The organism is Nisaea sediminum (assembly GCF_014904705.1).
GTDB classification, from domain to species: Bacteria; Pseudomonadota; Alphaproteobacteria; order Thalassobaculales; family Thalassobaculaceae; genus Nisaea; species Nisaea sediminum.
In genome coordinates, this window is record NZ_JACZCQ010000003.1 from 791223 (window position 1) to 845013 (window position 53791).

52 protein-coding genes (1 of these 52 running past the window's edge) are annotated in these 53791 nt (G+C 63.9%); 29 read left to right on the forward strand and 23 right to left on the reverse strand.

The annotated features are described in order from the left end of the window. Both xdhA and uraH read right to left on the reverse strand, forming a co-directional pair. A protein-coding gene (gene xdhA / locus IG122_RS08805; RefSeq protein WP_193182500.1) for a xanthine dehydrogenase small subunit crosses the window boundary here: on the reverse strand, positions 1-187 show its 5' end (the start). It extends 1271 nt beyond the left edge of the window; only the first 187 of its 1458 coding nucleotides appear in the window; its start codon is at positions 185-187; the stop codon falls past the left edge of the window. Positions 188-190: 3 nt separating this feature from the next. Beyond that, the gene (uraH, locus tag IG122_RS08810; RefSeq protein WP_226893400.1) at positions 191-550 is read right to left on the reverse strand and encodes a hydroxyisourate hydrolase; all 360 of its coding nucleotides are present in this window, start codon (positions 548-550) and stop codon (positions 191-193) included. A gap of 189 nt (positions 551-739) precedes the next feature. On the opposite strand from uraH, the gene puuE reads away from it, so the two are divergent. The 3 genes from puuE to IG122_RS08825 are packed head-to-tail and all read left to right on the forward strand — an operon-like array spanning position 740 to position 3488. Continuing rightward, on the forward strand, positions 740-2155 hold the full coding sequence (gene puuE, locus IG122_RS24620) for an allantoinase PuuE (RefSeq protein WP_193182715.1): 1416 nt from the start codon (positions 740-742) through the stop codon (positions 2153-2155). Beyond that, on the forward strand, positions 2152-3000 hold the full coding sequence (locus IG122_RS08820; protein ID WP_193182502.1) for a bifunctional allantoicase/(S)-ureidoglycine aminohydrolase: 849 nt from the start codon (positions 2152-2154) through the stop codon (positions 2998-3000). Before puuE ends, IG122_RS08820 begins: the two co-directional genes overlap by 4 nt. Then, entirely contained in the window at positions 2997-3488 is a 492-nt protein-coding gene (locus tag IG122_RS08825) for an ureidoglycolate lyase (RefSeq protein WP_193182504.1), read from the forward strand. Before IG122_RS08820 ends, IG122_RS08825 begins: the two co-directional genes overlap by 4 nt. Positions 3489-3601: 113 nt before the next feature. On the opposite strand, the gene IG122_RS08830 is transcribed toward IG122_RS08825, so the two are convergent. Further along, complete coding sequence (locus IG122_RS08830) at positions 3602-4141, reverse strand: helix-turn-helix domain-containing protein (protein WP_226893456.1); 540 nt, start codon at positions 4139-4141, stop codon at positions 3602-3604. 469 nt (positions 4142-4610) lie between these two features. Here IG122_RS08830 and IG122_RS08835 point away from each other — a divergent pair, with 469 nt between their 5' ends. The 4 genes from IG122_RS08835 (at position 4611) to IG122_RS08850 (ending at position 8326) form a co-directional block, all read left to right on the forward strand. After that, on the forward strand, positions 4611-5732 hold the full coding sequence (locus tag IG122_RS08835) for an FAD-dependent monooxygenase (RefSeq protein WP_193182508.1): 1122 nt from the start codon (positions 4611-4613) through the stop codon (positions 5730-5732). Next, on the forward strand, positions 5729-6391 hold the full coding sequence (locus tag IG122_RS08840) for a hypothetical protein (protein ID WP_193182510.1): 663 nt from the start codon (positions 5729-5731) through the stop codon (positions 6389-6391). The genes IG122_RS08835 and IG122_RS08840 overlap by 4 nt, the downstream gene beginning before the upstream one ends. 385 nt (positions 6392-6776) lie before the next feature. After that, positions 6777-7583: a creatininase family protein gene (locus tag IG122_RS08845; protein ID WP_193182512.1), complete on the forward strand. Its 807-nt coding sequence runs from the start codon at positions 6777-6779 to the stop codon at positions 7581-7583. Beyond that, positions 7580-8326, forward strand: coding sequence for a RibD family protein (locus tag IG122_RS08850; RefSeq protein WP_193182514.1), 747 nt, complete (start codon positions 7580-7582; stop codon positions 8324-8326). Before IG122_RS08845 ends, IG122_RS08850 begins: the two co-directional genes overlap by 4 nt. Here the strand turns inward: IG122_RS08850 and IG122_RS08855 are convergent. From IG122_RS08855 to IG122_RS08870, 4 genes are read right to left on the reverse strand one after another with little or no spacing between them, the layout of a single operon-like run. After that, positions 8319-9119 (reverse strand): class I SAM-dependent methyltransferase, encoded by an 801-nt coding sequence (locus tag IG122_RS08855; protein ID WP_193182516.1) that lies wholly within the window; start codon positions 9117-9119, stop codon positions 8319-8321. The genes IG122_RS08850 and IG122_RS08855 overlap by 8 nt on opposite strands. Continuing rightward, a complete protein-coding gene (locus tag IG122_RS08860; RefSeq protein ID WP_193182518.1) occupies positions 9116-10198 on the reverse strand; it encodes a glycosyltransferase family 4 protein in 1083 nt (360 codons plus the stop codon). The genes IG122_RS08855 and IG122_RS08860 overlap by 4 nt, the downstream gene beginning before the upstream one ends. Further along, positions 10195-10593: a 6-pyruvoyl trahydropterin synthase family protein gene (locus IG122_RS08865; protein ID WP_193182520.1), complete on the reverse strand. Its 399-nt coding sequence runs from the start codon at positions 10591-10593 to the stop codon at positions 10195-10197. The genes IG122_RS08860 and IG122_RS08865 overlap by 4 nt, the downstream gene beginning before the upstream one ends. Positions 10594-10605: 12 nt before the next feature. Beyond that, positions 10606-11604, reverse strand: a complete 999-nt coding sequence (locus IG122_RS08870) for a zinc-dependent alcohol dehydrogenase (RefSeq protein ID WP_226893401.1) — start codon at positions 11602-11604, stop codon at positions 10606-10608. A gap of 82 nt (positions 11605-11686) precedes the next feature. On the opposite strand from IG122_RS08870, the gene IG122_RS08875 reads away from it, so the two are divergent. Beyond that, a complete protein-coding gene (locus tag IG122_RS08875) occupies positions 11687-12232 on the forward strand; it encodes a YceI family protein (protein WP_193182522.1) in 546 nt (181 codons plus the stop codon). Between the two features lie 119 nt (positions 12233-12351). Here the strand turns inward: IG122_RS08875 and IG122_RS08880 are convergent, their stop codons facing one another. Further along, positions 12352-12978: a glutathione S-transferase family protein gene (locus tag IG122_RS08880; protein ID WP_193182525.1), complete on the reverse strand. Its 627-nt coding sequence runs from the start codon at positions 12976-12978 to the stop codon at positions 12352-12354. 78 nt (positions 12979-13056) lie between these two features. Then, a complete protein-coding gene (locus tag IG122_RS08885; RefSeq protein WP_193182527.1) occupies positions 13057-15354 on the reverse strand; it encodes a xanthine dehydrogenase family protein molybdopterin-binding subunit in 2298 nt (765 codons plus the stop codon). A 152-nt stretch (positions 15355-15506) separates the two neighbouring features. On the opposite strand from IG122_RS08885, the gene IG122_RS08890 reads away from it, so the two are divergent. Then, a complete protein-coding gene (locus tag IG122_RS08890) occupies positions 15507-16412 on the forward strand; it encodes a DMT family transporter (protein ID WP_193182529.1) in 906 nt (301 codons plus the stop codon). A 4-nt stretch (positions 16413-16416) separates the two neighbouring features. On the opposite strand, the gene IG122_RS08895 is transcribed toward IG122_RS08890, so the two are convergent. Continuing rightward, complete coding sequence (locus IG122_RS08895) at positions 16417-17769, reverse strand: hypothetical protein (RefSeq protein ID WP_193182531.1); 1353 nt, start codon at positions 17767-17769, stop codon at positions 16417-16419. A 150-nt stretch (positions 17770-17919) separates the two neighbouring features. On the opposite strand from IG122_RS08895, the gene IG122_RS08900 reads away from it, so the two are divergent. Continuing rightward, on the forward strand, positions 17920-18240 hold the full coding sequence (locus IG122_RS08900; RefSeq protein WP_193182533.1) for a hypothetical protein: 321 nt from the start codon (positions 17920-17922) through the stop codon (positions 18238-18240). A gap of 12 nt (positions 18241-18252) precedes the next feature. On the opposite strand, the gene IG122_RS08905 is transcribed toward IG122_RS08900, so the two are convergent. Together IG122_RS08905 and IG122_RS08910 are read right to left on the reverse strand one after the other, a co-directional pair. Beyond that, positions 18253-18726, reverse strand: a complete 474-nt coding sequence (locus IG122_RS08905) for a Crp/Fnr family transcriptional regulator (protein ID WP_193182535.1) — start codon at positions 18724-18726, stop codon at positions 18253-18255. 90 nt (positions 18727-18816) lie between these two features. After that, positions 18817-19449, reverse strand: a complete 633-nt coding sequence (locus tag IG122_RS08910; RefSeq protein ID WP_193182537.1) for a 3'-5' exonuclease — start codon at positions 19447-19449, stop codon at positions 18817-18819. A gap of 92 nt (positions 19450-19541) precedes the next feature. On the opposite strand from IG122_RS08910, the gene IG122_RS08915 reads away from it, so the two are divergent. Next, positions 19542-20915: an acyclic terpene utilization AtuA family protein gene (locus IG122_RS08915; RefSeq protein WP_193182539.1), complete on the forward strand. Its 1374-nt coding sequence runs from the start codon at positions 19542-19544 to the stop codon at positions 20913-20915. Next, positions 20912-21286 (forward strand): AtuA-related protein, encoded by a 375-nt coding sequence (locus IG122_RS08920; protein WP_193182541.1) that lies wholly within the window; start codon positions 20912-20914, stop codon positions 21284-21286. The genes IG122_RS08915 and IG122_RS08920 overlap by 4 nt, the downstream gene beginning before the upstream one ends. A 19-nt stretch (positions 21287-21305) precedes the next feature. Here IG122_RS08920 and IG122_RS08925 read toward each other — a convergent pair whose 3' ends face one another. Beyond that, entirely contained in the window at positions 21306-22049 is a 744-nt protein-coding gene (locus tag IG122_RS08925; protein ID WP_193182543.1) for a hypothetical protein, read from the reverse strand. Positions 22050-22183: 134 nt separating this feature from the next. On the opposite strand from IG122_RS08925, the gene IG122_RS08930 reads away from it, so the two are divergent. From IG122_RS08930 to IG122_RS08960, 7 genes are all read left to right on the forward strand, one after another. After that, positions 22184-24484, forward strand: coding sequence for a xanthine dehydrogenase family protein molybdopterin-binding subunit (locus IG122_RS08930; RefSeq protein WP_193182545.1), 2301 nt, complete (start codon positions 22184-22186; stop codon positions 24482-24484). A 44-nt stretch (positions 24485-24528) separates the two neighbouring features. Next, entirely contained in the window at positions 24529-26172 is a 1644-nt protein-coding gene (locus IG122_RS08935) for a thiamine pyrophosphate-dependent enzyme (RefSeq protein ID WP_193182547.1), read from the forward strand. Positions 26173-26223: 51 nt separating this feature from the next. Next, positions 26224-26913: an SDR family NAD(P)-dependent oxidoreductase gene (locus IG122_RS08940; RefSeq protein WP_193182549.1), complete on the forward strand. Its 690-nt coding sequence runs from the start codon at positions 26224-26226 to the stop codon at positions 26911-26913. A 5-nt stretch (positions 26914-26918) separates the two neighbouring features. After that, positions 26919-27389 (forward strand): GNAT family N-acetyltransferase, encoded by a 471-nt coding sequence (locus IG122_RS08945; RefSeq protein WP_193182551.1) that lies wholly within the window; start codon positions 26919-26921, stop codon positions 27387-27389. 166 nt (positions 27390-27555) lie between these two features. Continuing rightward, positions 27556-28104: a PadR family transcriptional regulator gene (locus tag IG122_RS08950; protein ID WP_193182553.1), complete on the forward strand. Its 549-nt coding sequence runs from the start codon at positions 27556-27558 to the stop codon at positions 28102-28104. Positions 28105-28149: 45 nt separating this feature from the next. Beyond that, positions 28150-29259, forward strand: a complete 1110-nt coding sequence (locus IG122_RS08955; RefSeq protein WP_193182555.1) for an efflux RND transporter periplasmic adaptor subunit — start codon at positions 28150-28152, stop codon at positions 29257-29259. Positions 29260-29268: 9 nt separating this feature from the next. Further along, the gene (locus IG122_RS08960) at positions 29269-32457 is read left to right on the forward strand and encodes an efflux RND transporter permease subunit (RefSeq protein ID WP_193182557.1); all 3189 of its coding nucleotides are present in this window, start codon (positions 29269-29271) and stop codon (positions 32455-32457) included. 86 nt (positions 32458-32543) lie between these two features. Here IG122_RS08960 and IG122_RS08965 read toward each other — a convergent pair whose 3' ends face one another. Further along, complete coding sequence (locus IG122_RS08965; protein ID WP_193182559.1) at positions 32544-33680, reverse strand: iron-containing alcohol dehydrogenase; 1137 nt, start codon at positions 33678-33680, stop codon at positions 32544-32546. 207 nt (positions 33681-33887) lie between these two features. Between IG122_RS08965 and IG122_RS08970 the strand changes: the two genes are divergently transcribed. Beyond that, a complete protein-coding gene (locus tag IG122_RS08970; protein WP_264299712.1) occupies positions 33888-34805 on the forward strand; it encodes a LysR family transcriptional regulator in 918 nt (305 codons plus the stop codon). Here IG122_RS08970 and IG122_RS08975 read toward each other — a convergent pair. Together IG122_RS08975 and IG122_RS08980 are read right to left on the reverse strand one after the other, a co-directional pair. Continuing rightward, positions 34795-35946: a pyridoxal phosphate-dependent aminotransferase gene (locus IG122_RS08975; protein ID WP_193182564.1), complete on the reverse strand. Its 1152-nt coding sequence runs from the start codon at positions 35944-35946 to the stop codon at positions 34795-34797. The two genes, IG122_RS08970 and IG122_RS08975, sit on opposite strands and share 11 nt — an antisense overlap. A gap of 16 nt (positions 35947-35962) precedes the next feature. Continuing rightward, positions 35963-37516, reverse strand: coding sequence for a gamma-glutamyltransferase (locus tag IG122_RS08980; RefSeq protein ID WP_193182566.1), 1554 nt, complete (start codon positions 37514-37516; stop codon positions 35963-35965). A 99-nt stretch (positions 37517-37615) separates the two neighbouring features. On the opposite strand from IG122_RS08980, the gene IG122_RS08985 reads away from it, so the two are divergent. Further along, positions 37616-38983 (forward strand): M48 family metalloprotease, encoded by a 1368-nt coding sequence (locus tag IG122_RS08985; protein ID WP_193182568.1) that lies wholly within the window; start codon positions 37616-37618, stop codon positions 38981-38983. A 123-nt stretch (positions 38984-39106) separates the two neighbouring features. Beyond that, positions 39107-39841, forward strand: a complete 735-nt coding sequence (locus IG122_RS08990; RefSeq protein WP_193182570.1) for a DsbA family protein — start codon at positions 39107-39109, stop codon at positions 39839-39841. A gap of 1 nt (position 39842) precedes the next feature. Here IG122_RS08990 and IG122_RS08995 read toward each other — a convergent pair whose 3' ends face one another. Both IG122_RS08995 and hppD read right to left on the reverse strand, forming a co-directional pair. Further along, a complete protein-coding gene (locus tag IG122_RS08995; RefSeq protein WP_193182572.1) occupies positions 39843-41096 on the reverse strand; it encodes an MFS transporter in 1254 nt (417 codons plus the stop codon). 160 nt (positions 41097-41256) lie between these two features. Next, positions 41257-42348 carry a 4-hydroxyphenylpyruvate dioxygenase gene (gene hppD, locus IG122_RS09000; RefSeq protein WP_193182574.1) on the reverse strand — a complete coding sequence of 364 codons (1092 nt, stop codon included), beginning with the start codon at positions 42346-42348 and terminating at the stop codon, positions 41257-41259. Positions 42349-42461: 113 nt separating this feature from the next. On the opposite strand from hppD, the gene IG122_RS09005 reads away from it, so the two are divergent. The 6 genes from IG122_RS09005 to aat all read left to right on the forward strand — a co-directional run bounded on the left by IG122_RS09005 (position 42462) and on the right by aat (position 46734). Next, a complete protein-coding gene (locus tag IG122_RS09005) occupies positions 42462-42971 on the forward strand; it encodes a MarR family winged helix-turn-helix transcriptional regulator (RefSeq protein WP_319024844.1) in 510 nt (169 codons plus the stop codon). 144 nt (positions 42972-43115) lie between these two features. Further along, positions 43116-43682: a PAS domain-containing protein gene (locus tag IG122_RS09010; protein ID WP_193182576.1), complete on the forward strand. Its 567-nt coding sequence runs from the start codon at positions 43116-43118 to the stop codon at positions 43680-43682. 80 nt (positions 43683-43762) lie between these two features. After that, positions 43763-44212 (forward strand): type II 3-dehydroquinate dehydratase, encoded by a 450-nt coding sequence (aroQ, locus tag IG122_RS09015; RefSeq protein ID WP_193182578.1) that lies wholly within the window; start codon positions 43763-43765, stop codon positions 44210-44212. Positions 44213-44230: 18 nt separating this feature from the next. Continuing rightward, positions 44231-44668 (forward strand): acetyl-CoA carboxylase biotin carboxyl carrier protein, encoded by a 438-nt coding sequence (gene accB, locus IG122_RS09020; RefSeq protein WP_193182579.1) that lies wholly within the window; start codon positions 44231-44233, stop codon positions 44666-44668. Between the two features lie 15 nt (positions 44669-44683). Beyond that, positions 44684-46024: an acetyl-CoA carboxylase biotin carboxylase subunit gene (gene accC, locus IG122_RS09025; RefSeq protein WP_193182581.1), complete on the forward strand. Its 1341-nt coding sequence runs from the start codon at positions 44684-44686 to the stop codon at positions 46022-46024. Between the two features lie 56 nt (positions 46025-46080). After that, a complete protein-coding gene (aat, locus tag IG122_RS09030; protein WP_193182583.1) occupies positions 46081-46734 on the forward strand; it encodes a leucyl/phenylalanyl-tRNA--protein transferase in 654 nt (217 codons plus the stop codon). Here aat and IG122_RS09035 read toward each other — a convergent pair. The 5 genes from IG122_RS09035 to IG122_RS09055 form a co-directional block, all read right to left on the reverse strand. After that, positions 46668-47105, reverse strand: coding sequence for a DUF2155 domain-containing protein (locus IG122_RS09035; RefSeq protein ID WP_193182585.1), 438 nt, complete (start codon positions 47103-47105; stop codon positions 46668-46670). The genes aat and IG122_RS09035 overlap by 67 nt on opposite strands. A gap of 25 nt (positions 47106-47130) precedes the next feature. Beyond that, positions 47131-47589 (reverse strand): outer membrane lipid asymmetry maintenance protein MlaD, encoded by a 459-nt coding sequence (gene mlaD / locus IG122_RS09040; RefSeq protein WP_193182587.1) that lies wholly within the window; start codon positions 47587-47589, stop codon positions 47131-47133. A gap of 59 nt (positions 47590-47648) precedes the next feature. Beyond that, positions 47649-48002, reverse strand: a complete 354-nt coding sequence (locus tag IG122_RS09045; RefSeq protein WP_193182589.1) for an NADH:ubiquinone oxidoreductase subunit NDUFA12 — start codon at positions 48000-48002, stop codon at positions 47649-47651. Positions 48003-48092: 90 nt separating this feature from the next. Next, positions 48093-48758, reverse strand: coding sequence for an RraA family protein (locus IG122_RS09050; RefSeq protein WP_193182591.1), 666 nt, complete (start codon positions 48756-48758; stop codon positions 48093-48095). A 38-nt stretch (positions 48759-48796) separates the two neighbouring features. Then, a complete protein-coding gene (locus IG122_RS09055) occupies positions 48797-49426 on the reverse strand; it encodes a LysE family translocator (protein ID WP_193182593.1) in 630 nt (209 codons plus the stop codon). Positions 49427-50000: 574 nt separating this feature from the next. Here IG122_RS09055 and IG122_RS09060 point away from each other — a divergent pair. Next, entirely contained in the window at positions 50001-53684 is a 3684-nt protein-coding gene (locus IG122_RS09060; RefSeq protein WP_193182595.1) for a vitamin B12-dependent ribonucleotide reductase, read from the forward strand. The last annotated feature ends 107 nt before the right edge of the window (positions 53685-53791 follow it).

The following is a 53791-nucleotide window of genomic DNA, read 5'->3' on the forward strand; positions in this document are numbered from 1 at the left end:
CGTCCGAGGTCCGGCGCCCGACCAGCACGGTGCAGGCGCCGCAATCGCCTTCGGCACAGCCTTCCTTGGTGCCGCGCAGGCGCTGCTCAAGACGGAGGTGGTCGAGCAGCGTGTCCCCGGCGCCAACGGTGGAAAGCCGCACCTCGCGGTCGTTCAGCAGGAACCGGATCTCGCCGCGCGCCGACATTTCTCAGCTTCCCCGGTAGGTCGCGTAGCCGTAGGGAGAGAGCAGCAGCGGAACATGGAAATGCTGGGAGGCATCGGCGATGCCGAAACGGAGCGGGATCCGATCGAGAAAGAGGATCTCGCCCGAGACATGGCCTGCCCGGCGCAGATAGTCGCCGGCATCGAAGACCAGCTCATACTGTCCCTCGGTGAAGCTGTCCCCACTCGCCATCGGCGCATCGGTGCGGCCGTCATCGTTCGTGACCGTCGAGGAGATCAGCTCGCGCGCCTCGCCGTTAAGGCGGTAGAGCGCGATCTTCAGCCCCGCCGCGGGTGTCCCGGCGGCCTGATCCAGCACATGCGTTGTCAGACGTCCCGACGCCATAATCTCTCTGCCCCTGTTCGCTCGGCATGTCCGCACCGGTTATTCCCGGCTGCTCTTTGACCGAATTAGATTCTCAAGGAATTGTATATGAAAGGCGCCATGTCATAAGAGTCTTTCAAAATTTTGTTGAATGTCCGCGCGCGCGTTCTCTGGAACCATGGCGCCCGGTACCAGTGAAGAGGTGGGATGATGGGGGACTATCCGCGCGACCTCGAAGGCTACGGCCCGAACGCGCCCGATGCGGACTGGCCGGGCGGCGCCCGGGTCGCGGTCCAGTTCGTTCTGAACTACGAGGAAGGCGGGGAGAACAACCTGCTGCACGGGGACGAAGCCTCCGAGGCCTTCCTTTCCGAGATCGTTGGCGCGACCGCGTGGCCGGGTCAGCGCCACTGGAACATGGAATCGATCTACGAATACGGCGCCCGCGCCGGTTTCTGGCGCCTGCACCGGATGTTCACCGGAGCCGGGATCCCGCTCACCGTCTACGGCGTCGCAACGGCGCTGGCCCGCGGCCCGTCGCAGGTGAAGGCGATGAAGGAGGCCGGCTGGGAGATCGCCTCGCACGGCCTCAAATGGATCGAGCACAAGGATATGACCGAGGCCGAGGAACTGGCGCAGATCGTCGAGGCGATCCGGCTCCATACCGAGGTCACCGGCGAGCCGCCGCGCGGCTGGTATACCGGCCGCTGCTCGATGAACACGGTCGAGCTCGTCGCCGCACACGGCGACTTCGACTACATCTCCGACAGCTACGCCGACGACCTGCCCTACTGGATGGAAGCGGGCGAGCGCGACCAGCTGATCATCCCCTATACGCTCGACGCCAACGACATGCGCTTCGCGACGCCGCAGGGCTTCAATACCGGCGAGCAGTTCTTCCAGTATCTGAAGGACAGCTTCGACGCGCTCTACGAGGAGGGCAAGGAAGGGCGCCCGGCGATGATGTCGATCGGCCTGCATTGCCGGCTCGCGGGACGGCCGGGCCGGGCGGCGGGCCTGAAGCGCTTCCTAGACTATGCGAAAGCCAGGGACAAAGTCTGGTTCGCCCGCCGGATCGAGATCGCCGAACACTGGGCGCAGAAGCATCCGCACAAGCGCTTCGAGCGCCCGAGCCGGATGGACAAGACCACCTTCGTCTCCCGCTTCGGCGGCATCTACGAGAATTCGCCCTGGATCGCCGAGGCCGCCTTCGATCTCGAGCGCGGTCCGGCGCACGACACGGCGACCGGGCTGCATTCCGCCCTCACCCGCATCTTCCGCTCGGCCAGCCCGGAGCTGCGGCTCGCGGTTCTGAATGCGCATCCGGACCTCGCCGGCAAGCTCGCTCAGGCGAAACGCCTGACCACCGAGTCCACCGCCGAACAGGCAAGCGCAGGACTCGATGCGCTGACCGACGAAGAGCGCGCCAGCTTCGAGGATCTGAACCGGCGCTATGTGGAGAAGCACGGCTTCCCCTTCATCATCGCCGTGCGCGACAACACGAAGGCTAGCATCCTCGCGGCTTTCAAGAAGCGCATCGAGCATGACCGCGCGACCGAAATGGCCGAGGCCTGCCGCCAGGTCGAACGCATCACAGAACTCCGACTGAAGGATCTCCTGCCATGAGTGGCGCCGACCGTTCCTATTACACGATCCCCGGCGGTCTGCCGGGACAGACGCAGCTGATGACAGGCCGGGCCGTCTTCACCGAGGCCTACGCGGTGATCCCGAAGGGCGTGATGACGGACATCGTCGCCAGCATCTTCCCCTTCTGGGAGAAGACCCGCGGCTGGATCATCGCCCGCCCGCTGTCCGGCTTCGCCGAGACCTTCTCGCACTATGTGATGGAAGTCTCCCCCGGCGGCGGCTCGACGAAGCCGGAGCCGGAAGCGGGCGCCGAGGGCGCGCTTTTCGTCGTCGCCGGCGCGATCACCGTGACGGTCGGCGGCAAGGAAAATGTTCTGACACCCGGCGGCTTCGCCTACCTGCCCCCGGCGAGCGGCTGGACGCTGAAGAACGATGGGGCCGAGACCGCGCAGTTCCACTGGATCCGCAAGATGTACGAGAAGGTCGAGGGGATCGACGCCCCCGACCCGCTCTTCGCCCGCGACCAGGACATCACGCCCGCCGCCATGCCGGACACCGAGGGACGCTGGGCGACCACGCGCTTCGTCGATCCGTCGGATCTCCGGCACGACATGCACATCACCGTCGTCACCTTCCTGCCCGGCGGCACAATCCCCTTCGAGGAGACCCATGTCATGGAGCACGGGCTCTACGTGCTCGAGGGCAAGGGTGTCTACAAGCTGAACCGGGACTGGGTCGAGGTCGAGGCGGGCGATTATATGTGGCTGCGCGCCTTCTGCCCGCAGGCCTGCTATGCCGCCGGTCCCGGCCTGTTCCGTTACCTGCTCTACAAGGACATGCACCGCCACCCGCGGCTGACGGGCGTTGGAGCCTTCGGTCGATGAGCCGGACGATCGCCGCGAGGCCGCTTTCCGCGGAGGCGTTTGCCGCCTATGGCGAAGTGCTGGAGGCAGCCGGCGCGCCGGATTACATGATCAATGCCGGGCTTTGCGGCCGCTATCACGACCGCGCGCGGCCGGAAACGGATGCGGACGGCTCAGTCACGCTCAGCATCGGCCGGAGCGATGCGGTAACGCTCCCCCTCACACTGAAAATGATGGAACGGCATCCGGACGGCAGCCAGGCTTTCGTGCCGATGAACGGAACCCGCTTCCTCGTCATCGTCGCGGCGGACGAAAACGGTGCGCCCGGCAAACCGGAAGCCTTCCTGACGAACGGCGCGCAGGGCATCCAGTACAAGCGGAACTGCTGGCACGGCGTGCTCGCCCCGCTTTCCGGCCCGGCGGATTTCCTGATCGTCGACAGGATCGGCCCCGGCACCAACCTGGAAGAGCACGACCTCCGGGAGCCCTACATCATCGTCGCGAAGTAAGGAGCGACCGCCTTCAGACGGGGCAGCGCGTCCCCGTGCAAGAACGAACCGCCCGCGCAACCGAAGCGGCGCGGGCGGCAATATTCTGCTCCCAAGAGGCTGATGAAAGCCGCCTAGTGATGTTCCTTGTCATGCCCGGGTTCGGCCAGTTCGGACATGGTCCGAACCAAATCGACGATCCGCGTCCGTGCATGCTCCGGCAGGTCGCCCCAGAGACGCACAAGCTCGTTCGCCTGACGACGCGCCAGCGGAGAGTCCATCTCGACATCGTGGGCGCTGGCAACCGGCGGCGCGATATCCTCGGCCCCCAGCAGCCGGGCGGGCGATTGTGAAATCGTCTGCTCGTCCATCTCGTCGAAGAAGTAAGACACCGGCGTGTTCAGGACCGATGCGACGTCGAACAGACGGGACGCACTGATCCGGTTGTCCCCGCGTTCGTATTTCATGTACTGCTGGGACGTCACACCGATCTTCTGCGCGACGATCCGCTGCGTCATTCCCATTTCCTTGCGGCGGCGCCGCAGGCGCGCGCCGACGAATACATCGACCGGATTGTTCGCATTTGTCTTGCCCCGATCCGCCGAGTCTTTTTCGGACGCCTGGCCGGAAGCGTCCGCTGCCTCGTCAATCAGACGATTGGCGGCATTTTTCATAATCACCCCCCGATCCCTCAAGAGTTCCCTAAACCGAAAATTGCCAAAACCCCGAATTACAATGAGGTAAAGACAATAACTTCATCTCTGGTTGAGATACCTGTCCTAAAAGCTTTCTGCTACGCTGAAAAACGCGCCGCCGGACTTTGATGCCGCGCTACCGAGACCTGAAGCGGTTCTTGTAATTTCTTGCGTGGCTGGCGTCTAGGTCGTTAACCATACCATGTTGCGCCGGAACGATCAATTTCCACGTGGACGTTATAGGTGAATTTTTCGACACCCACGAAACAAATACTATTGGTTGCGCAGATCGCCAGAAAGCTGACATTTGCGCTAAATACGGGCTTCGCGACCCGCTGCGCCCGTCAAATTGCCATCAACCTTTACGATCTAAAGTTGACCATGGGGCAATAACTTGAAGATTGCATTGTCGAACCCGAAGTCTACTATCCGATTGAAAGGAAGCGCCATGAAGCTCGATATCGCCGTCATCGGCAACGGTCCCACAGCCCAACTTGCGACCCATGCTCTTCGCGATGCCGGGTTCGAGGCCGTGATGGTCGGCCCCAGGGCGGACCGGGACACGGACCCGAGAACCACGGCCCTGATGCCCTCCAGTGTTGATTCGCTTGATATCCTGGGCATAGACGTCCGTTCGAGAGCGACGCCGTTGCTCGATCTCCGGATCGAAACCACGGGCCCGTTCGGCCTGGTGACGGAAAATTTCACGGCAGACGATGCCGGAGAAGAGTTTCTCGCGCAAAACCTGTTTATCCGCGACCTGATGGCCGTCATTCCGGACGTGCCGGCCGTCGCATCGCATGCCACGGGCGTCTTTCCCGGCGACCGAAGCGTCCGGATCGAGACCGCGGACGGATCGACGCTCGAAGCGGCCCTCGCCGTCGCCGCCGACGGCCTCCAATCGATTGCCCGGGAAGCCGCCGGCATTGCCCTGCGCAAGCGCCCGCTCGGCCGCAGTGCGCTCTGTGTCCCGGTGCGCCTCGAACATCCGCACGATAGGCTCTGCATCGAGCGTTATGACGATACCGGCACGCTGACCCTGATCCCGGTCGCGGAATACGATGCCTCCCTGATCACGATCGCCTCTCCGGATGATATCGGTGCGCTGGCCGCCTGCGACGACGAAACAATCGCGCGCAAGTTGTCGCGCCGACAGACCGCCTTCGGGAAGATCGCGTTCAGCGGCGCCAAGGCAGTATTCCCCCTCACTCTCGGCTTCACGCCCCGTCCGGCGCGCAATCGCGTGGTGGCCATCGGGGAGAGCGCCCACATCGCGCCACCGATCGCCGCACAGGGCTGGAACATGTCGGTACGTGATATCATGACGCTGACCGAACTGCTGCGCTCGGCGCGGGCGGAGGACCGGGACATCGGATCCGCGGAGACTCTCGCGCGCTATGCGCCGCGGCGGCAGCCGGACGTCGCTGGACGGCTTTCGGCGATCGGCGCTCTTGCCGGCGTGGCGACCCGTCCTTACGCGCCTCAGAAACTGCTGCGTCAGGCGGGCCTGATGGCCCTCGGCCGGTTCCAGGGAGCCAAACGCGGCCTGATGCGCGCCGGCCTCCGGTGAGCCGGCTGCGGACAGGCCCCGCAATTGCACTTGTCCTGGCGATCCTCGCCGCAGGCCTCGCGAGCCTGGGCGCCGGAGCGGCCGAAACCGCACTTCCCCCGCCCCTTGCCCGGCTCAGCTTCGGCATGGCACTGGACGACGCACGCAGCGCCCTGCCGGACGCCCAATATCTCGAGGACGGTCTCGACTTCGGCGCGCTGAAAGGTTTGCTGGTCTTGCAGGCCGTCCCGACGCTGGGCTCCAGCTTCCGGATCTATCTGCAGTTCGACGGGGACACCCGGCTCCGGCAGGTTCTCCTCGAACGGCGCCATGCGGCGGCGACACGCAAGAGCGCCCGCACGGTGCAGGACGCTCTTCTGCAGCGATATGGAAAGCCCGCGGAAATCTGTATGCCGGTTCATGCGACGCCGGCGGCGGGCCGGATCACATGGCGCACCGAGGACTGGTCCCTGCATCTGGTCGGGATCGACGATCTCGGGCTCGGCATGCTGACCGAGGATGCCGACCGAAGCGATGCCCTGGAGAACAAGCCGATCGCACGAAGCCGCGATGAACGGTCCCGCGACCGCCAGCAACGCAGTCTGCCGCGTCGGATCCTGATCAGGATCCACGGGACCGGAGACACACAGCTCCTGCCACCGCCCTGCGGTGCCGGTTAGCGCATCGGGATCAAGACCTGCACACTGACAGACGAATGCCCGTCAGCGGCGGCGCACCCCGAGAAACGCTCCTGCGACAAAAGGTGAGCTCAACATTGTTCCAACGCCTGCCGTGCCAAGACATGCAAAAATACTCATCGACAAATCATGAATTCATCGATCACCACAAAGTATACGCGAAATATTATTTACTTTTTGTGTTTAAAGTACCGAATTGTAAGATCGCACCCTCATTTATCCTTGAATTTTATTTGTCAGAACGATGACAAACAGATCGCCGTTATGTGACAGCGAAAATGCCCGAGGCGCCGCGCCGGGACCTTGACAGCGGACAGGCCGCGGTGTTCGCTCTGCGCGTCTCGGAAACAGCCGGGTTTTCAAAGGGATGCCTGTCCACATCTGGGGTCACCTGACGACGGAGGAATTCGCGGCGCTCGATCCGTCGCGCACGCTCGCTCTGCTGCCCGTCGGCGCGACCGAGCAGCACGGCCCGCACCTTCCCCTGGCAACCGACATCCTGATCACCGAAGCGGTCCTCGCGGCCGCATCTGAACGGGTGCCGGACAACCTCATGCTCCTGATCCTGCCGTCCCAGGCCATCGGCCTCAGCCCCGAGCATATGAGTTTTGTCGGCACCCTCACCCAGGCGGCGGAAACCCTGATAGCGTCCTGGACCGAGATCGGCCGCTCCGTTGCCGCCGCAGGCGTGCGCAAGCTGATCCTTCTAAACAGCCATGGCGGCCAGCCCCAGATCGTCGATATCGTTGCCCAGCGCCTGCGCAGCGAAGCCGGAATGCTGGCGGTCCGGGCGAACACCTTCCGCTTCGACATTCCGGACGGGATGATCGATCCGGACGAGATGAAACACGGACTGCATGGCGGCCAGATCGAGACCGCTCTGATGCTGGCGATCGCGCCAGAACTCGTTCGGACGGCCAAGATCGCGGACTTCCCGAACTCCGCCGAAGCCAGGACCGCCAGATCGAAACGGCTCGGACTCTCCGGAGCTGGCGGTTTCGCCTGGAACGCGGAGGATCTCAATCCGTCCGGCGCGACAGGAGCGGCGAGCCGCGCGACGGCGGATCAGGGTGCCGCCCTGCTCGCCGCCTACGGACAGCAGCTTGCCGACCTGATCGCGGATGTCGCGGACTGGCCGCTGAGCGACGGCGCCCCGTTCGGCGAACAAAGATGAGCGGCATCTGGAGGGAAATCCTCGCCGGGCTCGGAAAGAACACCCCGGAAGACACCGGGGTGGAAGCGCAAGACGTCCCCTGGGAGCTGTATCGCGACCTTGCCGCGGCCTGCGCGGATCGGCCGACCGTCATCGCACAGATCGGACAGAGCCTCGACGGCCGCATCGCGACCGAGAGCGGACACTCACACTATGTGAACGGACCCGAGAGCCTCGATCACCTGCATCGGCTCCGGGCCCTCGCCGATGCCGTCGTGGTCGGCGCGACGACCGCGGTACTCGATAATCCGCGCCTGACCACCCGCCGGGTCCCGGGCCCCAACGCAGTGCGCGTGGTGATCGACACGCAGGGCAGAGTGCCGGCAAGCCATGCCCTGCTGACCGAACCGGACGCGGAAACCCTGCTCGTTTCAGGCACGCGCCGCGGCAATCTCCCGGAACATTGCGGCATGCTGGACGCCACCGGTCCGGACGGTCGCGCGGACCCGCATCTCCTGCTCGAGGCACTTCGCGGGCGGGGGCTCAGCACTATCCTGATCGAAGGCGGCGGACAGACGATTTCCCGGTTCCTGTCGGAGAAGCTGATCGACCGGCTGCAGGTCTCGGTCGCACCGATGATCATCGGCTCGGGCCGGCCGGGACTTGTGCTGCCAGAAATCGAGAAACTCGACGCCGCCCTACGCTTCGAGGCGCGGACCTATCCGCTCGGCAAGGATACGCTGTTCGACTGCAGGCTCAGCTGAGCGGCACCGCGAACAGGTCCCGATGGCCGACATAGATCCGGGTCTCCGGACGGGCCAGCAGAGCTGCGCCCCAAGCCGCGATCTCCTCGCGATCGAGCGGCGCGATCTCGCCCGCGGCGGACACCCAGCCCTCGACAAGCTCCCGCGCGCCCGGATCGCCTGCCGTCAGACTCCAGTCGCTCGCACCCTCCTGCACACGGTAACCTCGCCGGGTCAGGCCGTCGACCATGGCGGCATGTGCGCCCGGGCCGAGCGCGGGACCGAAGCCCTTGTCGCCGTGCTGGTGATCGTTCACCAGTGCTTCCAGATTCTCCGCCTCCTCGTGATCGCCTTCGATATCGATCCGTCCGTCATAGGTCAGCACCGCGAGCAGGGCACACCCGCGCGCCGCCACGGCATCGAGGAAGCGATCCATCCATTCCGTCGAAACCAGATCGAAGAGCGCCGAGGCAGTTACCAGATCCGCATCTTCCAACAGCGGGGAGATATCCGATGCGGCGAGATCGAGGTTCTCCACCGCGATCCGGTCGTCAGTCTTCAGCGCGGCATGGCCGACGGCACGGTCCAGCAACGCAGCGTCGCTGTCCACCAAACGCCAGTCGCACGGCGTTTTCAGCAACGGCGCCAGATGGCGCTGGTTGTTTCCCGTTCCGGCGCCGAGATCGAGTATCCGGAGCGGTGCCGACCGAACTCCGGCCCATTGCACCAGCGCGCCCTCGACTTCGGGGCTTCGCGCCGCCCGGTCCCAGACCGCGCGTGCCGCGAGCCAATCCGCAGAGAACCCGCCGCTCATTGCAGCGTCACTCCGTCGACGGCGCGCTGAAAGGACGTTTGCGCTCGCGCCCAGTCGGAAAGTCCCGACGCCGCGTCGCGGCTCCGTGCGGCGAGTTGCCGACGCGCGCCATCATCCCCGAGAAGCGTTCGGAGTGTCTGCCCGAGACCGTCCACGTCACCCGCGGGCACTTGCTCGGCCGCCGTGCGCACGGCCTCAGCAACGGCACCCTCTTCAGTCGTGACGACCGGAAGCCCGAAGGCGACTGCATCCGCCAGTGCCATACCGAAACCCTCGTGATAGGTGGCTGAGAGAAAAAGGCTGGCCCGGCGGTGCAGCTCCACCAGCTTTTCTTCGCCGACCTCGCCATGGAAGGTCACGCGCTCCAGGATCCCCAGCTCCCCAGAAAGCGTCTTCAGGTCCGCACCATGTTCCGGGTCGCGCGGCGCGCCGACGATGTCAAGGCGCCAGTCGAGATCGCTGCAGGAGGCCAATGCCTTCAGGGCGACGTCGTGCCCCTTACGCTTCGTCAGGGTCGCCACTGACAGGACGCGGACAGGTGCGCTCCCGTCTCCTATCCAGCTTTCGCCCCGGGCCCATTCGGCGATACCCGGCTCCACCACACGCACTGCAGAGGGATTCACGCCGAAATCGCGCAGCCGCAGAGCCGTTCTGGCGCTGGAGACGACGATGCGCGTGACGTCCCCCAGCACCGCCTTTTCGGCGGCGAAGAACGCCTCCCTCTCCCGCTCGCCGAGCCCGGTCTCGTCGGCGAGCGGGTGGTGGATCATCGCCACCACATCGAGCCGGGACCCGTGCTGGGCGACCACCTGGCCGAGCGCGGTCAGGGCGAGACCGTCGATCACGCAGAGCGCGCGGTCCGGCAGCCCGGCCAGTACCGCCGCACCGGCGGCAACGTCGTAGGGCGCCGCGCGCGGGAAGTTGCCGGAAAGTTCATGGACGGCGCCGAGCCGGCCTGCCGCCTGCAATCCATCGACCATCTGCCGGTCATAGATGAAGCCGCCCGTCAGCGTGCCGAGCGGCCCCGGAACGATGAAATGGACCGGGAGGCCGGGATACTGCAGCCGTGCGGGTGTCACAATGTCCCCTCGTAGGAGGCCCAGGCGATGTGGGACTCGTGAAGCGTCACCTTCATACCCGCGAGGCCCAAGGCCGTCTCGCCGAGTTTTCCGGCGCGGATCGAGGCCGCCATGGCCTCGTAGATGTGCCGGGCAAGAAACTCGGTGGTGGTGTTCTCGCCGGCGAACTCCGGCAGTTCGTCGAGATTGCGGTAGGCGAGCGGCGCCAGAACCGCCTTCAGTTCTTCCGACGCGGCGCCGATATCGATCACGAGATTGTCCGCGTCCAGCTCCGCGCGGCGAAACTCGACATCAACCACATAGGTCGCCCCGTGCAGGCGCTGCGCCGGCCCGAAGGTCGGGGAGTTGAAGCTGTGCGCGATCATCACGTGGTCGCGGACGGTAAGTGCGTACATGAATTGCTCCGGTCAATCAGGATAGCGGATACGGTGGCAGAGAGTCTCGGGCGCGCCGGATGTAAGCTTCGCCATGACCTTCGGCAAGTCCTCGAACGGGCACTCACCGGTGATCAGAACGTCGAGCGCGGGATCGTCCAGCAGGCCGATGGCTTCGGCGAGCCGCTCCCGGTGCCGCGCGCCCTGGCGCCGGGACGGGGCGACCGCACCGACCTGGGAGGCCTGGATCGTCAGGCGCTGCGAATGGAAGGCGCCGCCGAGCGGCAGCGAGACCTCGCGATCGCCATACCAACTGAGCTCGATGATCGTCGCCTCGAAGGCGGCTAGGTCGAGCGCCCGGCGCAGCCCGGCCTCCGTCGCGCTGGCGTGGAACAGAAGACTGAATTTTTCGGGATGCCCGCCCGCGCCGGCATAGCGCAGACCGAGCGCCTCGCAGACCGCCGACCGGCTTTCAACCGGATCGAAGACCCACACCTCCTCGCCCCAGAAACGGCGGGCGAGGTAGCCCGTGAGAAGCCCGACCATGCCGCCGCCGATGACGCAGAGTTCCTTGGCGCGCGCCGCCTCGGCATCCCAGACGGCATTGAGCGCGGTCTCCATGTTAGCGGCCAACACCGCCCGCTCCGGCGACACCGTCTTCGGCAGCGGGATCGCTGCGTCGGTCGGGACGACATAGCGGGTCTGATGCGGATAGAGCACAAAGACCGGCGTCCCCTTCTTGAGCCCGTCACCCCCTGCGACCCGGCCGACCGAGGCATAGCCATATTTCACCGGGCCCGGGAAACGTCCCTCCTGAAACGGACAGGCCATGCGGTCCCACTCGGAACGCGGCACACCGCCCCGGAAGACGAGGCTCTCCGTCCCCTTGCTGACCGCGGAATAGAGCGCCTCGACCAGCAGCTCGCCGTCCGCCGGCTCCCGAAGCGTTTCCTCGCGGATTTCCCCCTGCCCGTTGCCGTGCGACCAAAAGGCCCTCGCAACGCGCATATTCCTGCCCAAATCTGATTTCATGGTTCCCATCCGGGCGTCCGGCCCGAGAGTTCATTCCTGGAGGCGTAATATGAAACTCCCCTCGCGCGCAGCAAAAACTATCGTGAGCCTGCTTGCCGTTCTGGTGATGCTCGCGGCCGGCGCGGCGCCGAGGGCGGAACCGGCGCGCTACGAGGTCGATCCGGACCATCTCTCGATCACTTTCCGGACCAGCCATCTCGGGCTGGCCGATAGCCGCGGCATGTTCCTCACCGGCGAGGGCAGTTTCAGCTTCGACGAATCCGCTCCCGCGATCCGCGACATCCGCTTCACTGTCGAGCCGGCCGGAGCCTTTACGCCTCCTCAAACAGGGAGCGATGAAAGCCCCGTCTCCGGTACCCGGATCGCGTTCGTCGGCAAGCAGAGCCGGCAGACCGGCCCGCGCACCGGAACCGTGACGGGCGATCTGACCCTCAACGGCGTCACCGGGCCCGCCACGCTGAAACTCACCTGGATCGACAACCAGGACTTCCCCTTCCGCTCGAAACACCACGCAGTGGCGCTCTCGGTCGAGACGCGGATCGACGACCGCACCTTTGGGGATACTGGAAACCCAAGCGGCGAGATGGATCTGCAGATCGATTTCGAGGCGAAGCGGGTCGAAGGGTAGCTTTCGCCGTCCCAACGCAGACGTCATTCCCCCCCCAGGCGGGGGGAGCGCTTAACAAGAAAAAGGGGCGGCATTGGCCGGGCCCCCCCGTTCTTTTCAATGAGGCTGCGCAAAAAACCTCAAGGCAGTTCCATGCCGCGCTGCAGGGCCGGACGCGCCATCATGGTGTCGTACCAGCGCTTCACGTTCGGGAACTGCGCGAGGTCCACTTCCTGCCAGTCGTGCCGGAACACCCAGGGCAGGGTCGCGAAGTCGGCAATGGAGACCTCGTCGTTGGCGAGATAGTCCCGGCCCTCGAGACGGCTGTTCAGCACGCCGTAGAGACGCAGGCATTCCTTGCCGTAGCGCTCGATGCCGTAAGGCACCTTCTCCTTGGCGGCACGCTTGAAATGGTGCACCTGGCCGAAGATCGGGCCGATGCCGCCCATCTGGAACATCAGCCACTGGATGACCTCGTAGCGCTTGCCCATCTCGGACGGCATGAACTTGCCGGTCTTCTCGGCGAGATACATCAGGATCGCGCCAGACTCGATGACCGTGTAGGGCTTTCCGCCCGGTCCGTCCGGATCGACGATCGCCGGGATCTTGGAGTTCGGGTTGATGGCGATATATTCCGGCGTGAACTGATCGTCCTCGCCGATATTGATCGGATGCAGGTTGTACGGAATCCCGCACTCCTCCAGCATGATCGTGATCTTGCGGCCGTTCGACGTCTTCCACGTATAGCATTCGATCGGTGCCGTCATGGCGTCCCCCTCTGAATTCTGGAACTTGCATACAAAAAAGACGGCTGCGTTTCCGCAACCGTCTTTTCGGAACGGGTCTTATTCGGCCGCGGCGAGCCGGCGCTCATTTGCGGCGGCCCAGATCTTCTCCTGGGTCGCCGGCATGTCGATATTGGTAATGCCGAGCGCGTCGCAAACGGCACTGATCGCCGCCGGCGGGGCGCCGATGGCCCCCGCCTCGCCCGAGCCCTTGATGCCGAGCGGGTTGGTCGTGCACCAGACATTGTGCGTGGTGAAGTCGATCAGCGGCACCTGATCGGCGCGCGGCAGGTTGTAGTCCATGTAGGAGCCGGTCATCAGCTGGCCGCTCTCCTCGTCATAGACAGCATGCTCGTAGAGCGCCTGGCCGAGACCCTGGCCGACCCCGCCATGCACCTGGCCCGCCAGCATGTTCGGATTGATGACCGAGCCGAAATCGTCGACCACGGTGTAGCGCTGGATCTCCGCGATACCCGTATCCGGATCGATTTCCATCTCGCAGACATGGCAGCCGTTCGGGAAGGTCGCGGCTTCGGGAATGCGCTCGTGCACGGTATCGAGCCCCTCTTCCGCCTCGCGCCGGACATCGAACAGCGACATGGTCTTGTCCGTCCCGGCGACGGTGAAGGTGCCGTCGGCGAACTCGATATCCTCGACCGCGGCCTCCATGACACGGGCCGCGACCTTCTTGCCTTTCTCGACGATCTCGCGCCCGCCGAGCAGCACGGCGACGCCGCCGACCGGCAGCGCCCGGGAGCCGCCCGTCATGCCCGGGGGCGTGCGGTCGGTATCGCCTTGCACGACGCGGATCCGCTCGCCGTCGATGCCGAGCACCTCGCCCAGCACCTGCGCATAGGCGGTCTCGTGCCCCTGTCCGTTGGACTGGTTGCCGATATAGATCTCGATCTTGTCGTCCTCGGTGAAACGGATGTCGGCCGTGTCCGGATTGCCGCCGCCGCACTTCTCGATGTAGTAGCCGAGACCGAGGCCGCGCAGCTTGCCGCGCTTCTCGGAGTCAGCCTTGCGGGCCGCGAAGCCGTTCCAGTCGGCCCGCTCCATGCATTTCTCCATCACGGTCTGGAACTCGCCGGTGTCGTAGACGTTGCCGAGCGCGGTGCTGTACGGCATCTGATCGGGCCGGATGAAATTCCGCCGGCGGATCTCGTCGCGGGAGAGCCCGGTCGCGGCGGCGCAATTGTCCATCACCCGCTCGATCAGATAGGCCGCCTCCGGTCGGCCCGCGCCGCGATAGGCGTCGGTCGGCGTGGTGTTGGTGAGCACGCCTTTGACGTTCACATAGATCGACGGAATGTCGTAGACGCCCGAGAGCATGTGCGTCCCGGCTTCGGTCGGAATGTAGGGACCGAAATTGCAGAGATAACCGCCGAGATTGGCAAAGGTCTCCACCTTCAGGGCGATGATCTTGCCGTTCTCGTCGAGCGCGGCCTTCACATAGGAGATGTTGTCCCGCCCCTGGCTGTCGGACATGAAGGCTTCCGAACGGTCCGGCGTATATTTCACCGTCCGCTTCAGGCGCCGCGACGCCCAAGCAATCAGACATTGCTCCGGATAGAGGAAGATCTTCATCCCGAAGCCGCCGCCGACATCGGTGGTGATGCAGCGCAGCTTCGACTTGTCGATCTTCAGCACCGTTTCGGCAAGATGCGGGTGAATGAAGGACGGGCCTTGGGTCGAGCTGTAGAGCGTGGTGCGGTCGGTCGCGGCATCGTAGAGCCCGATGGCGCCGCGCGGCTCCATCGAATTGACGATGATCCGGTTATTGACCACCCGGGTCTCCACCACACGGGACGCCCGTGTGAAGGCCGCATCCGCCATCTCGAGGTCGCCCTTGTGCCAGTCGAAGCAGATGTTGTTCGGGATATGATCGTAGAGCTGGGCCGCGCCGGGCTTGGTCGCCGCCTCGGTGTCCGTCGCCGGAGCAAGCGGTTCGTAGTCGATCTCGATCAGCTCCGCGGCGTCGCGGGCTGCCTCGAGGGTCTCGGCGATCACCATGGCGACCGGAGTCCCGACATGGCGCACCGTGTCGCCCTCCAGGATCGGACGCGGCGTGTCAGCCCTCGGGCTGCCGTCCTTGTTCGCCGCCGGCGCGAGGCAAGGCAGATCGCCGAGCCCGTCTTCCTTGACATGCTTGTTGGTCAGTACCGCGACCACGCCCTGTACAGCCTCGGCGTCCGCGGTCTCGACCGAGGTGATCTTCGCGTGCGCATAGGGCGAGCGGAGAATATAGGCGCGCAGCGCGCCGTCCGGCGCCACGTCGTCCGTATAGTTCCCCTGGCCGGTCAAAAGGCGCTGGTCCTCGACACGTTTGATCGCCTGACCGATACCGAATTTAACCATCAAAAGCCTCCATATCGGATCGCAGCCTGATTGCCGCGCCGTTAATCTCTCGGGCGCGATGTTAGGAGGGGAGAAGTCTGGCGCTCAAGCATGAATTGGGATAGCAAGACTTCTCTTCACGTACCCGTCACAGAGATAAGGGCTCGACGCCCGTGGTCAAACCCGGCACGCCCGACACTTCGGGCATCCCCGCTTTCGCCGTCTTCCTGCTCGCCATGCTCGCCCTGCTCTGGGGCCTGAACTGGCCGGTGATGAAGCTGTCGCTCGCGGAATATCCTCCGTTCGTATTCCGCGCCGTCGCCGGCCTGTCCGCGGCGGTCGGACTGTTCGCACTGGCCCGTGTACGCGGCCTCCCGCTTCGCGTTCCCCGCGCCGAGTGGAAAGGGCTGATCATCGTCTCCGTGCTCAACATGTCGATATGGAACATTGCGGTGCTCTATGGTGTCGACCTGATGGAATCGGGGCGCGCGGCGATTCTGGCCTACACCATGCCGCTCTGGGCCTCGCTGACCGGCGCCTGGCTGGTGAAGGAACGCCTCAGCGGCCGTTCGATGATCGCCCTCGGCCTCGGCCTTGTCGGCATGGCATTGCTGTTCTTCGGAGATGAACGCGCCCTGTCGGGCGGACCACTCGGCCCCGCGCTGGTGCTGTTCGCGGCCATCGCCTGGGGTTCCGGGACCGCGGCGGTGAAATATTTCGGATTCTCGATCCCCGTGACCGTGCTGACCGGCTGGCAGCAACTGCTCGGCGCCGTGCCGATCGCACTGATCGCCGGCATCTGGGATTACCAGAACATGCCGGAGAGCGTCAGCCTGTGGCCAACGATGGGTCTCGTCTACAACATGACGATCACCGGGATCTTCTGTTACTGGGCCTATTTCAACGTCGTCACCATGCTGCCGGTCGTGGTCTCGACCGTCGGCACGCTGATGGTCCCCGTCATGGGCGTCGTGTTCGACGCGCTGATCTTCGGCACGGTGCCGGGACTGGTCGATTACGCGGCGCTCGCCGCCGTTGTTTCCGCCGTCTTTCTGGTGATGACCCGGCGGCGGCGCTAAGACCTCAAATAAAGGCGTAGTGCACGGCGCTGAGCAACGGCACCAGCGCGGCCCAGACCACCAGCACATAGAGCAGGTTCGGCCCGATCGCGACCACCAGCGGCCGCACACCGAACATCGAGCCCGCGGTCACCACCGAAAGCGAGGCAATCGAGATCATCGACCCGAGCCCCCAGCCCGCCAGCATCGCCTCGTAAAGCGCGAGCGGCAGGATGCCATGCGGCAGGCTGGTCAGTGCGGCAAGGAATATCGTCCCGGTGATGATCGGATGGATCCCGACGACCGCCGGCAGCAGCTGGATCCCGATGAGCGACGCCAACAGAACCGGCGCCGGCAGCCCGCCCTCGAGCAGCGGCGCGACATGGACGATCAGGGCATCCGCCTCCCCCGCAGCCGTCCCGACCACCATCGCGACAACGATGAGCGCGAGGTCGTCCCCCATCCGGCTCATCGCGGTCGCCGTCTCCTCGAAGACCGGGCGCACCTGCTCCGGATGGCGCTGGAACTGGATCGCACAGAGCACCGGCATCACCACGATGATCGCTCCGAGGGTCGAGAGCGGCGTGAGCGCGCCGACGAGGATCACGGTCCCTGCGGCAAACCCGAGCCGCGGCGCGATCGGACCGAGACAGGCGAGTGAATCGCGGACGGCACCGAAGCTGAAGGGCCGCGCAAACATCGCCAGCGCAATGGCGATGGAGAGACAAACGCAAAAGAAGCCGAACGGCACGATCTGCCAGAGCTCGACTTCCGGCAGATAGGTGCCGGCCACCGCGAAACCGACAAAGAACGGCGACCAGAGCACCGAAATGTTCATGCCGCGCATGGCGGCACGGGCGGCGGTCAACCGGCGTTCCTCGGTCGCATCCTGCTTGATCACGGCTGAAACCAGGGCAAAGGCGCCGGTGTTGAGCACCGAGCCGAAGACCGTCGTACCGATGGCGATGCCGACGTCGGCTGCCTGTCCCGGCAGGGAGGCCAGCCTCTCCTGGCTGATACGCACAGACGGCATGCGAAGCGCCACGGCCTTGGTCATCTGCAGGGTCGGCAGCAATCCGGCGAAGATCAGACTGCGCTCCAGGCCGCGCAAGGCATCCGCCGGCCCGGCCACCGTCATCAGCAGGACGGCCGTGATGAGACCGCCGCCAAGCATCAGGAACTTGGTCTCGCGCCGCGCCCTCGGAAGGGTAAGCAGGACAAAGACCAACAGCCCGATCCCGGTGAGGTGGTCCAGCATCGGTGCGGAGACGAAGAGACCGGCTACCGATCCGAGCCACACCGAGGCCAGGAGCAGAACACGCCAATCCTTGAATATTTGCGGCAGTATCTCAGCTCTCCAGAGACGGAGCGAACACATGGCGGGTGTCGGAACACTGCCCGCCGCTCCCTGATTTGGCAATCCTGCGGCATACCGCAAATCCGGCTGCGAACCGTCTTCCGCCAAGGCACCCAACGTGTTATCGGTATTCTATCGAATTTGGCACAAATTTAGGTCGGGCGAGTCTTCATGAGCGACACTTCCAACACCAGCGGCGGCGGCAAAGGTGGTCAGCAGCCGAACATCGTGATTGCCCCGGAATGCCAGGACATCTTCGTCGACGGTGTCATTGGCGCCATGGTCCGGGACGGTGTCGTGCGGATCAATCTGGTCAATACGCGATTCAACATCGACGGCTCGCAGGTCGAACATGCCGTGGTGTCCCGGATGATCATGTCCCGCTCCGGCGTCCGCAATCTGCATGCAGCCCTTGAGCAGCTCATGGGCCGGCTCACCCGCTCGGCCGACGGCCGCCGCGAGGACGATCAGGCCGGCAACGACGAGGACTGATCCGCTTCCGGATCAGATCGTTGCGTGATGCAACACGGTGAGGTTGGCCGCGCGGATCATCTGCGCCAGATTGTGCAGCACAAGCACCAGCACGGACGGGTAGTCCGCAAGCACTTGCCGGAACTCGCTCGGCGGCATTGCCGCGACGACACAGTCTTCTATGGCCTGAACTTCGGCGGACCGCGGTCCGCCGTCCAGCGCTGACAGCTCACCGAAATAGGCGCCCGTGCCGAGCGCATCCAGATGCAGGGCATTCCCGATGATCGTGTGGTTCAGGACCTCCGCCTTGCCGGAGAGCATGAAATAGACGTCATGGTCCGCCCCGCCGGTGGAAATGATCACCTCCTCAGCCCGGAAAGAGCGCTTGGTGCAGAGCGCTGCAATCTCCGCGCGCTCGTTTTCCCCTAGGTCCTGGAAAATCGAAATCCGGCCGATCTCCTCAGCACTGACCGGACCACCATCGACATCCCCAATATTCGCACTCATCTGGTTCCCGCCTGTTCTCTTGACCATGTCTCACCACTTTGTATGCGCAATCTGTCCGGTGCAACAGTGCTCCGGCTCGCGGACCGGGAGTCAGAGGCGACCGTCGGCGCGCAGCTGACGCAAGGCCGCCGCGATCGCCCGCGAATCGCCGAGCCCCGTGTGAGCGCCGGGCACTTCTTCCAGCCCCAGCTGTCCGGGAAGACTGGAACTGACGGCCTGCCGGTTCGGCGCGCCCAGCGCTCCGGCGATGGTCTCGCGGAGATTCGAAAACAGTCCAGGTGGAAACGGCCAATCCACGCCCGCCCATCCCGCATTCTGCACCAGGTCAGACCAATCGCCGCCATTGCTGTACACCGCGCCGGCGTCGCCAACGAAGGCCGCGAAAGCTTGTAGCGCCTCGGCAAAGCCGACGGCTTCCCGGTCCAGATCCGTGTTGGTGATCCCGGTGAGCACGGTGAAATAATCCGAAAGGACAGGGTTTTTCTCCGGTCGAATCAGGATCTCGAAACTGTCCTGCTCCGCCATCGGCATCGCCGCGTCGAGCTTCACGGCGCCGATCTGCACGACCTCCATATACTCGTCGGGCCCGCTCCAGCTCCGGGCGAGCGAGCCCTCCCAGGCGGTGATCTCGAGATCGAACACCACGAGGCTGCCGCCTTCCGGAAATCCGGCGAACGGCGACACTGCGGCGCTATTGCTGACACGATCCGCAAGTCCGCTCATGGGCCTGTCCTCCTGGTTGATTGCATGGGGACTGGAAACGAAGCCGCAGCAGACGCTACAGTTCGCTCCCGATCCTGCCAAGCGAAAGACCCATGACCAAAGACCTCGTCCATATCGGCTGCGGCGCCGGTTTTGCCGGAGACCGCAAGGATGCCGGCGGCCCGGTCGTCGACACGCTCGCGAAACGCGACGGCCCGAAATACCTGATCTTCGAGACCTTGGCCGAACGCACCCTGGCGCTCGCGCAGAAACAGAAACTGAAGGATCCGGCGAAAGGCTACTCGCCCTTTCTCGAAGCCTATGTGCGCCCCGTGCTGGAGCGCTGCCTGGCGCACAAGATCCGCATCGTCTCCAATTTCGGCGCTGCGAACCCGATGGGTGGGGCCCGGAAGATCCTGGAGATCGCGCAAGAGCTCGGCTGCCGCACACCGCGGATTGCCGTGGTCTCCGGCGACGACCTGCTCACGGTCATGAGCGAAGGCGAGATCCGCGCGCACAAGTCCATCGAAGGACTTCCGATCGGCGACGGTATTGTCGCCGCCAATACCTATATCGGTGCTCGTCCGATCGCCGAGGCACTGGCGGGCGGAGCGGATATCGTGGTTGTCGGGCGCACCACCGACCCGGCGTTGGTCCTGGGTCCGCTGATCCATGAGTTCGGCTGGGCGGAAGATGACTGGGACAGGCTCGCTGCGGGAACACTTGCCGGGCATCTGCTCGAATGCGGCGCCCAGGTTACCGGCGCCTATTTCGCCGATCCCGGCTTCAAGGACGTGCCCGATCTGGCCCATGTCGGCTTTCCGGTCGCCACGATCGGCCGCGACGGCGCGATCTCGGTCTCCAAGGCGAATAACACCGGGGGCGCGGTCACGCCGGCGAGCGTGAAGGAACAGATCCTCTACGAAATGCACGATCCGTCGGCCTACCTGACCGCCGACGTCGTGCTCGACATCACCGGCGTGTCGGTCGCCCAGGAGAGCGATAACGTCGTCTCAATCAGCGGCGCCAGGGGCAAACCCCGGCCCGATACGCTGAAGACGACAGTCAGCTTCGACGGCGGCTGGCTCGGAGAGGCCGAGATCAGCTATGCGGGACCGAACGCCCTCGCACGGGCGAAGCTTGCCCGCGACGTGATCCGCGAGCGCTGCCTCGAGCGCGGCAGCAACGCCGAGTACCGCTTCGACATTGTCGGCCTCTCGAGCACGTTCGACGGCGGGAGCGCGCCCTATCCGGGCCGTCCGGCTCCGGCGCCCGACGGTGATTTCAGGGTCCGGGCCGCGGTTTCCAGCCATTCGAAAGAGGTCGCGGAGGATCTCGCCGACGAGGTTCTCAGTCTCTATTGCTCAGGTCCTGCGGGCGGCGGCGGTTTCCGCCGCAACATCACGGCGCAGATCCATACCGCCTCGATCCTGGTGGACCGGAACCGGCTCGCCCCATCGGTCAGCTATTGCGGAGCGGAGACATGACCATCGTGCTCGAAACTGTCCGCCTGAAGCTGCACGACATCGCCCACGGGCGCAGTGGCGACAAGGGCAACCGCTCGAATATCAGCGTCATTCCCTATTGCGAGGACGCCTATCCGTTGCTGCTGGAGCAGGTGACCGAAGCGCAAGTGCTGGAACTCTTCGCCCATAAGGGCGCAAGTGCGGTGAAACGCTACGAACTGCCGAACCTGCCGGCGCTCAATTTCGTGATCGACGATGCTTTGGAAGGTGGGGTCAACAGCACGCTCAATCTCGACCTGCACGGCAAGACGCTGTCCTTCATGCTGCTCGCGATGCCGGTGGAGGTTCCGCTCGACCGGGTTCGCGAATTCACCAACGGGCGCCGCGGCTAGGTCCCTCTGCGCGCTCTCATCAGCGCTTCTTCAATGCTTCGAGCTTCGTCTCCAGGACCGCCTCGCGCATTTTCGCCGGCAGCAACAGGAGCCGGTCGGACGCCTCCTCCGCGCTGAGTTGGCTGACCTCTTCCTCGCTCAGCGCCTTCGCCGCGGTTTCGAGTTCGCTCTTGTATTTCTTCAGGCCGGACTCGACGGCCGTCACGGCCTGGCGGCCGATCTCGATCTCGTGCAGCACCTTCTCGTAGCGTGCCTCTACATCCAGCCGCTTCAGCTTGATGTAGTCCCCATGATCGGGAATCAGCTTTTCGAGAGACGGCAGAAGCGTGTTCTCGAAGTGCTCCTCGGCCAGACGTCTGCTTTCGCTCTTGATCCCGAGAACGTCGAAGCCGAGCGGCTTCGCCAGACGACGGATTCCGAGCCGCACCACTTCGAGGGCGTAGTTGGTATCGTAATTGCCGCAGAGCTGATCGAGCGTTTCACGCGCTTTTCCCGGGCTCTCGTAGCAACGGAAAAGCCCCTGCGCCAATGCGTCGAGCTTCATCTCGTGCTTTGTGATGTAGCGCTTTTCCAGCTCCAGATAGGTTTCGTCCTTCTGGTTCTCCTTCAGGCTCCGCGTGACCTTCCGGTGCAGTTTCTGGCAATCGGCGACAACCGATTGCAGCGCACGATAGCGCTGCAGCATCGTCGGCTTCGCCATCGCCTTGTCGAAGGCAGCCCGCAATTTATCGAGAACCGCCGAACCGGCGCCTGAACCGCTCATCTAGAAACCCATTATCTGCCAAGTGGCTGACGCCTCAGCCGAACCACTCCAATCTCACGAAGGACTGGATCGCACCTATATTTGCGTGCGACAAAGGAGACAGTCCAGCCACTATTCCATCGAGATCAGGATACATGTTGAGACGCGAGGATGACCGGTTGCTGACCGGCCACGGACTCTATGTTGACGACCTGCAGCCTGAGAATGCCGCCCATGCGATTGTGGTCCGTTCGGCCTTTGCACACGCGCGCCTCCTCTCGGTCGCGGTCGAGGACGCGAAAGCCGTTCCCGGCGTTCTGACGGTCCTTACCGGAGACGATCTGCTGCGCGAAGGCGTCGGCATGATGCGCTCGCGCGCGCCCATGGTCGGCCATGACGGCACGCCGATGATCGAACCGGACCGCCCGGCCCTCGCCCAAGGTGAGGCGAAATATGCCGGCCAGCCGGTCGCGCTGATCGTCGCCGACAGCAAGGCAGCGGCCCTGGAAGCGGCCGAGCTTGTCGATATCGATTACGAGGATCTCGAGCCGGTCACGGATCTCGAACGCGCCGCATCACCCGACGCGCCGCGATTGTGGCCGGAGGCGCCGGGCAATGTCAGCCTCGACTGGCGCATCGGCAACGGCTCCGAGGTGGATGCGGCGATTGCCGCCGCCGACCATGTGGTCGAGCTTACCGTTCAGCACCCGCGCGCCGTGATCGCGCCGGTGGAACCGCGCGGCTGCGTCGGCGAATATGACGCCGCGACCGGAAAATACGTGCTGCACACGCCGAGTCAGGGCGTGGTCATGCTGCGCGCCGCGATGGCCGAGGCACTCGGCGTCGACGAGACGCAGATGCGGGTTATCACCAATGACGTCGGCGGCAGCTTCGCGGCGAAAATCTGGCCCTATCCGGAACAGATCCTCTGCCTGCTCGCCGCCCGCGTGACCGGACGTCCGGTCAAATGGATCGCCGAGCGGACCGAAAGCTTTGTCGCCGACGCGCCGGGCCGCGGCCGGCTCGACCGGGCGACGCTGGCCCTGACGAAGGACGGCAGGATCACCGCGTTCCGGATCGACGCGCTCGCCGACATGGGCGCCTTCCTCAACGCCGTGAACCCGTCCATCGTCACAAAGGGCGCAGTCCGCGTCTTCACCTCCTGCTACAAGATCGAGGCGGCGGAATACCGGGTCAAAGCGGTCTTCACCAATGCCACGCCGACCGACGCCTATCGCGGCGCCGGCAAGCCGGAGAGCGCGGGCACGCTCGAGCGGATCATCGATTACGCCTGCGACAAGCTCGGCTTCGACCGGCAGGAGATCCGGGCGAAGAACCTGATGCAGCCGGCCGATCTGCCGTTCCACACACCCATGGGCGAGGATTACGATGGCGGCGACTATCCGGAAATCTTCAGGAAGGCGCTGGCCAAGGCCAATATCGACACCTTCCCCGAGCGCCGTGCCGCAAGCGAAGCGAAGGGGAAGCGGAGGGGTGTGGGTTTCGGCATCCATGTCCACGCGACCGGCGGGTCTACAGCCGAGCGCAGCAAGGTCGAGCTGACCGGCGACGGCAAGGTGCGGGTCCGCTCCGGCACGCAGGATTCCGGCCAAGGCCACCAGACTACCCTCGCCCAGGTCGCGGCCGAGACTCTCGGCATCGATCCCGACCAGGTGATCGTCGAGCAGGGCGACAGCGCCAATCTCGTCGTCGGCGGCGGCACCGGCGGGTCCTGCCTGATGCCGATCGCCGCGAACACAGTGCACCGCGCCGCCATCGAGATGGTAGAGAACGGCAAGAAGCTTGCCGCCCATATGATGGAGACCGCGGTCCAGGATATCGAATACGAGGCGGGCAGCTTCAAGGTCGCCGGCACCGACAAGGCGATCTCCTTCCCCGAGCTGATGGCGCGCATGGGCGACATCCCGGCAGACACGCTGGAGCCGGGCCTTCGCGGCGGCTGCGTCGGCGAGATGGATTTCGAGGGCAAGCACACGACCTTCCCGAACGGCGCCTATGTCGTCGAGGTCGAGGTCGATCCCGAGACCGGCAAGGTCGCCGTCGACCGCTTCGTCGGGCTCGACGATCTCGGGCGCATTGTGAACGAACCGCTCGCCTTCGGTCAGGTCACCGGCGGCATCGCCCAAGCGATCGGCGAGGTCCTTATGGAAGGCAGCGTCTACGACCAGGAATCCGGCCAGCTGCTGACCGGATCGCTGATGGACTACGCCTTCCCGCGCGCCGACGACGTGCCTTTCATCGACCATGGCTGGGCCGCGACGCCGTCACCGAACAGCCTGCTCGGGGTGAAGGGCGTCGGCGAGGTCCCGTCGATCGGCGGTCCGGGCCCGATCATGAACGCCGTCATCGACGCGCTCTCGCCCTACGGCGTCAAACATCTCGACATCCCCATGACTCCGGAGAAAATCTGGAGCGCGATCCACGCCAACGACTGACAAGAGGCCGGCAGCAAGACCGGCCGTAAACCAGGGAGGTAAACATGGCAGGCTCCACCAAGATGACCGGTGGGACGGCGCTGGTCCGTGCGCTGACGGAGAACGGGATCGACACGGTCTTCGGCCTCCCGGGCATCCAGCTCGACGGGCTCTTCAACGCCTTCTACGACGCCCGCAACAATCTCCGCGTGATCAATGCCCGGCACGAACAGGGCACCGCCTACATGGCCTTCGGCTACGCCCAGTCGAGCGGGAGAATCGGAACTTACGCGGTTGTTCCCGGTCCCGGCCTGCTGAACACCTTCGCGGCGCTCTCAACCGCCTACGGCTGCAACACGCCGGTGCTGGCACTGACCGGGCAGATCCCGAGCGAGACCATCGGGCGCGGCCTCGGCATGCTGCACGAGATCCCGGACCAGCTCGGACAGATGGAGCGGCTGACCAAGTGGTCGCGCCGCATCGATCATCCGTCCCAGGTTCCGGCGGTAATGGATCAGGCCTTCCGGGAGCTCCGCGGCGGTCGCCCGAGGCCGGTCGGGATCGAGATGCCGCTCGACCAGCTGCACAAGTCGGCCCCGGTCGGCCGGATCGCGGCAACGCCGGTTCCCGACGCTCCGGAACCCGATCCGGACCTGATCGACGCCGCGGCGCGGCTGCTCGGCGAGGCCGCGAACCCGATGATCTTCGTCGGCGGCGGTGCCTATGAGGCGGCGGAGGAAATCCGCGAGCTTGCCGAGATGCTGCAGGCGCCAGTGGTATCCTACATGAACGGCAAGGGCGTGCTCGACGACCGCCACCCGCTCTCCCTGCATCACCCGGCCGGCAACCGGCTCTGGGGCGACGCGGACGTGGTGATCTCGATCGGTTGCCGACTGCAGCACGAACGGATGACCTGGGGTACGGACGACCGGCTGACGATCATCCATGTCGATATCGACCCGACAGAGCTGACAAGGGTTGCGAAGCCGGATGTCGGCATCGTCGCCGACGCTGCCAAAGCGACGCGCGAGTTGCTCGCGAGGGTTCCGCATTACAACCGCGAGCGAGAGTCGCGGACCGAAGAGATGGAAGCGCTGAAGGCCGAATTCCTGCACCAGTTCAAGGAGAAGCTCGGCCCGCAGATGGAATGGGTCGCCGCGCTCCGCGCCGCCTTGCCGGAGGACGGCTTCCTCGTCGACGAGTTCACCCAGGTCGCCTATGCCTGCCGCATCGGCTTCCAGACCTATGGGCCGCGCACCCTCGTCTCGCCCGGCTACCAGGGCACGCTCGGCTACGGCTATGCCACTGCCCTCGGCGTGCAGGTCGCGCATCCGGACAAGCAGGTCCTTTCGATCAACGGCGATGGCGGCTTCATGTATACGATGCCGGAGCTCGCCACCGCCGTGCATCACGGGATCAACGTTGTCGCCGTAATCTTCGCCGACGGCGCCTATGGCAACGTGATGCGGATGCAGAAGGAGCTCTATGACAACCGGGTGATCGCCAGCGAGTTTACCAATCCCGATTTCGTGAAGCTCGCCGAGAGCTGTGGTGCGCTAGGTTTGCGCGCGACCACACCGGACGAGCTCAGACGCCGGATCGAGGAAGGTTTCGCCGCCGGGCGGCCGACCCTGATCGAGGTACCGGTAGGCGAAATGCCGGAGCCGTGGCCCGTCATCCGACCCGGACCGTCCCGGCCGAAGCGCTAGCAGCGTTGTCCCGGCCGGAACGCTCCTCAATTCAAGAAGAAGGAAGCACTCATGGCCGAAACAGCTCTCATCGTCGGCGCAGGCGCCGGTCTCAGCGCCTCGCTCGCCCGTCTCTGCGCCAAGAACGGCATGAAGATCGCCCTCGCCGCGCGAAACACGGGAAAACTTGGCGCGCTGGCAAAGGAGACCGGCGCTCTGGCCCACGAATGCGACGTCGCCGACAAGGAGAGTGTCGCCAACCTGTTCTCATGGCTCGACGGCGCACTCGGGACGCCCGACCTTGTCGTCTTCAACCCTTCGAAGCGCGCCCGCGGGCCTCTGGTCGATCTCGATCCCGACGAAGTGCTGGCGGCGACCACGGTGACCTGTCACGGCGCCTTTCTCGTCGCCCAGCAGGCGGCCCGGCGCATGCTTAAAGCCGGCAAGGGCAGCATCCTCTTCACCGGTGCCTCGGCCGGTGTGAAGGGCTATCCGCAATCGGCGCCCTTCGCGATGGGCAAGTTCGGGCTACGCGGCCTCGCCCAGTCCATGGCGCGCGAACTGCACCCGCAGAACATCCATATCGGCCATTTCGTCATCGACGGCGGCATCCGGACCGCCAACGACAGCCGCGAGATGCCTGGCGAGGACAAGCTGCTCGATCCCGATGCGATCGCCGAGATTTATCTCCAGTTCCATCGTCAGCCACGCTCAAGCTGGGCCTGGGAGGTCGAACTGCGGCCCTGGAAAGAGACCTTCTGACAACAATGGAAGCCATCGCTTTTGTCCGCCTGACCGAGGTCGCGCCCGAGGAGATCGCCGCGCATATGTCGGATCCGCGGATGGCAGAGCATATGCCGCTTTTGACGGGAGCCTGGGATAGGGAGACCGCCATCGCCTTTGTCGCGACCAAAGAAGCCTGCTGGAACCGCGACGGGCTCGGGCACTGGGCGATTCTCCTCGACGGCGTCTATGCCGGCTGGGGCGGTTTCCAGAAGGAGGGCGAGGACTGGGATTTCGGTCTTGTCCTGAAGCCCGAGCGGTTCGGTTTAGGTCCAAGGATCGGCCGCCAGGCGCTGGCCTTCGCCCACGCCGACGCGCGCATTCCTTCCGTGACTTTCCTCCTGCCGCCATCGCGCAAACATCTCGGCGCCCTCGCCCGACTCGGCGCGGACTTCGTCGGAGAGATCACCCACGCGGGCGCTCGTTTCCTCAAGTTCCGCCTCGAGACGGCCTAGGCCCCGCCGGTCAATCCGAGTGTTACCCGAGAGACACAAAGCGGGGCGAAAAACACCTATCCAGATACGACCCAAAATTTTCCCTTTTAAACTACACCGTCGAGTTCCATATATCGGTCCGACATATTGAACGTATATCGGACCGATATACAGGAGCGCCCAATCCATGGACGTCAAAACACTCTGTCTCGCGGTTCTCAGCCGACGGGACGCGACCGGCTATGAAATCCGCAAACAGTTCGCGGAAGGCCCGTTCGCGCATTTCCAGAAGGCCTCGCTCGGCGCGATCTACCCTGCCCTGACCAAGGCTGCGGAAGAAGGTCTCGTCACCGTTACGGCGGAAGCGCAGGACGGGCGGCCGGACAAGAAAATCTACCGCCTGACGCAGGACGGTGCCGCCGCCCTCCACCGGGCCTGCCAGACGGAACCCGGTGACGACCAATTCCGCTCCGACCTCCTGTTCCTGATCTTTTTCGCCAGTCTCCAGTCCCCGGACAAGATTGCCCGCCTGGTCGACGAGCGGATCGCCCATTACGAGACCTCTGTCGCGAATCTGCACAGCAAGGCTGAGACCTGTTCCGGCGAAGAGCCGGGACGGGACTTCGTCCGCGGTCTCGGCTGTGCGCTCTACACGGCAGCGGCCGACTACATGCGGAAGAACCGCTCCGCCCTGCTTGAACAGCTTCGTGCGGAGGCGCGCCATGCCGCCGAGTAACCGGTTGGTTCCGAATTTCTTCTCACTACAGGCTGCAGAGGCCCCATGAGACTCAATCGCTCCCTATTGCTGGCCGCTTTGATCGCCGTCGGCGCGACCGGATGGATCCTGTCAGGACAGTTCGCCAATGGCGCGCGCACGGACGAGGAAACGGTTGCGGCCACGAATTCTCCCGCGGGCACGCCGAAACTCACCTCGGTTCGGGTCCGCGAAAGCATTGCCGAACCGTACCGTTCGGCCGTTGTCATTTCTGGACGGACGGCCGCCTCGCGCGAGATCGAGCTCAAGGCTCAGATCCTCGGCAAGGTCGTGGAGATCGGAGCCACCGAAGGCACCCCCGTCACCGCCGGCGAGACGATCGTGCGGTTCGATCCCGAAGACCGGGAGGCCAAGCGGCAGATGGCCAAGGCCCGGATCGAGCAGCGCGAGACCGAATTTAGCGCCTCCGACAAGCTCGCCAACAAGGGCTTCCAGGCGAAGACCCAGCGGGCCGCGACCTATGCGGACCTGCAGGAAGCCAAGGCGGACCTTGCCGAGATAGAGGAGGAGATCCGTCGGCTGAGAATCAAGGTGCCGTTCGACGCCGTCCTTGACGAGATCCAGGTCGAGGTTGGAGACGTGGTTCAGAGCGGCGATGCGGTCGCCAAGATGTACGATCTCGATCCGATCCTCGTCGTCGCCCAGGTTTCCGAACAGGAGCGGCTCAAGCTGGAAGTCGGGCAGCCGGGCGCGGCGAGCCTGCTCGACGGAACCAAGCTCTCGGGCACGATCCGCTACATCACCGCCGCCGCCGATCCCCTGACCCGCACCTTCAGGGTCGAGCTCGAGGTTCCGAACCCCGGAATGCAGATCGAGCAAGGCATCACCACAGGTGTGATCCTGCCGCTGCCCGAGATCTCCGCCCACAAGCTCTCTGCCGGGGTCTTCACCCTGAACGATGTCGGACTGCTGGGCGTGATGGCTGTGGATCAAGACGGAATCGTTCATTTCCACAGAGTGACGGTGGTCGACAGCGATGCCGACTGGGCCTATGTGACCGGCCTGCCCGACCGGGTGCAATTGATCACAGTCGGCCAGGAATTCGTCTCCGACGGCGAGAAAGTGCGTGCGGTCCCTGAAGAGATCGTCGGCACTCCCGACGCGAAGGCTAGCTGAGGCGCCGCCATGCACACGCTGATCGACGCCGCACTGCATCGCAGCCGTACCACGCTGATGGTTCTGGCCCTGATCCTGATTTCCGGGGCGATCTCCTATGTGACGATCCCGAAGGAAGCGGACCCTGACGTCAATATCCCGATCATCTACGTCTCCATGCATCATGACGGGATCTCGCCGGAGGATGCGGAACGGTTGCTGCTGAAGCCGATGGAAACCGAGCTTCGCAGCATCGAGGGCGTGAAGGAGATGCGGGCCACCGCATACGAGGGCGGCGCCAACGTGACCCTCGAATTCACCGCCGGCTTCGATGCCGACCAGGCGCTGACAGACGTGCGCGAGAAGGTCGATATCGCCAAGCCGGAGCTGCCGGAGGACGCGGACGAGCCGACCGTCCACGAGGTCAATGTCAGCCTCTTCCCGATCCTTGTCGTCACCCTCTCCGGCGAGTTGCCGGAACGCACCATGCTTCAGCTGGCGCGCAATCTGCGCGACGAGATCGAGGGAATCAGCACGGTTCTCGAGGCAAAACTCCGAGGCGAGCGCGAGGAACTGGTCGAGATCGTCATCGATCCGCTGCGCCTCGACAGCTACAATATCGACGCGGCAGCGGTCCTCGAGATCGTCTCCCGTTCCAACCGCCTGGTGGCCGCCGGCACGCTCGATACCGGCAACGGACGCTTCCCGATCAAGGTTCCGGGTCTCTACGAAAACCTCGCGGACATCCTCGACCAGCCGATCAAGACCAACGGCGACGCGGTCGTCCGGGTGCGCGACATCGCCTATGTCCAGCGCGGCTTCAAGGACCGGGAGAGCCACGCCCGCCTCGACGGCCAGCCCGCGATCGGGATCGAGGTCACCAAACGGATTGGCGAGAACGTCATCGAGACGGTCGAGAACGTCCGGAACATCGTCGCCGAGACGCAGAAGACCTGGCCGGAGGGCGTGACCGTAACCTTCAGCCAGGACAAGTCCGGCCAGATCCGCACCATGCTGACGGACCTCCGCAACAACGTTCTGAGTGCGATCCTGCTGGTCATGATCGTGATCGTCGGCGCCCTCGGCTACCGCTCCGCCGGTCTCGTCGGCGTCGCCATTCCGGGCTCGTTCCTGCTCGGCATCCTGACCCTCTCCTCGCTCGGCCTGACGGTGAACATCGTCGTGCTGTTCAGCCTGATCCTCGCGGTCGGAATGCTGGTCGACGGGGCCATCGTGGTGACCGAATTCGCCGACCGGAAAATGTCCGAGGGTCTCGACCGCCGGTCTGCCTATGCCGCGGCGGCCAAGCGCATGGCCTGGCCGATCATCGCCTCGACGGCGACCACGCTTGCCGCCTTCCTGCCGTTGCTGTTCTGGCCCGGCGTCGTCGGCGAGTTCATGAAGTTCCTGCCCATCACCCTGATCGCGACGCTCAGCGCCTCGCTGCTCATGGCCCTGATCTTCGTGCCGGCGCTCGGCGCGATCATCGGCAAGCCCGGCGCGCAGAGCGAAGAGGGACGAGAGGCGCTCGCCGCAATGGAGGACGGCGACCTAGGCAAGGTCAAAGGCTTCACCGGAGGATATCTCACCGTACTCAAAGCCGCGCTCCGCCATCCCGGAAAGGTCCTCGCAGGGGCGGCGCTGCTGCTGGTCGGCGTGCAATGGTATTACGCCACTCACGGCAACGGGGTGGAGTTCTTCCCCGATGTCGAGCCGGATAACGCCATGATCCACGTTCATGCGCGCGGCAACATGTCGACCGCGGAGAAGGCGCGCCTGGTCTTCCAGATCGAGAAGGAAGTGCTCGAGGTCGGCGGTTTCAAGTCCGTCTATACCTTTGTCGGCGACAAGGACGGCGGCGGTCAGGACATCGCCGAGGACGTGATCGGCACCATCCAGGTCGAATTCGACGACTGGGGCAAGCGGCGCCCGGCGGACGAGATCCTCGCCGATATCAGCGAACGCGCGAAAGCCTATCCCGGCATCATTGTCGAACCTGCGAAGGAACAGGGCGGACCTCCGACCGGCAAGCCGGTCCAGGTCCAGCTCCGCTCGCATTATCCGGAGAAGCTGATCGAGGCCACCGCTATGGTTCGCGAACAGTTCGACCGGATGGACGGTCTGACGAATATCGAGGACGACCGGCACATACCGGGCATCGAATGGCAGATCGCCGTCGACCGTGCACAGGCAGCCAAGTTCGGCGCCGACGTGGCGCTGATCGGCAGCTATGTGCAGCTCGTCACCCGCGGCCTCAAGATCAGCGACTACCGCCCGAACGACAGCGACGAGGAAATCGATATCGTCGTCCGCTATCCGCGTCCGTTCCGCCGCCTCGACCAGTTCCTCGCGATCCGCATGAAGACCGACATGGGACTGGTCCCGCTGCGCAACTTCGTCTCCTGGAGCGCGCAGGACAAGGTCGGCACGATCAAGCGGTCCGACGCGCGTCAGGTCATGAGCGTGAAGGCCGACGTGCTGCCCGGCGTGCTCGCCGACAACAAGGTCCGGGAGCTCACGGAGTGGCTCGGCACGGTAAAGCTGCCGGACGGCGTTTCCTATCGCTTCAAGGGCGAGGACGAAGAGCAGAAACAGGCCGAGGCCTTCCTCGGCAAGGCCTTCGGCGTGGCGCTGTTCATCATGGCGATCATCCTCGTCACCCAGTTCAACAGCTTCTACAGCGCCTTCCTGATCCTGAGCGCCGTGATCATGTCGACCATCGGCGTGATGATCGGCCTGATGATCACCGGCCAGCCCTTCGGCATCGTGATGAGCGGCATCGGCGTGATCGCGCTCGCGGGGATCGTGGTGAACAACAACATCGTGCTGATCGACACCTTCGACGCGCTGAAGACCACAACCGCTGATGCCACAGAGGCGATTCTCCGGACCGGCGCTCAGCGCCTCAGACCGGTCATGCTGACAACGATCACCACGATGCTCGGCCTGCTGCCGATGGTGTTCCAGACCAATATCGATCTCTTCACCCGGGAGATCTCGGTCGGCGCGCCGTCGACCCAGTGGTGGGTGGGGCTGTCGTCCGCGATCGTCTTCGGAATGGGTTTCGCGACCGTCCTGACCCTGATCGTCACGCCCTCGGCGCTTCAGGTCCGGGCGAATGTCCAGGCCCGGCGTGCCGCCCGCCGAGCCCGCAAGGCGGGGATGGAACCTGAATCGCCTCACGCGCCCCATGACGGCGCCATAAACGCTGCCGAATAGAGCCGCATCCAACCGCCTGTTGAAATGCAAGAAGCGGCGGCACAGGTGCCGCCGCTTCCATGCAGATCATCCTGTCTCGCTCAAGGTCAGTAGGACGCTTCGAGCATCCCGATATAGTCCTCGGCGCTCGCGTCGACCGGATTCGTCTTGTGGCTATGGTCGGCGAGCGCCCCGGCCACGATGCGATCGAACAGGTCTTTGGAGACTCCAAGCTCCGACAAGCGGGAGGGAAGACCGATAATCTTCGTCATATCCCTGACCGCCGTTGCGACCTCGTCACCAGAGGGGAGCCCCATCGCCCGGGCGAGATGATCGTATTTGTTTTCCGCGACGGAGGTCGGCGCATCGCGGTTGAACTCGATCACCGCCGGCATGAAGACCGCATTGAGCGTGCCATGATGCAGCTTGGGATTTATCCCGCCGAGCGCGTGGCTCAGGCTATGGACGCAACCCAGCCCCTTCTGGAAGGCCATGGCGCCCATGGTGGCGGCGATCGCCATGTTCGCGCGTGCGTCCCGATCACCCGGCATTTCCGTTGCGAGACGGATATTCGCCCAGCCACGGCGCAGTCCCTCCAGCGCGATGCCGTCGGCAGGCGGATTGAAGGACGGCGCGAGATAGGTCTCGATGCAATGCGAGATCGCATCCATCCCGGTGGCCGCGGTCAAAGTCGCCGGAAGGCTCATCGTGAGTTCCGGATCCACGATGGCCGCCCTTGGAATGAGGTACGGCGACAGCAGGCCGACCTTGCGGCCATCTTCCAGAATGACGATCGCGGCGCGCCCGACTTCGCTGCCAGTGCCGGCCGTCGTCGGAATCGCGATCGTCGGCCAGGTCTTGTCCGTGATCTTTTCGACCCCGCCCTCGATCATGGCGTAGGTTTTCAATGCACCGCCATGCGCAGCGAGAATGGCGACCGCCTTTGCGAGATCGAGCGCCGACCCGCCGCCGACCGCAATGATCCCGTCCGCCTCGACATCGAGAAACAGCTTGGTTGCAGCCTGAACCGCAGCTTCATTGGGATTGCCCGGAGTATCGTCGAAGACACCAGCCGGCGCCGCACCGGTAACAGTCTCGATCTTCTCGAGAAATCCGAGCTGCCGCACGCCCTTGTCGGTGACGACGACCGGCCGGGTAATGCCGGCAAGCGCCAGCTCCGCCTTGAGCGAGGCCAGTTCTCCGAATCCGAACTGAACCCGGGTCACATAGTTGATCAACCCCATGATTTTTCCCTCTGATATATCGATTTAGAAATTCCGTGCGGCACCGAGAGGTGTCCACGCTTGCTCGCCTGAATCGCTTGCCAGCAAAAATCACGCTTGAGCCGTCGGCTGTAAATCCATCATCTTCGGATATAGGTATAACGAAAACGAAATTAGATTGAACGGATGCGACAATCCTCCTTTGCCCGGCTGTCCCTGCGCCACCTCTTGCTGATCTCCGCAATCGAAGATAACGGATCGCTGAAACGCGCGGCGGAGACCATCGGAACGAGCCAGCCGCGCGCGTCCAAGGCACTGCAGGAAGCCGAAGAACTGACCGGGCAGAAGCTCTTTCATCGCTCCAACCGCGGCGTACGGGCGACGCCGGCCGGTGAATGCGCAATTCGAACCGCCAAGACGATCCTGTCCCAGCTCGGTAAGCTGGAGCAGGAACTGAGCGGCCTCTCTGCCGGCACTGGCACGAAGTTGCGGATCGGAACGATCATGGGAGCGGTTCCGTTCGTCACCGAAATCGTCCAGCGGCATTTGCGGCGGTATCCCCAAACGTCCGTCGAAATCCTTGAGGACACCAGCGCCGAACTGTTGAGACAACTGGATCGAGGCGCGCTGGATCTCGTGATCGGTCGGCATTCGGTCAGCGCGGCGCCTCACGTCTACGATGTCGTCGCATTCCACGACGAGGTACTGAAGGTTGTGGCCAATCCGGCCCACCCGCTGGTCGGAAAGAGGCGGGTCGCGCTCTCCGACCTCGCCGACTTGCGATGGATTGTTTATACGGCGGCGATGCCGATGAGATTGTCGCTGGAGCAGGAATTCCGTCACGCCGGGCTGCCATTTCCGGCGGTTCTGCTGGAAACCCGCTCGGCGCTGACGACAATGTCCCTGATTCAGGGGGATCACAATTCAGTGGCGCTATTGTCCGGAGACGTCGCGGAATTCTTCGCCGGCTTCGGGATGGCCTGCATCCTTCCGGTTCACCTCATATCCAAAAGCGAGCCGTACGAAGTCATCACCCGCCGGTCTCATGATATGCCGGATCAAGCGATGCAGTTCATCTCGGAGCTGATCGCAGGCGCCGTTCCTCCCCGCGCATCCGGATGGGGCAAGCCGGACCTCAGCCCTTGAGCCACCCCCGCAGCCTCACGGCCGCCTCGACCATGTCGGCTGTGGCGCCGGCAAAGGAGAAACGAAGCCCGCCATGTCCCCGGGCCGGATCGAAATCCACTCCCGGCGTGGCGGCGATACCGATCTCGTTCAGCATCCGCTTTGAGAAGTCCACGCTGTCATTCGTGAAGCGCGTAACGTCGGCATAGATGTAGAAGGCGCCGTCCGCCGGCGCGAGATCGTCGAGCCCGGCCGCCGGGAGCTCGTTCAGAAGGACTTCCCGGTTCTTCGCATAGCGCGCGACATTCGCCTCCAGCTCCTCGTGACAGTCGAAAGCCGCAATCGCGGCGTGCTGCGAGAGGGTCGGCGGCGAGATGAAGAAGTTCTGCGCCAGGCATTCCATAGAGCGCGCCAGATCCTCCGGCACCACCATCCAGCCGAGACGCCAGCCGGTCATGGAGAAATATTTCGAGAAGCTGTTGATGACGATCGCCTGATCGTCGCTCTCCAGCGCCGAGACCGGCCGGGTGCCGAAGCCGATGCCGTGATAGATCTCGTCGGACACCAGCCGGATGCCTTTCGCCCTGCAATACCGTGTCAGTGCCGCCAGCTCCTCCGCGCCAAGCATGGTCCCGGTCGGGTTCGAGGGGCTGGCGACGATCAGACCGTCGAGATCGCCTTCGACCGCGTCGAGCAGTTCAGGCGTCGGCTGGTAGCGGTGCTTGCGCTCGGTCTCCAGCAGGACCGTCTCGACCCCGAGGGCGGAGAGGATGTTGCGGTAGGCCGGATAGCCGGGCGAGGCCATTGCCACCCGGTCGCCCGCCTCGAAGGCTGCCAGAAACGCCACCTGGAAGGCGCCGGACGAGCCCGTCGTCACCATGATCCGTGTAGGGTCCAGGGAGACGCCGTACCAGTCCTTGTAATGCCGGGCGATGCGCTCGCGCAGGGGCGCGATCCCGCCGGCCAGCGTGTAGCCGATCTTGTCGCTCCTGAGTGCCCGTTCCGCCGCCTCAAGGACGCCGCGCGGCGCGGGGGTCGCCGGCTGGCCGACCTCGAGATGGAGCACGTCGCCGCCGGCCGCCTCCCGGTCCGCCGCGGCCTGCATGACATCCATGACGATGAAGGCGGGAACGGCTCCGCGCCGCGAGATCTTCAGGCTCATGACTGCTGTTTCCCGGCTACTTGACGGCTTCGTAAAGCATCAACCCGCGGCCGCGCGGGTCGTCCGCAACGCCGCAGTCGAGTTCGCTCCGCGGCAGACCGCCATTGCAGCGGAACAGACGCACCGCTGCGATCGGCTGATCCGCCGTACGGACCTGATAGCCCGCGGCAGCGGCCACGTTTGCCGCCCCTTGCGACAGGCTCTGCTCGGCGAGCAGCACGTCCGATGCCGGATCATAATGGGAGCGTGGAGCCGCGACGGCAGCCGTCGCCGCCTGCTTCCCCACATAGTGGCGCGCGATGACCGGAGCGAGCGCGGAGACCACCTGCCGGCCGCCGGTCGCCATTGCGGTCATGTGGACCTGCCAGGCCTTGTTATTGCCTGCGATCACCGCGGCCGCCAGCGGCGCCTCGCCGCCCGGACGGGCCGGAGCCGCCAGCATTCCCATTTCGGGCAGCACCTTCCCGGTTCCGAACGCGGAATTCATGGTCAGCGCGCAGCCGACGGAGAGACCGCGTTTGTCGGTGATCGAGAAGCTGGTCGCGCCCGAATGGGATCGGCCTCCGAAGAGGGAGACCGCCGCCGGAACGGCCCGGCTGCGCGGCGTGTCCGGACGGAAGCCGCCGAACAGCCGCTCGGCCTCGTCGTCGCTCGCATCCATGTTGCCAGCGGCAACCGCGTTCGCGGCGCGCACCTGCATCTCCGCAATCATGACCGGGTCTGCATCGCTTGGCGCGGGAGACCAGTCTGCCTCGTGAAAGGCAATCGAGAGCGTCTTCGCCAGCAGCGCTTCGTCCTCGACCCGGCCGGCGGCAACGGCCCAGAGATGATTGTCGAACTCGACCCCGGCAGCGGCAGACCAGAACGGAACTTCCTGCCTCATACGGGCCAGATCGGCCGTATATCCAAGCGCCTGGGCGCCTTGGGCATAACGCTTGGCGAGCTGGCCGGTATAGAGATCTCCCACGCCGGCAATGCGCAACCGGCTCAGGGTTCCGGCAAGATCGAGCTGGACCAGCGGCGCACCCGCACCCAGGACAGCACCCGACGGGGCCAGCAATTCGGACGCGCCGCCGCCGAGGACCGCGCCATCACGTGCGAGATCTTCGGCAAGACGGCGCGAGACGATATCGCCGAAACGGGCCAGTTGCTCCGCATCGCCGATCAATTGGCCGAACGGCAGCCGGCCGTATCTGGCATGCAGCGCGAACATCGCCCGCGGGCCGATCGGAACGGCGACCCCATCCGGCTGGTCCGAAACCGGCCGAGGCAGGAACGAAAGCTGTTCGAAGCGCCTGCTTTGCGGGTCGAACACGACGCACTTCCCGCTCGCGCCGAGACCCGCTGAAGACGGCAGCGTGACGGCCAGGGTAAAGAAGGTCGAAACCGCGGCGTCAGCGGCATTGCCGCCCTCGACGAGCACATCCTGCGCGACCAGCGCCGCGCGCGGCTCGTCAACGGCAATCGCGCCGAAAAAACCTTCCGTGACCTGGACAACCTCTTCGCTCGCGCAACCCGAGAGCAAACCGGCGCACATCGCCAATGCCAAAGGCACGGATTTACGAAACATAACTTCCCCTCAATTTGCCGCCGGCTATTGAATGCCCCCCTTGGGGCGCGCACATTAGATTCTCATGCGCACCGCACCAACAGGCTCGGACCGAAATCCATGAAGTGCAAAGCCCGCGTTGGCAAGCATCTAATTGCGCTGGTGACCGCCCTCGTGTTTCTTGCCGGAGCGCACCGGACGGCCGACGCACGCTCCTATGTGACCGACACCGAGATCGAGTTCTATATCCGCGAACTGGCCACGCCGGTCTTCCAGGCGGCCGGTCTGTCGCCCTCCGCGATCGATATCTACCTCATCAATGACGACACGCTGAACGCCTTCGTCGCGGGCGGGCAGAACATCTTCTTCCATACCGGACTCCTGATGGCGACCGAAACGCCGGAACAGCTCCTAGGCGTGATCGCGCATGAAACCGGGCACATCGCCGGCGGGCATCTGGCGCGCACGGGCGAGGCCCTTCGCAATGCCAGCCAGAACGCTCTGCTGGGGATCATTCTCGGCGCCGGCGCGGCGCTTGCGACCGGCCGCGGCGATGCCGCGGGTGCGATCTTCAAGGGCAGCCAGGCGGCGGTCCAGGACTCCCTGCTCTCCTACAGCCGGACGCAGGAATCCGCGGCGGACCAGGCCGCGGTCCGCTTTCTCGACGCCAACCGCGAATCCTCAAAGGGCATGCTCGAGTTTCTCTCCACCCTGAGCGGGCAGGAACTCCTTAGCGGCCGCAGCCGCTCGCCCTATGCCAGCACGCACCCGCTGACCCAGGACCGGATTTCCTTCGTCGAATCGCATGTCGCGAACTCGCGCTTCTCCGACGCGAAGTTGTCCGACGACCTGCAGATCAAACACCGGCGCATGGTCGCCAAACTGAAGGGTTTCATCCGCAGCCCCGCGCGAACTTTCCGCGACTACGAGGAGAGCGACACCTCGCTGGAGGCGCGATACGCCCGTGCCATCGCGACCTACCGGCTGCCGGACATGAACAAGGCCGTCACGATGGTCGACGGTCTGCTCGAGGAGTATCCGAAGGACCCGTATTTCCACGAACTCAAGGGCCAGATCCTGTTCGAGGCGGGAAAGCCCGAAGAAGCAGAGGGGGCCTACCGCGCCGCCCATGAATTGCTTCCGGAAGCGCCGCGCATCCAGCTCGAGCTCGCCCGGGTTCTGCTTGCGCGCGAGGGCCCGCAAGCCAGCGCCGAAGCGCAGACGCACCTTGAAAGGGTTGTACAGGAAATGCCGAGCTCGACATTCGCTTGGCGCCAGCTTGCGATCGCGTATGGCCGCAACGGAGACCATGGCATGTCCGCCCTGGCCCTGGCCGAAGAAGCCTACAGGTCGGGACGCGAACGGGACGCGGCCCTGCAGGCAAACCGGGCCAAGCAGAAACTGCGGCCGAATACGGAAGCGTGGCTCCGGGCGACGGATATCGAGCAACTATCAACGCCGCGCGACCGCGAACGCAAGACGCGCTGAGCCCGGATGCATAACGTGAACGTGGGTTGCATGCCGGTACGTTCCGGATCAAAGTCCGCGTCCCGAACCCAAACCGGAAAGGCACGGCGCATGGCCTCCTCGCGACTTCCAGCTCTGAGAAACATGACCAAACTGGCCGCCGCAGCCGCTGTCGCCGTCACTCTCGGCAGCGCGCCTGTGCTCGCCACGGATCCCTTCTCCGAGACACAGAAAGAGGCTCTGGACGCAGCGATCCGCGACTACATTCTGAAGCATCCGGAGGTGATCGTTGAGTCGCTGAACGCGATGCAGCAGCGCCAGGAAGCCGCCGAAAAGGAACAGCAGCGACTGGCTCTCGGCCAACTGCAGGCCGAGCTCGTGGCAAACCCGAACGATCCGGTGCTCGGCAATCCGGACGGCGACATAACCGTCGTGGAGTTCTTCGATTATCAGTGCGGCTATTGCAAGCGCATGGTCGAACCGGTAATGCAGCTGCTGAAGCAGGATCCGAACGTGCGCTGGGTGATGAAGGAATTCCCCATCCTCGGCCCCGCTTCGGTAACCGCCGCCAGGGCGTCGGTCGCCGCACGCAATCAGGGCGCCTATCGAGAATTTCATCTCGCTCTGATGGCCTATCGCGGCCGGCTCAGCGACGAGGTGGTGCTGCAGACCGCGCACGAGGTTGGTCTCGATATGGAGAAACTGAAGGCCGACATGACGGCGCCGGAAACCGAAAAGACCATCCGCGACGCCACCATGCTGGCCCGGACTCTGGGAGTGAACGGCACGCCGGCCTTCATCATCGGCGACGAGATCCTTCCGGGCGCCGTCGGGCTGGATACTCTGGTTCAGCAGATCGAAGCCGCCCGTAAGAGCTGAGTTACTCGGCTGCCGCAGGCGCCGGAGGAATATCCCGGACCCTGGCGTAAAACAGCGACGCGACGACGATCAGGCCGGCAACCGTCGCGAATACCAGCCGATAGGCAACGCTTGCGTCACTGGAGGCATAATCGACGATGAACCCGGTGACCCACTGGGTAACGAAAATCGTCCCGACCCCGACGAGGCTCATGCAGGTGATCGCCCTTCCGGCGAGATAGTCCGGAACGAATCCGCGGCAGTGCGCCGCAAGGACCACGAAGAAAGGCGACGTCACACAGAACAGGACCAGTATGGTCAAGGCAAGCCAGAGCGGCGGATGCGGCAGAATTGCGAGCGTGCCAAGCGTCAGCACCATCGCGGCACAGCTCCCGAGGACAACCTTCTTCCGGGAATTGAATATGCGGTCGAGCGGACCGAAGGCCAGCGTCCCCGTATTCAGAGACAAGACCATAACCAGCAGTACGTAACCTGCGCCGGTCTGGTCCAGCCCGTGAACGTCCCGCAAATAGGGGCCAGCCCACAGTCCGCCGATTGTGGCGAACGGCGCCGCGAAGCAGCTCGCCATGATGAGCGTGCCGCGGATATCGCGGTCCTTCATCATTTCCAGGATTGCAGAGAATGCCTTGCCGACACTTTCCTTGGGCCGGGCCGGACGCTCGACTCCCGGCGGGCGGTCGCGCACATAAAAGAAGATCAGTGCGGTCAGCATCAGGATCGCTGCGGCAAGGAGCAGGAAACTTTGCGTGAAGCCGAACTTCTGCAGCATGATGGCCAGCGGAGCTGTCGCGAGCGCGCCGCTGAGCGCACCTGAGATCGCGATCAGCCGCGCGGAAATGGTCGCGACCCTGTCCGGGGTCGTCCAGCCGAGGACAATCAGGTAGACGGTCGTGACCGCCCCCGCATGCCCTATCCCGATGATGATCCGCCCGCCGGTCAGGGTCGTCGCGGTCTCGGCGACGGCGAAAACGGCAATTCCGAATACACCGACCAGGCTCAGGACCGACGTCGTCAGACGGGCCCCGTGGCGATCGAACAGAACCCCCATCGGGATCTGCACCGCAGCGGCCGCGAGCGACATAGCGCCGATGATTCCGCCGAGCGCCGCCGGCGATATTCCACGCTGCTCGATCAGCCCGTTCGCAATCACCCCGCCGCCGACCCGGTTGATCTGCACCAGCGTGAGGAAAGCGCATAATATTACGAAGACCCGGGTGGCGGTCTGCCGCGCACCCGGGTACGCCACATATGTCATGTAGCGTACCCGGGTGCGCGCGACGCGCAGTCAGAAATGCAGGCAGGCATGGGGGCTCCAGACTGAAAAAACGGACGCGTGTCATAAAATTAGCCGACGCGCTGTCCAGTAACCCAAGGCCGAAACCCGCCACCGGTCAAGCGACGCGTTTTTTAGTTTTTTAAGCCTCGAGAACGCCGCGCTTGACCTGATCCTGCTCGATGGATTCGAACAGTGCCCGGAAGTTCCCCTCTCCGAATCCCTCATCGCCCTTGCGCTGGATCAGCTCGAAAAAGATCGGGCCGATCACCGTCGAGGTGAAGATCTGCAGAAGGAGGCCGCCATTCTCCGTCGGCGCGCCATCGATCAGAATCCCATGCTGCTTCATCCGCTCGACATCCTCGCCGTGGTCCGGCAGGCGCTCATCCAGCATCTCGTAGTATGTGGCGGGCGGCGGGTCCATGAAGGTGGTGCCAGCCGACTTCAGACGCTCCACGCTTGCGAAGATATCGTCGGTCGCGAGCGCGATATGCTGGATGCCTTCGCCCTTGTACGCATGCAGATATTCCTCGATCTGCGACTTGTCGTCCGCCGACTCGTTGATCGGAATCCGGATCTTGCCACACGGGCTGGTCATCGCGCGGGATTTCAGGCCGGTGAGTTTACCTTCGATATCGAAATAGCGGATCTCGCGGAAATTGAAGAGCTTTTCGTAAAACCCGGCCCAGACATCCATGCGTCCGCGATGGACGTTGTGCGTCAGATGGTCGACGCAGGTGAACCCGGCGCCCGCCGGCGATTGCTCCACATTTTCCAGCGGCACGAAATCGACATCATAGATCGAATGCTCACCATAGCGGTCGACGAGATAGATCAGACTGTCGCCGATCCCGTGGATGGCCGGGATATTGAGCTCCATCGGCCCGACCTTGCCTTCGAACGGCTTGGCGCCGAGCTTGACCGCACGTTCGTAAGCGGCGGCCGCATCCTTCACTCTGAAGGCGATGGCACAGCAGGACGGTCCATGAACTTTGGCAAAGGACTGGGCGAAACTGTCCGGTTCGGCATTGACGATGAAATTGACGCCGCCCTGCCGGAACAGCGTCACGTCCTTCGAGCGGTGCCGGGCTACGGCCGTAAAGCCGAGCGAAAGGAACAGGTCTGTCAGCAACTTCGGATCCGGCGCTGTGTACTCGATAAACTCGAAACCGTCTGTGGCCATCGGATTCTCGTTTGAACCGCCCGGAACCGGGGGAAGTGTCTTGGACGCCATGCTGTCTCCTCCTCTCGCTTCGACGTCATCCGCCTTGACAGGGATTCACCGAGCAAGGAACGTCTGAGCAGTCGAGATAATTAGTTTCAATTGAAACCATTTAAGGAACGCGGGTGGAAAGTCAAGCGACCTCTGACGGGCGGAAATCCAGCCGCGACGGCATTTCCGCCGGCGCTTTCGCGCTGGATGCTTTCCTGCCTTACCGTCTGGCGCTGCTATCCTCGCTGGTATCGCGCAGCATCCAGAAACTCTATGAGGCCGAGTTCGACATAAGCATTCCGGAGTGGCGCCTGATCGCCATACTCGGAAGCGGCGGCCCGATGACGGCGAACGACATTCGCGGACGCGCGGCCATGGACAAGGTCCAGGTCAGCAGAGCCGCAGCAAAACTTTCGAAGTCCGGACATATCCTGCGCCGGACCGATCCGGACGACCGGCGGAAGTCCACGCTGTCCCTTTCAGAGACAGGGCAATCCATCTACAACCATATCGTGCCAATGGCTCTCGACCGAGAAGCATTTCTAACCTCTGCCCTTACAGAAAAAGAAAAGGCGGATTTAATAAAATTGTTGGAAAAATTGACAAAAAGAGCAGAAAAGATGACCGGCAAATCATTTCTGTGAGCATTGAGATATGATAGGTTCACTTTTGATCATCTTTGCAGCGGAACCATTGCCACAACCATTACGTCATGCTATCGGAAATCTAAAACCTAGTCTTGCAGTCATGCGGGAATATAACAGGGGCCGATCAAGAGTGCTGGGAACATGAACCAGATCCTGGAGGATGTCACCGACGCGACGCTATCCAAGTTGGTGGAGCGGTGGTTTGCCTGGCGCGGCGATGCGCGTTTTCCCGCACGAAAATCGATTGAACCCATCGAACTTGGATCGGCGCTGCCCTTCGTCTGGCTCTGCGAGAAAGTCCCCGAATCAAATTGCTACCGCTACCGGCTGGTAGGCGAAGCCGTGAACACGCTCTATGGACAAGGCTTGCGAGGCCGGTCGCTGAAAGATTTCCTCTCACAGAAGACGGCCAACGCACTGCGCGCCAGACTCGATCAGTGCCTTGAGTCGGGAAACCTCCTGCACACGATCGCGCCGCAAACCCTGCACGACAAACGTCATGTCCTGGTCCAGAGGCTGTTTCTTCCGATTACGGGTGAGAACGGCGCGCATGACACGATCCTTGGCTGCACCAAGGTGACCGGCTCGCTCCTCGAATCAGACCGGTATTCGGCCACCGTACATCAGGCGACCTACAATTGTGAGGGCGTGCGCGTAAAGGTCAGTAATCCCGTGGTGACCATGTTCTCCTCTGATCTGGAATTTTAGCTCCTGCCGGGCAACCGGTTCCGATTGCGTCACAAACCCCGCATGATATAACGCTCGAAACTGACAAGCAGGCGAGCAACGTGTCCGAACGCCCGGAAATCCTGATCCTCAACGGCCCGAATCTGAACATGCTCGGGACCCGTGAGCCCGAAGTCTATGGAGCCGAGACGCTGGACGACGTCGAGGCAATGTGTGCCGAACGCGCGGCGGCGCTGGACCTGTCGGTCGATTTCCGGCAGTCGAACTTCGAAGGCGAAATGGTGACGATCATCCAGCAGGCGCGCGACAGCGCGGCCGGGATCATCATCAATGCCGGCGCATACACCCACACGTCGGTCGCGATCCACGACGCCCTGAGGGTTGCGGAACTGCCGGTGATCGAGGTGCATATCTCGAACATTCACCGGCGCGAGGCATTCCGGCATCACTCCTACATTTCCGCCGTCGCCGAAGGCGTCATCGTCGGCCTCGGGACTCAGGGCTACCTGTTCGCCCTCGACGCCATGGCGCGGCTTCTCGATCGAAATTGAACGAAACCGGAGACCCCTTTGTCGCACGACATTGATAGCAAACTGGTGAAAAAGCTCGCGAAGCTGCTGGAAGAAACCGGCCTCGGAGAGCTGGAATACGCGACCGACGACTGGCGCATCCGTGTCGCCCGGCCGGCAACGCAGGCGGTGGCCGCGACGGTAGCCCCGGCCCCGGTCGCCGCCGCAGCGCCGGCGGCGCAGCCCGCGCCGGCCGCGGTGAATGCAAACGCCGTCAAATCGCCGATGGTCGGAACCGCCTATCTCGGGCCGGATCCCGATTCCGCGCCGTTCGTCTCCGTGGGTTCGAAGGTCTCTGAAGGCCAGACGCTGATGATCGTCGAGGCGATGAAAGTCATGAACCCGATCCCCGCGCCGCGCGCCGGAACGGTGAAGGAAGTCCTGATCCAGAACGGGCAGCCGGTTGAATTCGGCGAACCGCTGATCGTCATCGAATAAGTGGCCGGAGCCGGAATGTTCGAAAAAGTCCTCATCGCCAACCGCGGCGACGTGGCCCTGCGGATCCACCGGGCCTGCCGGGAAATGGGCATCCGGACCGTCGCGGTTCACTCCACCGCCGATGCGGACGCCATGCATGTGCGGCTTGCGGACGAGAGCGTCTGCATCGGCCCGCCGGCCTCCAAGGACAGCTATCTCAATATCCCGGCGATCCTCACAGCCGCGACAGTGACCGGCGCGGACGCGATCCACCCGGGTGTCGGCTTCCTCTCAGAGAACGCCGATTTCGCCGAGATCGTCGAAGCACACGGCTTCGTCTTCATCGGGCCGTCTCCGCAGCATATCCGCGACATGGGCGACAAGATCATCGCCAAGCGGACGGTCAAGGCGCTCGGCATTCCGTGCGTTCCCGGCTCCGACGGGCCGGTCGACTCCGTGGACGCGGCCCGCGCCGCCGCCGAGGAGATCGGTTACCCCGTGCTGATCAAGGCGACGGCCGGCGGCGGCGGGCGCGGCATGAAGATCGCGCACAAGCCCGAGGATGTCGCCGAGGCTTATACCATGGCGCGGCGCGAGGCCGGCGCCGCCTTCGGCAATGACGAAGTCTACATGGAGCGCTACCTCGGCAAGCCGCGCCATATCGAGGTACAGATCGTCGGTGACGGCAAGGGCCACGTGGTCCATCTCGGCGAGCGCGACTGTTCGCTGCAGCGCCGCCACCAGAAGGTCCTCGAGGAGGCTCCCTCGCCGGCCCTGAACGCGGCCGCACGCGCGAAGATCGGCGAGATCGCGGCCAATGCCTGCGCGAAGATGAACTACCGCAGCCTCGGGACCCTCGAGTTCCTCTACGAGAACGGTGAATTCTTCTTCATCGAGATGAATACCCGCCTGCAGGTCGAGCACCCGATCACCGAGATGATCACCGGCATCGACCTGGTACGGGAACAGATCCAGATCGCCTCCGGCGCGGCGCTCTCCTTTACCCAGGACGACATCCAGCTCAACGGCCATTCGATCGAGTGCCGGATCAACGCCGAGAACCCGAGGACGTTCCTTCCGTCTCCGGGACAGGTTACGGATTATCACGCACCGGGCGGCCTCGGCGTACGTGTCGATTCGGCGCTTTATGCCGGCTACCGGATCCCGCCCTACTACGACAGCCTGATCGCAAAACTGATCGTGCATGGCTCCAACCGGAACGAGTGTTTGCTGCGGCTGCGCAGGGCTTTGGACGAGATCGTCATCGCCAATGTCGAGACGACAGTGCCCCTGCACCAGGACCTGTCGAAGGCTCCCGATTTCATCAACGGCGAATACGACATACACTGGCTTGAGAAGGTTTTCCTCGCCGGCTAGGGAGTTCCCCCTTTCCGGTGGAGCGTCCGTAAGGGCGATGAGGAGGCTCAGGCACGATGTCGCAATTGCGGCCCGAATTGCTGCTCCAGGCCTACGCCATCGGGGTCTTCCCGATGGCGGAAAGCCGCAACGACACCCGCACGTTTTTCGTCGATCCGGACAAACGCGGAATTCTACCGCTTGACGCGTTCCATGTTTCACGCAGCCTGCGTAAGGAAATACGCCGCCGCCGCTTCGAGGTTCGCTGCGACACGGATTTCAAGGCCGTCCTCGAAGGCTGTTCAGAGCCCCGTCTGGAACGCCCGGATACCTGGATAAACGACGAGATCTTCCGCCTCTATCTCTCGCTCCACGAGATGGGCTACGGCCATAGCATCGAATGCTGGCGGGACGGAAAGCTGGTCGGCGGGCTTTACGGCGTCGCCCTCGGGGCCGCGTTCTTCGGGGAAAGCATGTTCAGCCGCGAGCCGAACGCGAGCAAGGTCGCGCTGGTCCACCTCGTCGCGCGCCTGAAAGCGTCGGGATTCACACTGCTCGACAGCCAGTTCATCACCGACCATCTGCAGCAGTTCGGAGCGGTCGAAGTGCCGCGGGAGCAATACCGGGACATGTTGGCAGAAGCGCTGAAGACGCCGGCGGAGTTCTATTCCGGAGCGGACGACTGGCCGTTCGTCGAAGCGCTTCTGCACTCGAGCAGCCAGACGTCGTAGACGGGATGCTCCACGGCGTTCAGCGCCGGGCTCGACGCGAACATCCAGCCGGTAAAGAGACGCGCCTGTTCCTCGTCCGGCTTCTGCTCATCGATTTCAAGAAAGGCCGCACTCTCCGGCGTCTCTGTCGGCGGCTTCTGGCGGCAGGCCCGCGGGGTGATGAGGAAGGTGCCGAAGTGGCCGGTCTGGTCGACCGGGATCTCAAACGTGGAAATCCGGGCGGTGATCTTGTCCAGCCCCTGCAGTACGGCGACAGGAAGATCGATCCAGGCTGGTTCGCGGGGTTCCGAACTGGTCTGAGCGGCGGCCGGCAGGCCGCACGCAATTCCTCCAGCGACAGCCAATGACAAGGCGGTTTTCGGCAGTCTCATGCAATCGGTCCCGACGGGCTACCGCCTACTTCTTGTCCGCGACCTCGCCGGCCGAGAAGATGAACTTTCCAATCAGCTGCACGATGTCCACCGGATCCTGCGTGTACTCGATCTTACCGCCGTCCTTGATCGTGTCCGGATCGCCGCCGGGGATGATCTCGAGATAGTTCCCGCCAAGCAGGCTCTCGCTTGAGATCGCCGCCGCGCTGTCGAGCGGCAGCTCGATATCGTCCCGGATATTCATGGTGACCTCGGCAAGGAAGGTTTCCTTGTCGAGTTTCTGGCTGACGATCGTGCCGATCTTGATGCCGCTCATCCGGACATCGCCGCCGACGGCGAGCCCCGCGACCTTGTTGAAGGTCGCGATGACGGTATAGCCGCCGCCGGTTTTCAGGTCCGCGGAAACGTAGGCGAACGCCATGAAGATGCCGGCAACCACCAGCACCACCGCGCCCATTACCGTTTCGATCGTATTGCGCTTCATGTTCCCTCGGCGGGTTGGATAGAGCGCCGGCCCGCAGGGACGTGCGCGGCGGAGTGCCGTCAGTTCGGTGTCCAGGCCTCGTAGTCGCCCGTCGCGGGCGCGCGCTTGCCGCCCTCAAGCACATGCCCCGGCGGCCGGTACGCATAGCGGGTGCCGGTCAGGTTCGGCAGATGTTCCTTCTGCCACTCGAACCCCTGGTCCGTCGGCAGCGGTGCTTCCGCCGTGTAGTGCAGCCAGGCATGCCATTCCGCCGGGACCTTCGAGGCCTCGTCGAGGCCCTTGTAGATCACCCAGCGCTTGCGGCGGTATCCCCGCGCGGGCTCGGACTTGTGTTCGTAGTAACGGTTTCCGAACGTGTCCTGCCCGACCTCGCGGCCGTTCAGCCATGTGTAAATTGCCGTGCCGATATTCATCGACCAAACCTACCCGTCATATGCGTCAAGACGTTGGCGGAATATGTCATTGCTGCGGCGCGACGTCCAGTCAGACGCGCCGCACGGGGGTCATTCCGCATTCACTTCGGGAATCTCGATCCCCAGCATCTCCGCCGTGGTCGTCCCGGCCGCCAGTTTCGCAAGCATGTCCGTCTCTTTGCGCACATGCGCCTCGCCCACTTCCAGGATCGCCGCGGCCTGATGCAGCGGCACCACGGTAACGCCGTCCGCGTCTCCCAGAATAAGGTCGCCGGTGCGGACCGGAACGCCGCCGCAGGAGATCGGACCGTCGATCGAGCCGCCGAAGCCCTTGTGCGGCCCCGCCGGTACCGAGGCCGAGGCGAAGACGGGGATATCGCCATTACGCAGATCCGCCACGTCCCGCGCCGCGCCGTCGATGACGAATCCGGCCACGCCCTTGAGCTTTGCCGCCGTCACCAGGATCTCTCCGATAATGGCGACGTCCGGATTGCCGCCGGCATCGATCACGATGATCTCCCCCGGCCGCATCAATGGAATCGCCGCATGGACGCAGAGATTGTCGCCGGCCATGACCGAGATCGTGCGGGCATGGCCGACGATCCGCATGTCCGGATGCAGTGGCGACACGCGTCCCGCCATACAATTCATGCGATTCATGCAGTCGCCCGCGACCGCCGGCGGCACACCCTTCCAGCGCTCAAGAGTCGCAGCGTCGAGCGGCCGGTAGTCGGCCTTGTAACGAAGAATCGGCATGAAGGGTCTCCCTTGGGTTTCTTGGTTTGAATGTCTGTCTAGCTTGCCGCGCGCCGCGTCATCGCCGTCAGAAGGCCGGCGCCGATCATCGCGCTTCCGCCCAGGCGGTTGACCAGCCGGAGCGCGCGCGTACTTGAAAAGCGGCTGCGCATGGTCCCGGCCATGACCGCCCAGAAAGCGGCATTGATGGCGCCGAGGATGACGAAGGTCGCGATCAGGATCACGAACTGGGCCAGCAGCGGCCGCGCCGGATCGACGAATTGCGGAACGAAGGCGACGAAGAAGACGATTCCCTTCGGATTGAGCGCGGTGACGACATAGGCATTCGCGAACATCTTGGCCCAGTCGCGTCGTCCGTTCGACACCGGTGCGGCGGCAAGCTCAGGTTTGCTCCGCCAGAGCTGGATGCCGAGCCAGACGAGATAGGCAGCGCCGGCGAGCTTGAGGATCGTGAAGAGGTCAGCCGAGGCGGCGAGCACCGCGCCGGCGCCGGCCAGCGAAACGGTCATCGCCGTCAGGTCGCCGAGCGCCACTCCGGGAACCGTCGCCCAGCCAGTGTCTCTTCCTCGCGACATTGCGTAGCTCGCAACCATCATCACCGTCGGCCCTGGAATGGCGAGCATGACTGAGGAGGCTGCGGCGAACGCGAGCCAGATTGCCGGATCCATGAAACCACTCCTCATCAAGATCTTGTGCCGACCGGCCGGTACAGCGCGGTGAAGTGAGCCACAGATACGGAACATCAGGCAAGGGCCGCAGACCGCTCTCTCCCCCCATTCGCGCGGTAAAGTCCGGAAACCCGCACTGAGCCACTAGATGTAGATTTTATGACAATTCGACGCACAAAATGTGTTGATCCTCGGGCCCGATGACGGCATTATTTGTTGAGACGGCTTGGCACGGGCCTTCAGACAGAAAAGCGAAGCTCGAACATTGCTTTGAGACTTCGATCCGCCGATCTGCAATGCATGATCGGAACAAGATACGCTTTTCGCAAATTCGCCAATTATGATTGGTGGAATTACTTTAACTTTACTTCTATTTTACTTTCATATCGCCGCACGAAACCTGTGATCGGCGGAAATCTGCGAAATCTCACACAACATTCATTTTTTCCCCCTCTGCGGTTCATTTATCATTGCTTCAAGGAACCCAAATCCGGTATCGTCCCAACCCTTGGCCACAAGATCTTGTGGCGTCTGCGCTCAACGCCACTGACTGACGGAACGGGGGGTTCCAAGCATGAGAATTGATCGCCGGTTTACGGACGCGAAGAAGGGTCCTTACGCGGGTATTAAGTTCAGGAAGACCAGCAGCGAGATCCGGAATCCGGACGGCTCCGTTGTGTTCCAGAACAGCGATATCGAAGTGCCCGCGGATTGGTCGCAGGTGGCCTGCGATATCCTGGCGCAAAAGTATTTCCGCAAGGCCGGCATCCCCGCAAAGCTGAAGCCGTTCGAGGAGAATGACGTTCCCTCGTGGCTCTGGCGCATGCAGCCCGACGAGAAGGCCCTGGCGAAACTGCCGGAAGCCGAGCGCTCGGTCGGCGAATCCAGCGCCAAGCAGGTCTTCAACCGTCTTGCCGGCACCTGGACTTACTGGGGCTGGAAGGGCGGCTATTTCGACAGCGAAGCCGACGCCAAGACCTACTACGAAGAAATGTGCCATATGCTTTGCCGGCAGATGGCGGCCCCGAACTCCCCCCAGTGGTTCAATACCGGCCTGCACTGGGCCTACGGGATCGACGGTCCGGCCCAGGGTCACCATTATGTCGACTACAAGACCGGCAAGCTGGTCCGCTCCAAGTCGGCCTACGAGCATCCGCAGCCCCATGCCTGCTTCATCCAGGGCGTCAGCGACGATCTGGTGAACGAGGGTGGCATCATGGACCTCTGGGTCCGCGAAGCGCGGCTCTTCAAATACGGCTCCGGCACCGGCTCAAACTTCTCCCGCCTGCGCGGCGAGGGTGAATCGCTTTCCGGCGGCGGCAAGTCCTCCGGCCTGATGAGTTTCCTGAAGATCGGCGACCGTGCGGCCGGCGCCATCAAGTCCGGCGGCACCACCCGCCGTGCGGCGAAGATGGTCACCGTCGACATCGATCATCCGGACATCGAGAAATACATCGACTGGAAGGTGATCGAGGAGCAGAAGGTCGCCTCCCTCGTCGCCGGCTCCAAACTCGCTCAGAAGCACATGAACGAAGTGATGGTCGCCTGCCGTGACGCCGAGGGTGTCGAGGGCGAGGCCCGCTTCGATCCGAAGCAGAATCCGGCGCTGAAAAAGGCCATCAAGGCCGCCCGCAAGGTCATGATCCCGGAGAACTACGTCCAGCGGGTCATCCAGTTCGCCGAGCAGGGCTACACCGCCATCGAGTTCCCGACCTACGACACCGACTGGGACAGCGAGGCTTATCTCACCGTTTCCGGCCAGAACTCGAACAACTCGATCCGCGTCACAAACGACTTCCTCGAAGCCGTCGCGGAGGGCAAGAACTGGGACCTCATCCGCCGCACCGACGGCAAGGTCGCCAAGTCCGTGAATGCGGCCGAGCTCTGGGACAAGGTCTCCAACGCGGCCTGGTCCTGCGCCGATCCGGGGATCCAGTACGACACCACGATCAACGAGTGGCACACCTGCCCAGCCTCGGGACGGATCAACGCATCCAACCCGTGCTCGGAATACATGTTCCTCGACGACACGGCCTGCAACCTCGCTTCGATGAACCTGATGCAGTTCCGGCACGAGGACGGCAGCTTCGATATCGAGGCCTTCGAGCACGCCACCCGGATCTGGACCATCACGCTCGAGATCTCCGTGCTGATGGCGCAGTTCCCGTCGAAGGAAATCGCCAAGCTGTCCTATGACTTCCGGACCCTTGGCCTCGGCTTCGCCAATATCGGTGGCCTGCTGATGGCGAGCGGCTTCTCCTATGACAGCGACGAGGGCCGCGAACTCTGCGGCGCGATCAGCGCCCTGATGACCGGCATCGCCTACAAGACCTCGGCGGAAATGGCCGGCCAGCTCGGCACCTTCCCGGAATACGAGCCGAACGCGGCGCACATGCTGCGGGTCATCCGCAACCACCGCCGGGCGGCCTATGGCGAAGAGACCGGCTACGAGGACATCGCGATCAATCCGGTGCCGCTCGACGCCTCGAAGAGCCCCAACACCGCGCTCAACGCGGCCGCGATCGCGGCCTGGGACGCGGCGCTCGAACTCGGCGAGACGCACGGCTACCGCAACGCCCAGACCACGGTGATCGCCCCGACCGGCACCATCGGCCTGGTCATGGATTGCGACACCACCGGCATCGAGCCGGACTTCGCCCTGGTGAAGTTCAAGAAGCTCGCCGGCGGCGGCTACTTCAAGATCATCAACCGCATCGTGCCGGAAGCGCTCCGCAACCTCGGCTACGAGGAAGATCAGATCGAGGAGATGATCCGCTACGCGGTCGGTCACGGAACGCTTGAAGGTGCCCCGGGCATCAACCCGGAAAGCCTCAAGGCGAAAGGCTTCGGCGATGCCCAGGTGAAGGCGGTGCAGGACGCGGTCGCCAGCGCCTTCGACATCAAGTTCGCTTTCAACAAGTGGACCCTCGGAGAGGATTTCTGCCGCGACACGCTCGGCTTCACCGACGCACAGCTGAACGATCTCTCCTTCGACATGCTGCAGAGCCTCGGTTTCAGCAAAAAGCAGATCGAGGAAACAAACACCTATGTCTGCGGTGCGATGACGCTTGAGGGCGCGCCGGGCCTGAAGGACGAGCACCTGCCGGTGTTCGACTGCGCCAACCCGTGCGGCCGGATCGGCAAGCGGTTCCTCTCGACCGAAAGCCACATTCGGATGATGGCGGCCTCTCAGCCCTTCATCACCGGCGCGATCTCCAAGACCATCAACATGCCGAATTCGGCGACGGTCCAGGACTGCTCGGATGCCTATATCCTCTCGTGGAAGCTCGGCCTGAAAGCCAACGCGCTCTATCGCGACGGCTCCAAGCTGAGCCAGCCGCTCTCCTCCGCCCTGGTGGAAGACGAGGAAGAGGACGATCTCGAGGAACTGCTGGAGGCGCCGGCCGCCGTGAAGGCCCCGATCGTTGCCGAGCGGATCGTCGAGCGGATCATCGAGCGCGCCGCCGAACGCCGCCGCCTGCCGCACCGCCGCAAGGGCTACACCCAGAAGGCCAATGTCGGCGGTCACAAGGTCTACCTCCGGACCGGCGAATACGAGGAAGGCAAGCTCGGCGAGATCTTCATCGACATGCACAAGGAAGGCGCCGCCTTCCGCTCGCTGATGAACAATTTCGCCATCGCGGTGTCCATCGGCCTGCAGTACGGCGTGCCGCTGGAGGAATATGTCGACGCCTTCACCTTCACCCGCTTCGAGCCGCAGGGCATGGTCTCCGGCAACGACGCGATCAAGATGGCGACCTCGATCCTCGACTACATCTTCCGCGAGCTGGCGATCTCCTATCTCGACCGCCACGACCTCAGCCATGTCGAGACCGACGACCTGCTGCCCGACAGCATCGGCGACGGCGACGACGAGAACGCGGTCGACGCGGCCAAGGCCCAGCTCATGGAGAAGGTCGGCACCATCACCAGCCGCGGTTACGTCCGCAAGAACCTCGTGGTGCTGCAGGGCGGCCAGTCGCAGACGGTCAAGGCGACCGGCACCGACAACGCCCAGCCGGTGATGGCCGCCACGACGCAGGCCGCGACCGTGACCACGACGATCGAGAAGTCGGCATCGGTCACCGTCTCTGAAACGGTCATGGATGCGGTGGACGAAAAGCTGAACCGGATCCGCGAGGCCCGCATCAAGGGCTACGAGGGCGAAAGCTGCGGCGAATGCGGCAACTTCACCCTGGTGCGCAACGGCACCTGCCTGAAATGCGACACCTGCGGCGGAACATCGGGCTGCAGCTGACCGGATAAACGGGGCCCCCTACCCCAGAAAGAGGCCGCCGCGACCCGTTCGCGGCGGGCCCTTCGCTTTTCCCAGCATGCCACCTGTATTCGCGCATGGGCTTTTGC

Coding starts and splice junctions, on each gene's coding strand:
- uraH (WP_226893400.1), bottom strand. CDS start 550: ATGGCGTCGGGACGTCTGACAACGCATGTGCTGGATCAGGCCGCCGGG.
- puuE (WP_193182715.1), top strand. CDS start 740: ATGGGGGACTATCCGCGCGACCTCGAAGGCTACGGCCCGAACGCGCCC.
- IG122_RS08820 (WP_193182502.1), top strand. CDS start 2,152: ATGAGTGGCGCCGACCGTTCCTATTACACGATCCCCGGCGGTCTGCCG.
- IG122_RS08825 (WP_193182504.1), top strand. CDS start 2,997: ATGAGCCGGACGATCGCCGCGAGGCCGCTTTCCGCGGAGGCGTTTGCC.
- IG122_RS08830 (WP_226893456.1), bottom strand. CDS start 4,141: ATGAAAAATGCCGCCAATCGTCTGATTGACGAGGCAGCGGACGCTTCC.
- IG122_RS08835 (WP_193182508.1), top strand. CDS start 4,611: ATGAAGCTCGATATCGCCGTCATCGGCAACGGTCCCACAGCCCAACTT.
- IG122_RS08845 (WP_193182512.1), top strand. CDS start 6,777: ATGCCTGTCCACATCTGGGGTCACCTGACGACGGAGGAATTCGCGGCG.
- IG122_RS08850 (WP_193182514.1), top strand. CDS start 7,580: ATGAGCGGCATCTGGAGGGAAATCCTCGCCGGGCTCGGAAAGAACACC.
- IG122_RS08855 (WP_193182516.1), bottom strand. CDS start 9,119: ATGAGCGGCGGGTTCTCTGCGGATTGGCTCGCGGCACGCGCGGTCTGG.
- IG122_RS08865 (WP_193182520.1), bottom strand. CDS start 10,593: ATGTACGCACTTACCGTCCGCGACCACGTGATGATCGCGCACAGCTTC.
- IG122_RS08870 (WP_226893401.1), bottom strand. CDS start 11,604: ATGAAATCAGATTTGGGCAGGAATATGCGCGTTGCGAGGGCCTTTTGG.
- IG122_RS08880 (WP_193182525.1), bottom strand. CDS start 12,978: ATGACGGCACCGATCGAATGCTATACGTGGAAGACGTCGAACGGCCGC.
- IG122_RS08885 (WP_193182527.1), bottom strand. CDS start 15,354: ATGGTTAAATTCGGTATCGGTCAGGCGATCAAACGTGTCGAGGACCAG.
- IG122_RS08895 (WP_193182531.1), bottom strand. CDS start 17,769: ATGTGTTCGCTCCGTCTCTGGAGAGCTGAGATACTGCCGCAAATATTC.
- IG122_RS08900 (WP_193182533.1), top strand. CDS start 17,920: ATGAGCGACACTTCCAACACCAGCGGCGGCGGCAAAGGTGGTCAGCAG.
- IG122_RS08905 (WP_193182535.1), bottom strand. CDS start 18,726: ATGAGTGCGAATATTGGGGATGTCGATGGTGGTCCGGTCAGTGCTGAG.
- IG122_RS08910 (WP_193182537.1), bottom strand. CDS start 19,449: ATGAGCGGACTTGCGGATCGTGTCAGCAATAGCGCCGCAGTGTCGCCG.
- IG122_RS08915 (WP_193182539.1), top strand. CDS start 19,542: ATGACCAAAGACCTCGTCCATATCGGCTGCGGCGCCGGTTTTGCCGGA.
- IG122_RS08920 (WP_193182541.1), top strand. CDS start 20,912: ATGACCATCGTGCTCGAAACTGTCCGCCTGAAGCTGCACGACATCGCC.
- IG122_RS08925 (WP_193182543.1), bottom strand. CDS start 22,049: ATGAGCGGTTCAGGCGCCGGTTCGGCGGTTCTCGATAAATTGCGGGCT.
- IG122_RS08930 (WP_193182545.1), top strand. CDS start 22,184: ATGTTGAGACGCGAGGATGACCGGTTGCTGACCGGCCACGGACTCTAT.
- IG122_RS08935 (WP_193182547.1), top strand. CDS start 24,529: ATGGCAGGCTCCACCAAGATGACCGGTGGGACGGCGCTGGTCCGTGCG.
- IG122_RS08940 (WP_193182549.1), top strand. CDS start 26,224: ATGGCCGAAACAGCTCTCATCGTCGGCGCAGGCGCCGGTCTCAGCGCC.
- IG122_RS08945 (WP_193182551.1), top strand. CDS start 26,919: ATGGAAGCCATCGCTTTTGTCCGCCTGACCGAGGTCGCGCCCGAGGAG.
- IG122_RS08950 (WP_193182553.1), top strand. CDS start 27,556: ATGGACGTCAAAACACTCTGTCTCGCGGTTCTCAGCCGACGGGACGCG.
- IG122_RS08955 (WP_193182555.1), top strand. CDS start 28,150: ATGAGACTCAATCGCTCCCTATTGCTGGCCGCTTTGATCGCCGTCGGC.
- IG122_RS08960 (WP_193182557.1), top strand. CDS start 29,269: ATGCACACGCTGATCGACGCCGCACTGCATCGCAGCCGTACCACGCTG.
- IG122_RS08965 (WP_193182559.1), bottom strand. CDS start 33,680: ATGGGGTTGATCAACTATGTGACCCGGGTTCAGTTCGGATTCGGAGAA.
- IG122_RS08975 (WP_193182564.1), bottom strand. CDS start 35,946: ATGAGCCTGAAGATCTCGCGGCGCGGAGCCGTTCCCGCCTTCATCGTC.
- IG122_RS08980 (WP_193182566.1), bottom strand. CDS start 37,516: ATGTTTCGTAAATCCGTGCCTTTGGCATTGGCGATGTGCGCCGGTTTG.
- IG122_RS08985 (WP_193182568.1), top strand. CDS start 37,616: ATGAAGTGCAAAGCCCGCGTTGGCAAGCATCTAATTGCGCTGGTGACC.
- IG122_RS08990 (WP_193182570.1), top strand. CDS start 39,107: ATGACCAAACTGGCCGCCGCAGCCGCTGTCGCCGTCACTCTCGGCAGC.
- IG122_RS08995 (WP_193182572.1), bottom strand. CDS start 41,096: ATGACATATGTGGCGTACCCGGGTGCGCGGCAGACCGCCACCCGGGTC.
- hppD (WP_193182574.1), bottom strand. CDS start 42,348: ATGGCGTCCAAGACACTTCCCCCGGTTCCGGGCGGTTCAAACGAGAAT.
- IG122_RS09010 (WP_193182576.1), top strand. CDS start 43,116: ATGAACCAGATCCTGGAGGATGTCACCGACGCGACGCTATCCAAGTTG.
- accC (WP_193182581.1), top strand. CDS start 44,684: ATGTTCGAAAAAGTCCTCATCGCCAACCGCGGCGACGTGGCCCTGCGG.
- aat (WP_193182583.1), top strand. CDS start 46,081: ATGTCGCAATTGCGGCCCGAATTGCTGCTCCAGGCCTACGCCATCGGG.
- IG122_RS09035 (WP_193182585.1), bottom strand. CDS start 47,105: ATGAGACTGCCGAAAACCGCCTTGTCATTGGCTGTCGCTGGAGGAATT.
- mlaD (WP_193182587.1), bottom strand. CDS start 47,589: ATGAAGCGCAATACGATCGAAACGGTAATGGGCGCGGTGGTGCTGGTG.
- IG122_RS09045 (WP_193182589.1), bottom strand. CDS start 48,002: ATGAATATCGGCACGGCAATTTACACATGGCTGAACGGCCGCGAGGTC.
- IG122_RS09050 (WP_193182591.1), bottom strand. CDS start 48,758: ATGCCGATTCTTCGTTACAAGGCCGACTACCGGCCGCTCGACGCTGCG.
- IG122_RS09055 (WP_193182593.1), bottom strand. CDS start 49,426: ATGGATCCGGCAATCTGGCTCGCGTTCGCCGCAGCCTCCTCAGTCATG.
- IG122_RS09060 (WP_193182595.1), top strand. CDS start 50,001: ATGAGAATTGATCGCCGGTTTACGGACGCGAAGAAGGGTCCTTACGCG.